The following is a 57,102-nucleotide window of genomic DNA, read 5'->3' as shown; positions in this document are numbered from 1 at the left end:
GCGAGCGCGAGCGGCAGCTCGCCCAGCGCCTCCAGCGCCCTCGCGAGGCCGTCGCAGAGCGCGCCGCGCGGGAACACCGTGGTGATGGAGCGCTCGATCGCGGCCGCCACCGCCCGGTCGACCTCGAACGGAGGCGCCTCGCCGGCCTCCGCGGCGGCGGCGAGATCTGCCGTGAGGATGGAGGCGAGCGTGGCCACGGCGCGCGCGGACGACGGATCGGCCTCGCAGGCGAGCAGCGCGACCTCGCGCGAGGGCGCCGCCTCGCGCGCCCGCTGCGTCCGGTGGTAGAGCGCCGCGGCGATCGAGAGCAGCACCGCGCGCAGCGCCGGCCAGACCGGCGCGGCGAGCTGCACGAGCGCGTCGGCGCGCTCCCGCAGGCGCCCGGTCCGCGTGGCCAGCACGAGCGCGGCGCTCGCCGCGCCGCGGTGCCCCGGGGCCTCGCCGAGCAGCGGCAACACCTCGTCCAGGGCGCGGGCGTCCTGGCCTTGCCGCCGGGCGATCGCCGACAGGAGGAGCCTTACGCGCACCAGCTCGACCCGCGTCAGCGAGGCCGCGCGGATCGCCTCGGACCTCGCGGAGCGCGCGCCCTCGGCCTCCGAGGACGCCCGCGTCGCCTCGGCCAGCCGCGCGCGGAGCAGGGCGTCGAGCGCGGCGCCTCCCCCGGTCCGCCGGCTCAGCCGATCGAGCGCCAGCAGGCAGCCGCGGTCGGCCGGCAGCGCCCGCGAGAGCCCCACGAGCGCCTCCTCGTAGGCCGCGCGCTCCTTCGGGCGGCCGCGGTAAATCACGACGAGCCGGCGGAGCGCGTCGATCCGCCCCTCGGCGGTGTCCGCGCCGCGGAGCGCGCGCTGCGCCGCGGCGAGCGCCTCGTCCTGCCCCTTGAGCCGATCGGCGATCCGCTGGAGCCCTGCCTCGGCGTGCGTCGGGTCGCCGCCGACGTCTCTCAGCGCCTCGAGCGCCCAGCGCGCGAGGCCGGGGTCGCCGATCTTCTCTTCCGCGAGGCGCGCGAGCTCCGAGAGCGCGTCGATCCGCCCCGCCGCGTCCTCCGTCGCCCTCGCGTCCGAGCCCTCGCCGATGCGGATGAGCGCCTCGACGAGGGGCGCCATGTCGTGCAGCGTCGCCGCGTGGTCGCGCAGCGCGGAGCGCGCGGCGGCGCTGCCGGAGTCGCTCGCCGCGGCCTCGATCCAGGCCTCCACGGCGCGATCGGGGCTCGCGAGCGGGCCAGCGTGGAGCCGCGCGAGCGCCACGTACGCCTCGGCTCTCGACGCCCCGACCCGCTGCTCCGCCCTGAGCTCGATCCGCGCGGCCACGAGCTCGTAGAGCCCCGCCTGCTCGAGCACCTCGTCGATCGCGCGGGCGGCGTCGCCGTCGATCGCCCCGTCGAGGCCCGCGTCGAGCACGCACCCGACGGCGCGCGCCCAGTCGCCCTCGCTCGTCGCGCCCTGGAGCCGGTGGCCGTGCACCTCCATCGCGCGTCGCAGGGCGGAGGGGCCAGGGGCCTCGCCCTCGCCGCGAGGCGCCCGCGCCGCGAGCGCGTCGGCGTGCGTCCGGAGCACCTCGTCGGCCGCGCCCTGCCGGCTGCGCAAGAACAGCGCGGCCGCCATGGCCTTGGCGGCCATGTCGTCGTAAGGCGCAATCTCGAAGGCGCGCAGGCGATCCTCGAACGCCGCCTCCCGCTCCCGCGCGGCTTCGCGCCGCTTGGCCGCCTCCAGGTACGCCTTCGCCGCGGCCGCGGGGAACACCTCGTCCGACGCCCAGGCCGCGATCGTGCCGAGCAGCTCGCTCGCCATCGCGTCGTCCGGGGCGAGCTCGCTCGCCTCTTCGAGCGCGTCGACCGCGCCCGCGACGTCGCTGGCGCGCGCGAGGAGCACGGCGATCTTCACCAGCATCCGCGCCGTCGCGCCGGGCGGCTGCGCGTCGTCGCGGAGGCCGCGCAGCGCCGCGGCGGCCAGGGCTGGCTCGCCCAGCCCGGCCAGCCAGCCGGCGAGCTCGCTCCTCATCGCCGGGTCGTCGCCCAGCGAGAGCGCCCGGCGCGCCAGCGCCGCCGCCTGGTCCAGCTCGACGCCGCGCGCGGCGAGGATCCTCGCGAGGGCGAGGGCTGCCTCGCGCTCCCCTTGCGCGTCGCCGGCGGCGCGGCGCTCGTCCACCCGCGCGCGCCAGTAGGCCTCTTCAGCCCGCGGGCCGCGGTGGCGCGACACCGGCGCGATCGCCCGGGCCCCTGCGAGGACCAGCTGCCCCGCGGAGGCGGGCCCGGCAGGATCCATCAGCTCCGGCGAATGCAGCGACCTCCTCGCGCCCGACGCTGATGCTGCCCGATCCGGAGGTGAAGAGCTCATTTCGGCGACCCGCTTCGGGTATGCTGAACCCGCTCAGCCTACCAGAACGACCGAGGTACAAGGCCAATCTTCCGGTGCAATCTCGCGCTTTACCGGAGCGTCACCGCGAACGGTAACACCGTGAGCGCCCTCTCTCCGGCCAGGAGAGGCGCCATGGAGGCGGCGAAGGTCCCGACCTCCGGCGCGACGCCGAGCCACTCCGGCAGGAGGACGGAAGCCATCGCCTCCCGCGCGCGCTCCTTGAGCGCTGCGCGGTCGGGAGCCCGAGCGCTGCCCTCGTTGGCTTCGTCGCCGGTCGCCAGGAGCTCCAGCAGCCCGCCGTCGTCCTGCTCGATCTCGACCGGCGCGTCCGTCGGCAGCTCCGCCAGCTCGCGCGCGAGCGCGATCGCTCGCTCCAGGCCGCCGAGCTCATCGACGAGCGAGCGCCCTGCAGCCTCGACCCCGCCGAAGATCCGTCCCTCCGCCGACGGCGCGATCGTCTCCAACGGGAGGTTCCGTCCCGCCGTGATGCGCTTCAGGAACAGATCGTAAACCGCCTCCATGGAGGCGAGCACACGGGCGCGTGTGGGCTCGTCCCAGGGTGTGAGCGCCGACATGTACGCGGCGCGCGCTGCCCGCTGAGGATCCGGGTTGGCCGCGACCGTCTCTGCGTTGATCCCGATGTCCGCAAGCGCCTTCCCGACGGCGAACTTGCCGCCCACGACGCCTATCGAGCCGATGATGCTCGTCCGCTCGGCGACGATCTTGGTGCCAGCGCAGGCGAGGTAGTAGCCGCCGCTCGCGGCCATCCCGCCGATCGAGACGACCAGCGGCTTCTGCTGCCGCAGCCGCATCAGCTTCTGCCAGAGCAGATCCGAGGCCAGCGCCGAGCCGCCGGGCGAGTCGATCCGGAGCACGACCGCCTTCGCGCTCTGATCCTCGGTGAGGCGCGTGATCGTTTGCCCGAGCTCGCGCTCGCCGATCCCGTCCGACGAGCCGATGGGCATCCCCTTGGCGCTCATGGTGATGCCGCCGATCGCCGGGACGACCGCCACATGCGGCGTCCCCAGCGAGCTCGCCCCGGAGACCGAGCGGAACACGTCCACGAGGCTCCGGGAGAAGCTCGCATCGCGCGGAGCGCCGCCGAACCGAGGCACGGAGCGCTCGGTGCCAGCGAGCTTCTTCGCGTCCTCGGTCGCGGACTCGAGATCGCCGATCTCGTCCACGAGCGCCCTCGCCTTCGCCTCTTCAGGCGCGAACGGGCCGTCCTCGAGGGCCTCCCGGAGCTCCTCCTTGCCGCGCCCCTCCACGATGGCCGACAGCCACGCCTCGCGGACCCCGCCGAGCGCGGACTCGAGCGATCGACGTGCCTCGGGGCTCGCCCCTTCCCGCGTGAACGGCTCGCTCGCGCCCTTGAACTTCCCCACCTGGAGGAAGTCGACATCCACGTTGAGCTTGTCGAGGAGCCCCTTCGCGAACACCAGCTGCGCCGCGATCCCCACCGTGTCGACCTGCCCGGCAGGGCTGAGCCAGAGCTTGCTGCAGGCGATGGACGCCAGCAGCATGGTCGCGTTGTTGTACTCGTCCGCGTGGCACACGACAGGTCGCCCCGCCGCGCGGACATCGCCGAGGATCCGGCCGATCTCGTGGGCCCGCGCGAACGCGAGGCGCGCGCTCCCGAGCCGCACGAGGAACCCCTTCGCGCTCGCGGACTCGGACAACGCTCGCAGCGACTGCACGAGCTGCGCGTGGGTCCTGCCGCTCGGCGGGCCGAAGAGCGACGCGGACGCGCTCTCGGGGAGCCCGCGCGAGAGATCGATCTCGATGACCGCCGGCTCGTCGAGGCCCGCCGCGGCGGGCGCCGGCAGCGCTGCCGCCCGCTCTCTCCCGGTGCACCCAGGCATCGATGCCGCCACGGCGAGGGCGCCGACGCCGGTCCACCGCACCCCTCGAGCTCGGCGCTTACTCATGCTTCATTCCAGGCAGATCCGAGGTGTCGATCGGCGGCGCCGTCGCTCCAGGCGCGGCGGTCGGCGGCGGATGCACGCCGGGCAGATCGCTCGTATCGATGGTGCCGCCCGGGGCGACATAGTCGTCGGGCACGCGGCCGTCGTCCGGCGCCGCCTCCGGCCCGCGCCGAGGGCGCCCCGGCGCGGCCGGCGGGCTCGCGGGAGGAGCGCTCGCCGCGGCCTGTGGGCTCGGCGGAGGAGCGCCCGCCTGCGGGCTCTCCGCGCGCGCGCTCGACGCCGGCTCGGTGACGCCTCCTGGCTCGCCCTGCGCCTTTTCGAGCCGGTCGATGAAGGCCCGGAGCGGGCGCGCGAGCGGGTGCGGCCGGCTCGTCGCCAGCAGGCGCTCGTTCTCGGCGCGCGCGGCCGCGGGATCGCCGGACCTCGCGAGCGCATAGACGAGGAGCGCCCGCGCTCGCCCGGGGCTCTGCTCGATGCTCGCCGCCGTCCGGAGCCGCTCGACGACGGCGGCCCAGCTCGGATGAGCCTCGGCGAGATCGAGCGCGGCCAGCGTCAGCGCGCTCTCCGGCTGCGCGCTCTCGGCCGAGATCGCGCCGACGAGCTTCCGCGCGGAGGCGAGGTCGCCCTGCATGCGGAGCAGATCGATCGCCGCGCGGGTCACCTCGGCGTTCGCCGGCGCGACGCGCCGCGCGTGCTCGACCGCCTTGCGGGCGCGCTCGATCGCGATGTCGAGCTCGTGCCGCACCGTGTCCAGATCCGCGTCCCCTGCGGCGAGCAGCTGCAGCCGCAGCCACCGCACGTCCGCGTTCACCGTCTCGACCCGGGCCAGCGCCGCCGCGACGCGCGGGTCGTCCTCGGCGAGCGCGCTCGCCTTGACGAGCTTGTCCCTCGCCGTCTCCGGATCCCCTTCGGCCAGGCTCCTCTCGCCCTCGGCGAGCAGCGCCGAGACGCGATCGTCGCTCGCCGCAGGCCGGGCCTGGACGGCCGGCTTGAGGTACTTCGGCCCGAGGGTCGCCGCGCTCACCACCATGAGGCCGACGACGATGAGGCCGACCACCCACCGCGCGATCCCCGTCCTCCTCGAGGGCAGCGACGTGATCCCCGCGTCGCCGTCCCCCTCGTCGACATAGGAGGGACGCCCCTCGGGCTCCGCGGGTGCGGTCGGCGACCCCGACGTCGCTGCCCGCCGCGACGCGTGGTCCTCGCTCGCCGCGCGCGGCGCCCCGCGCCTCGCCACGGGGGCTTCTTCTCCCGGGCTGTCGGCGCGCTCGATGCGCGGCGGTGGGACGCTGTTCGGCATCCGCAGCGGAACGACGCCTGCGGCGCGCCCCTGCCCCTCGCTGCCGGCGTCCGCGGGCCCGGGCCTGATGCTGCCCTGGCGCGCCTCGGCGACCCCCGCGCCGCGGAGGGTCCGCGGCTCCTGCCGGCGCGCGGGGTGCCCGTCCGGCAGCGGCGGCGCCTCTTCCGGCGGCACCACGACCCCGGGCAGCGCGCCCGGCTTCGTCATCGCCCGCGCGGGGGCGCTGGCCTCGGAGTCGTAGCCCGCGGTCTGCGCCCCGCGGCGCGGCGACGGGCGCTCCCTGCCCGACTGGACCTCCCGCACGTCCCGAACGACCGTCTCTGCGTCGTGGATGGACTCGGGGGCGACGTCCGCATCGCTCTCCGCCCGCGGGAGCGGGATCGCGACCGAGCCCTCGGTCTGCGCCGGCGCCGGACCGCCGAGCCCTGGAGGCGTCAGCGACCTCGAGCGGCCAGGGAACGGCGAGGGCCCGCCGATGCCCAGCGCGGTCCCGGCCATCACGATGCTGCCCGGCCCCTTGAAGAACGGCTCCAGCTCCGCGATCGACCCGAGCCGCCGCGGCCTCGCGTTGCCGCGCGAGATCACGTCGTCGCGGGTGATCTGGCCCTGGGTGATCGCCGCCTGGAGCTCCCGGAGCATCTTGAACTCGAGCTCCCGGCCGCCGAGCGTGCGCACCACCCACTTCTCGGGGAGCGCGCCGTCGGTGCGGCGGACCTTGAACTGGAAGCCGCAGTTCGTGCACTTGACCGTCGTGCCGCGCTCCGACACGAGCGCGTCGTCGAACTCGTACTCGGTGCTGCAACGCTCGCAGGTGACATCCATCTGCTCGACCGGTCCCCGTGTCCTCGCGAACGGCTGGCCCCCCAGGCGCGAGCCTGCCGGGGTTCCTCGTTCGGAGGTAGCCGCCCGGAACTCGGCGGAACGGTAGCACGGGTTCCCCTGTGCGCCCCAAAGCGTCGCGCCGCGCCGCGCCGTCCTCCGCTTTCCTGCGCGGTTCAGGGTTCGCGGTCCCCTGCGGTCCCCCTCCCCTGCGGTTCCCCCGCCCCCCGATGTCGCGGCCGCCGCCGCGTGACCTCCGCGCGGCACGGCACATCGGGGCCGGGCCGCGCCTCGCCTCGCCACACGCGGGCCACATGCCGACGTGAACGCGGCTTCACGGCGAGCGCGCGATCGACCGAAATGCGCCGCGACTTGCCAGGCTTGTGTGGGGCATGTCGCTTGCTACGCTCGTCCGGTCGCGACCGTCACGCGCGAGGGCGCGGCTCCTCGACGCCGGGCGGCCGAATGCTTTCGGGAGACGGTGAATGAAGCGACTTACTCTGCTGGGTCTCGCGAGCGTGCTGGCGCCCCTCCTCGCGGGTTGCCCCATCTACGACGATGACGCCGACAGCCCCTTCTGTGATGCAGTCGTCGAGGACTGCACGCCCGGCATCCCGAGCGGCTGTGACGGGCCAGCCGACTGTTGGATCAACGAGACCTGTGGCGAAGACAACAAATGCCACATCGGCGACTGCACGACCTGGGGGTGTAGCCGGGGCTTCGAGTGCGTCATCGCCGACGACCACACCGCCGCCTGCGTCGCGAGCGGCTCCTCCGGGGAGGGGGGCAGCGGCGGGGCCCCCGGCGACGTCGTGTACTGCGGCAACCCGGACGACTGCGCCGATGGCGAGACCTGCGCGCCGGATGGCACGTGTCAGCCCGGCAGCTGCGATCAGGTCCTTCCGAGCGGCGAGCCGCTCGGCTGCATCCACGGCTATGTCTGCGAGGGCGACGAGGCCGATGCGACCTGCGTGCCGGCGACCCCGGCCGCGTGCGGCGCCGACGCCGACTGCGCCCGCCTCGGCGCGGACTACCTCTGCGTCAGCGGCATCTGCACCGCGCCTCAGGACCAGTGCTTCGATCAGACGCAGTGTCCGGTCAACGACAAGTGCGTCGAGGGCAAATGCACGCCCGCCTGCAGCGAGGACGCGGACTGCCCCAGCAGCTACCGTTGCGACGCCACCCTCGGCATCTGCTCCCGCCCTGCGCAGCCCTGCGTCATCACCGACGACTGCGGCGGCCCCTCCGCCGTCTGCGTCGACGGCGCCTGTGTTCCGAGGAGCGACGGCGCCGCCTGCCCCGAGGGCGACGTCTGGGTCGAGAACGGCTGCATCCCGAATCAGTCGAGCAACTTCGTGTGCGGCGAGGATGGAGCGCAGGACGTCTGCGCGCCGGGGTCGATCTGTCTGCACCACAGCTGCTACATCTCGTGCGACCAGCCGAACCCGAACGCCTGCGACAACCAGCCGCCCTCGCTGAGCGAGTGCAGGACCGTGACGACGTTCTCCGGCGAGCACCAGGTCTGCGGGTCGAGCGAGAACCTCGGCGGCGACTGCGACCCCGAGACGCCCTGCAGCGAAGGCAAGATCTGCATCGACGGCTTCTGCCGGTAACGCCGCGGCGCTCCTCCGCCGCGATCGCTCCTCGGGGCAGGACAGCCCCCTGCCCTGCCCCCTCCGTGCGCAATATGCCCTTGGCATGCGCGCTGCCTCACGTCCCGCCGGTCACTGTTCCAGCCACGTGAATCCACGCTGAGGGATACGCGTTACGCGCCCCCACGCGATACGAACCGACGGAGCCACAATGAAGGCAAACGATCTCGTCAATTACATGGCCGACATGTTCCCCTACAGGAGAAGGAGCTCACTCGATTGGATCGTTCCCCTGTCGGTCGGGCTCGGCCTCGGCGTCGCCATGGGCGTCGGGGTTGGCGTCCTGGTCGCGCCGACGTCAGGTGACGAGGCTCGCCGCCGGCTGCGCGACAGCACGAGCCGGCTGCGCGAGCGCGCGGAGAGGGCCAAGGAGCGCGCCCTGGGCGCTGCGCAGCGGACCCAGGACCAGATCCAGGAGAAGCTCCAGGAGAGCACCGGCTCGTACTCCAACGAGCTCGGCGCCCGCTGAGCGAGCTCCAGGGGGGCGCGAAGGCGCCGCACCGCCCACGCGCGGAGCGGCGCCTTCCATCATTTCCCGGGATGTGCTCCAGCAGCCGAGCGACATCTGCGCAGCCGGAGCGGCACAAGCGATGCTTTTCCGAGAGCAGATGGATTGAACGAGACACCTCGCGAACCGCGGCACAGGGGCACTCGTCGAATGATGTATTACCGGACGCTCACTGCATTCTTCCCAGGTCGCACGGAAGCCGCGGGCGCACTTGGCCGCCTCCTCGCCCTGGGCGTCGCGGCCGAGGACATCAGCATGGTGCCCAGGCAGCACTCCCGTCTGGACGAGATCGAGCTCACGATCCACAGCAAGGCGTCCGAAGGGGCCGCCCTGGGCGCTGTGATCGGAGGGCTCGTCGGGGGCACGCTCGCGGCGATCACGGCAGGAGGCGCGCTGATCATTCCGCGGCTCGACGCGTTCCTGGCGGGGCCCATCGTCGCGTGCCTCGCGGGAGCGGGCGCCGCTGGCGCTGCCGGCACCCTGCTCGGCGCCGTCCTCGGCGCGCGCCTGCCCGAGTACGAGGCGCGCCGGCTCGACGACGGCAGCGCCGGCGGCGGCGCGTTGCTCTCCGTGCGGTGCTTGCCCGACGTTTCCCGCAGCGTTGAAGAGGTGCTGAGCGAGAGCGGCGGTCGCCGCATCCGCAAGACCTGCAGCCGCAGGACCTGAAGGAGGACCCTGCGCCCGGCGTGGCGTGGCCCAGCGATGATCCACGTGCGGACGCGGCCGGGACGCGCCCGTGATGAAACCGCCAATCCGCCAAGGGCGCCGAGAAAAACCTCAACAATCTTGGCGTCCTTGGCGGTTCAAACGACCCCACCTTCAACCAAGGTAACGCGCAGCAGGTGCCTGCTGGATCACGGCGACGAGCCGAGATGGCTCTGGGACCGCGTCTGCTCATCGAGGACGAGCTCGACCGCCTGGGCCAGCGCGCTCTTGACGTAGCTGCGCGTCGCGAGCGACCCGAGCCTGCTGAGCATGCGCGGCGTCAGGCCCCCGCCGAGCAGGAACCCCAGCCCAGCCGCCGCTGCGATCGCCACGTGCGGGTTGTCCCGCGCGAACGCCGAGACCGCCCGCGTGACCTCCGCCGCGTCGAGCCGGCTGAGCGCGTCGTTCACCACCTCTCGCGCGTCGCGCTCCCGTTCGACCTCGACCTCGCGTGCCGTCATGATGACCTCCTCAACTCAACCGTGTAACGACCCGCCCGATCAGGTAGCCCACGGCGGCCACCGCGAGGAGCGTGGCCACAGGGCGCTCTTGCACGAGCGAGACGAGCCGCTCGTCCGCGCGGCGGACCTCGCCGAAGAGGCGAGGGACGGCGGCGGGAATGTTCGCTCGCCGCTCCCGGCGTCCGGACTCTTGTTCGATGTCTGCATCGTTGGCGATCATCGTGAACCGGTCTCCAGCAATGCCCGAACCACCGCGCGACGTGCATCGGCTGCACGATCCGGAGACCGCCCCACCGGCGCGGGGCAGCAGGACGAGGAGAGCCAGCGGAGAAGCGCGCGCGACGAGCGCGGGGCGGAGCGCCTTCCGGGACGTTCGTGCTCACGGACGGAAGGGCGAGCGCGCGACGCCCGCGTCGACCTCGCGCGCGAGCGCCGCGCTTGCGGGCCGCGCTCGCCAGGTGACGGGCTCATGGAGATCGCTGGCCGCACGACGGCGCGCGGCGCAGCGCACGCGCTAGAAGCGGACGCCGAACGCCCGGAGCGCGCGGCGCAGCGTCTCCGCGCCGTCGCACACCGCCACCCGCTCGGCCTGGGACACCTCCGCAGCCCGCGTCGGGTCCCCCTTGAACCAGACGGCCCGCATCCCTGCCGCGAGGGCGCCGCCGACGTCGGCGGCGAAGGAATCGCCGACGTGGACCACCGCGGCGAGCGGCGCACCGAGGCGCTCGGCCGTCCATGCGAAGATCTCCCTGCCCGGCTTCTCGAACCCGAGCCGCCCCGAGTCCGCCACCGCCACGAAGTGCGCCGACCAGCCGAGCTCTTCGATCAGCTCCTCGAGCCGGCCCTCCGAGTTCGACAGCACCGCGACCGGCACGCCGGCCTGCCGGAGCTCGATCACGACGTCGATCATCCCCACGATCGGCCGGCGCCAGAGGTTCTTCCGGGGCTGCTCCGTCCAGAGCCAGTCGACCGCCGCGTCGAGCGCGCTGGCCTCGACGCCGCCCGCCTCGAGCAGGCGGCGCATCATGATCTTCCACGGGTGGCCGCCGAGCCCGCGCTGGATCGCCTCGTTGTACGCGCGCCAGCCCTCGTCCACCGCCCCGTCCAGCCGCTCCCGAGGCGCGGCGATGCCCCGCTCGGCGAGCCGGGCGGAGAGCAGCCCCGTGTCGAGCTCCACCAGGGTCTGGCCGAAGTCGAAGGAGACGGCTGTAGCAGGCTCGTTGCGCATGAATTACTCGGCGTACATCGCCTCGATCTCGCGCGCAAAATTCTGGCTCACATTGCGCCGCTTGATCTTGAGCGTCGGCGTCAGCTCGCCGTCCTCGATGGTGAAGCCGCGCGGCAGGATCGAGAACTTCTTGATCGTCTCGACCTGCGCGAGCTCGCCGTTCACCTCGTCGACGGCCCGCTGCACGGCCTCCCTGATCTCGGGCGACGCGTGCGAGAGCTCGCGGCCGAGCCCGCGCTCGGCCGAGAGGCGCTTCACCGCGTCGGGGGCCAGCACGAGCAGGGCCGTGAGGAACTTGCGCCCATCGCCGACGACCACCGCCTCGGCGATGAGGTCGTGGCGCTTGAGCGCCTCCTCGATGTTCTTGGGCGAGATGTTCTTTCCGCCGGCCGTGATGAGGATCTCCTTCTTCCGCCCGGTGATGTGGAGGAACCCTTCCTCGTCGAATCGGCCGAGATCCCCCGAGTGGAGCCAGCCGTCGACCAGGGCCTGCGCGGTCGCCTCTGGCTCCTTGTAGTAGCCGAGGAACACGGTCGGCCCCTTCACGAGGATCTCGCCGTCGTCCGCGATCTTCACGTCCATGCCTGGCACCGACGGCCCCACGGAGCCGAGCTTCGTCCTGCCCGGCAGGTTGTAGCTCGTCGCGCCGGTCACCTCGGACTGGCCGTAGACCTCGGTGATCAGGATGTCGAGCGACGCGAAGAACTCGAGGACCTCCTTCGCGATGGGGGCCGCGCCGCTGCTGAACGCGTGCGCCCGGCCGAGCCCCACGGCCGCCTTCACCTTCGCGTAGACCAGCGTGTCGAAGGCGCGGTGCTGCAGCGCGAGCAGCGGCCCCGGCTGCTCGCCTCGGGCGCGGAGCTCGCTGTGCTGGAGCCCGACGCGCCTCGCCTGATCGAGCATGATTTTCTGCAACCCCCTCGCGCCGGAGAGCTTCGCGTCGATCCCGTCCCTCAGCTTCTCCCAGACGCGCGGGACCCCGAAGAAGGCGGTAGGCCGCACCTCCTTGAGGTTGTCGGCGAGCGCCGCCATCGACTCGGCGAAGTACACGGCCGCGCCGACCGAGGCCGGGATGTGGATCGTGAACATCTGCTCGGCGACGTGCGAAAGAGGCAGGTAGGAGAGCGCGATGTCCCGGGACGAGCTCGGGATGAGGCGCGCCGCCATGTCCGCCGAGCGCGTGAGGTTCTCATGGCTCAGCATGACCCCCTTCGGCGGCCCCACGGTCCCGGAGGTGTAGAGCAGCGTCGCGAGGCCGTTCGGCTCGAGCGCGTCGAGCCGCTGCTCGAGCAGCTCGTCCGAGACGCGGTCGCCCCGCGCGAGGAACTCATCCCAGGCCAGGATCCGCGGATCGCCCGCGGGCTCCGCGCCCCGCATCAGCACCACCCACGAGAGCCGCGGCAGCCGATCCCACTGGCTCAGCACCTTCTCCAGCTGGGCCCTGTCCTCGACCAGCACCACCTGCGACCCCGCATGGCGCACGACGTGGCGCACCTCCTCGGGCGAGCACGTCGTGTAGATGCCCGCGGGAGCGCCTCCGATCGCCATGCATGCCACGTGGAGCACCACCCACTCGGGCCGGTTGAAGCCGAGGAGGCTGACCGTGGCGCCGGGCTCGAGGCCGAGCGCGAGGAGCGCCTTGCCGGCGCGCCGCGCCTCGCCCGCGTACTCCCGGAAGCTGGTCATCCTCCAGAAGCCCCCCTCCTTGACGTAGTGGGCAGGAGCCTCGGGACGCGCCTTCGCCTGGCCTAGCAGGCGCCGCGGTATCGAGTCACAGGGCATCGGGCTACCTCGTTCAGGGGCAAGCGTGCGCAATCACAGGAGAATTTTCCTGCACCCGCCCGGGGTCCGGGACCGCCTGGGGGAGTGGCGCCCCGCACAGTAGCAGCAGACGCCGCGGCGTTCTGAGGGTGAAACGTTCCCGCCGGGCGCTTCTGTCCGGCGGCGCTCCGAGCGCACGCTCGGCGGATCGCGCGCTGGAGCAGGCCGAGCGCGCGGCGGTCCTCGCTGCGGTTACGGGCGGGACGCCGGCTCGCCGTCACGGGCGAGCCGCTCGTCCTCCGCCCGCTGCCGCGCAAACGCTGGCCCGCGCTGTCGTCAGCTTGACTGCACGTCTTTGGATCAGGACCATTCGGCGGTGGGCGAGCGCAAAGGGACGATCGAGGAAGCTGACTGGGCGGCGGACTCCGCCCGCAGCAACGAGCTCGCCGCCTCGGGCCCGCCGGAGCGCGTGCGGGCAGCGATCGACGGCGGGACCCTGGTCTCCAGGCAGGGGCTCGTCCCCGCGCCCGAGCCCCCGCCCACCGTCCAGGTGCGGCGCGCGGATCGCGACGCGCCGACCACGGTCGGCCGGGATGCGCCGCCGGACGCGCCGCCGTCGCCCTCGGATCGGCACGCGCGGAGCTTCGGAAAATACCGGTTCATCGCGACGCTCGGGCACGGGGGCATGGCGGACGTGCACCTGGCGGTCGCGGTGGGGCCGGCGGGCTTCAGCAAGCTGCAGGTCATCAAGCGCCTCCGGCCCAACATCGCCGACGAGCCCGAGTTCCGGGACATGCTGCTCGACGAGGCCCGCCTCGCCGCCCGCCTGAACCACCGCAACGTGGTGCAGACCAACGAGGTCGGCCTCGCGGACGGCGAGTACTTCATCGCCATGGAGTACCTCGACGGGCAGCCGCTGAGCCGGGTGATCTCTCGCGCGCGAGAGCAAGCCCGGGCGATCCCGTTCGCCATCCAGTTCTGGATGCTCAGCGAGGTGCTGGCCGGCCTCCACTACGCCCACGAGCTCGTCGACTACGACGGGACGCCGCTCAACGTCGTTCACCGCGACATCAGCCCCCACAACATCTTCGTCACCTACGACGGGCAGGTGAAGATCGTCGACTTCGGGATCGCGCTCGCCGCGCACCGCCTCGTCGAGACGCAGACCGGCACGATGAAGGGCAAGGTCGCGTACATGGCGCCGGAGCAGGCGTTCTCGCACTCTTCCCAGATCGATCGGCGCGCGGACGTCTTCTCGGCCGGCGTCATCCTCTGGGAGATGCTCGCCGGCCGCCGCCTCTGGCGTGGGCTGTCGGATCCGCAGATCATCTCGCGCCTGATGCGGGACATCCCGGACCTGCGGTCCGCGCGCCCCGAGGTGCCCGTCGAGCTCGCGCGCATCTGCGCCAAGGCGCTCGCGCACTCGCCCGAGCAGCGCTATTCGACGGCCGCCGCCTTTCGCGCGGAGCTCGCTCGCTACACGGAACGCCTGGAAGAGCAGGTGACGGCCGAGCAGCTCGGCGCGCTCATGCGCGAGCTGTTCACCGGCGAGCGGTCCGAGATCCGGGCGATCATCGATCGCCAGCTCAAGCAGCTGCAGGAGCACGGCGCGGAGGCGGGGAGCGCGGGGCTCGCCGGCCGCGCGCCGAGGCTGCCGTCGCTGCCAGGGCGCGAGCCGCTCGACTCGGATCCTCCCGCGCAGGAGGAGGGCGCGACCACGGGCTCGTCGCCGTCGGCGCCCACGCGCGCCCTCCACCGCTCGAGCCCCCCGCAGGCGACGCTCCACGCCGTCGTGCGGACCGAGCCGGCCACGGCCGTTCAGCCCGCGCCGGCGCCGCGGCGCTCCCGGTTGCCGCTCGTCGCGTTCGCCGCGGTCATCGCGCTGGTCGGCGCCGCGACGCTGTACCTGAAGCTGCGCGATCCGGTCCAGCAGAGCCTCCGCGTGGCCCCGCCGCCGGCCCAGAGCGCGCTGCCCGCGCCGGAGCCCTCCCCGCCATCCGCCGCGAGCAGCGCTCCACGCGAGCAGACCGACGCGTCGCTCCTCCGCGCATCGATCAAGGCGAGCCCAGCCAGCGCGAAGATCTTCGTCGACGGGGTGGAGCTCCCCTCGAACCCGTTCGACGGCAAGCTCATCAAGGACGGCGCGGCGCACCGGATCGAGGTCTCCGCGCCAGGCCACGCCGCGCAACGACGGATGCTCGTGTTCGACCGGGACATCGAGCTCGAGGTGACGCTCTCCCACGCGCAGCGAGGGCCGGCCCCCGCGGCCACGGCGACCCCGAAGATCGTCAAGCCCTCCGCCGAGGCGGATCCCACCGTCCCGCCGCCGAAGCCCGATCCCTACTGACGCGCGGGGCCCGCGGGCGGCCGTTACAGATCCTGGTAACCGATCGGCGGCTCGACGAGCTTCGCCGCCTTGGCGACGCCGCGGAACACGTAGTCGGAGTAGCTGTAAGGCCCGTCCGACCACACGAGGAAATCGTCCGCGAGCACCCCGTTGGGCGCTCCCTCGCAGAGCTCCGGCGCCGCCACGACGGGCCCTTCGTTGTAGATCGGCGCCGACGCGTTGACCGCCTCCTCGGCCTCTTCCATGGCGGCCAGCGCGCCGGCGTGCCGGTCGGCGTCGAGCTCGTCGACGGGGTAGAGCTCCCAGTCGAGCATCACGAGCTCCGGGTGCGGGGGCTCGTTCGGGGCCGACGCGAAGGGGGCGTGCGTGGCCTCGGGGAGGCCCGTCCGCGCGAGCGCCTCGATCAGGCGGCTCCGGTAGCGCAGCGCCGCGTCATCCGGGGTCCAGAACGCCGTGAGGGCCGCGATCACGTCCTCGGTCTTCGCCTCGCGCCACAGCGAAGGGTCGCGCGAGCCGAGATCGAGCGCGCGCTCCTTCCGGAGGCGCGCCTGGAAGGCCGACGCGTGCGGCGCGAACTCCGGCAGCTCGGCCAGGGCGTGATCGACGGACCAGTGGAGCCGATGATCGACCTCGCGCACGTACCGGTGCTTGCCGAGGGCGCGGAGGAGTCGGGCGATTTCGTCGGGTGTGCGCGCTGCGAACGACCAGGCAAGCATCATGGGGCAAGGCTCATCGATCCGTGCAGGGGATGGCACGCCGAGCTGGCTCGCCGATGCCGATCGGGCGGCGGGCACCTCGGCACGGGGTGAATTCCCATCGCTCGGACGCGGTGTCGATCACTTCTTGCCGGGGAGGTGCCACACGCCGGCGAACCACACCAGGGATCCGTCTGCGCGGCGCACGGTGGTGGCAGGCGCGAAGTACGCGCCCGGCGGGACGGGCTCCCATCGTCCCTGCTGCCACGCCCAGCGGCGGCTCCGCCACTGCCACTCGCCGTCGATCCACACGTCGCCCGGCCGCTCGGACGGCGAGATGATCTCGACCCGCGCAGGCGGCGGAGGGTACGGCACGACCACCGTCGTCTCGCTCGGCAGGTGAGGGCCGGTCGGAGGCAGCGGGAGCGAGCTGTCGCAGCCCGCGAGCACGAGGAGCGACGCGAGCGAGATCCCGAGCGCGCGGCGCAGAGCGGCGTTCATCCTGCGTCGATCCAGGCGAGGTACGCGTCGAGGACGTCGCGGCCGACGAGCAGGCACTCCAGCGTCGCGAGCGCGAGGAACGGGCCGAACGCGATGCGGGCCTGGCCGAACCCTTCGCGAGGCTCCTCCGCGAGCGGATCTTGCGCCAGCTCTTCCTCGGCGGCGGCCCGTTCCTCGGGGGACATGGCCGCGAGCTCGGCGCGGAGCTGCTCCCGCTCGAGGCGCACCGCCTCGGGCTCCTCGATGCTCCCGCGCAGGAGCAGCATGGCGATGGCCATGATCGATCCCTGGATGGCGCCGGCGCCGAGCACGAACAGGGCGCCCCCCCAGCCGAACCACGCGCCCGCCAGCATGAGGAGCTTGGCGTCGCCGAGGCCCATGCCGACGCGGCCGCCACGGATCCGCGGGTAGATCACGACGAACGGGAGCCAGACGATGCCGAAGCCGACCGCCGCGCCGACGAGGGCGTCGACGAAGCCCATCGATCGCAGCGACGCGGTCGCGACGCCGAGCACCGCGCCGCCGATGGTGATCGAGTCGGGGATGAACATGTGCTCGAGGTCGATGAACGTCGCAGCGAGCAGCCCGAGCGCGAGCGCCAGGTCGGCGGTGTACGTGGCGAGCGCGTGGAGGGCCGGCGTCGTCCCGGGGAGCCGGAGGAGGATGACCTCGATGATCGCGAGCGAGAGCAAACCGCCCGCCGCCTCCACCAGGGGATACCGCGGCGACACGGGCGCACCGCAGCAGCGAGCGCGGCCGCGCAGCAGCAGGTAGCTGAGGACGGGGATGTTGTCGTAGGCGCGGATCGGCGCGCCGCACGCCGGGCAGCACGAGCCCGGACGGACGACGCTGAGCTCGCGCGGGACGCGATGGATGACGACGTTGAGGAAGCTGCCCCAGAGCAGGCCGAAGCAGAGCCCGAAGGCGCGCAGGAACCACGGAGAGAAATCGGCGAGCATCACCTGGGGCTCACGTCCTCGGGCTCGACGCGGCGAGCCGGAGCATCATCGTGAGCGCCTGCTCGAGCTCCGCGATCGTGGGTTGCACGGGGTTCTCGGCGAGCGCCGCCTTGAGGTCGACGAGGCGGCCGCCGAGCTCCTGGTAGTGACGGCGCACACCCTCGGTCGGCGCCTCGGCGACCCACCGCCTCACGATCTCGCGCAGCTCGTCGAGATCGCTGCCAGCGAGGAGCTGCGCCATCTGCGAGGCCATCGGATCCGGTGCGCCGCTCACGCCCTGCCCCATCCCGGCCAGCATAGCGCGGGCACTTTGACGGGCGAGGGGTCCTGCGACATAAGGCGAGGCGCTCACGAGGAACCGTGCCGACGAGGACGCCTGCCGTTGCCCTGATCCTGCTGGCCGCCGGCATCGCCGGAGGGGCCGGCTGCAGCCGCGCCGAGCAGCGAGAGCCCGGGGAGAAGCGCGCGGACGGAGGCGCCCCACAGGCGCCCGCGCCCCAGGGGAAGGTGCTCGAGGCGGCCGAGAACGAGTCGCCCGCCGCGAGCGCGACGCCGCGGGCCGGCGCCGCGGCGGCCGGGCCCGCGCGGATCGAGATCCCTGCTGGAAAGCTCGTCGCGGGCAGCACGCCCGGGGACAAGGGGCGCGATCCGACGCTCGAGCCGGCGTTGCTCGACGTCGAGCTGGGCGGCTTCACCGTCGATCGCGCCCTGTACCCGAACGATCCTGCGCAGGCTCCGCTCACCGGGGTGACGCGGGCGCGCGCCTCGGAGCTCTGCCAGCAGGCCGGCGGGAGGCTGTGCACCGAGCTCGAGTGGGAGCGCGCCTGCAAGGGCCCCGAGGGGACGCCCTACGCGGGCGGCGCGGCGTGGGACCCGGCGTGCGCCAAGGCGCCCGCGTCGTGCGCATCCGGGTTCGGCGTCGTCGGGATGGGCGCTGCGCTGCGCGAGTGGACCGCGAGCGACATCGCGCCGATCGAGAACCTCCAGCCCAAGGCCGCCGCCGTGCGCGGGGCCACGGCGAGCGCGAGCGCCGTGGATCACCGGTGCGCGCGCCGCGCGGCGGTCGATCCGGCGGTGACGGGCGACGACATCGGCTTCCGGTGCTGCCACGGGGCGCCGAACGCGGCGTCGATCCCGTCGCCGCAGTGGCAGCAGACGTTCCGGCGCGCGGAGATCGGGCCGCAGCAGGTCGCAGAGCTGCTCGCGTCGGTGCCGCAGCTGCGCGACCTCGGCGGGCAGATCTCCTTCTTCAAGGAGCCCGACGACGCGAACGCCGTGCTCAGCCGGGGCCGGACGCGGCTCTCGCCGAGCGGCGCTCCGGCGAGCCAGCCCGAGGCGGGCCCGCCCCCGAACACCACGCTCACGACGTCTCCGCTGCTCTGGAACCCGGTCCCGGGCGAGGAGGTGCTCGTCGTGACGGGAAAGGCCGACGACGACGCGTTCATCGTCGCGTTCCTGAAGCTCCCTGGAGATCGCTACCGCATCGCGTCGTCGCTGCTGCTCAAGGACGACCCGGGGCCGCTCGCGCTCGGGTTCAACGGCTACGTGCGGCGACGGCTCGCGTGGGCGACCTGCTGGGACTGCCGCGGCGAGTCCGGCAACATCACCTACCGGGACGACAACCGCGTGGTGATCACGCAGAAGTGACCCCGCCGCGGCGCGGACCGGACATCGACGCGCCCCGGCGCCTCAGGTGTCGGCGCCGAGCAGGGTGTGCTGGTAGGTCGTGCCGTATTCGATGATCCGCTCGACCGCGTCGACGAACTCCGAGCGGTCGAGCGACTCGGTGGGCAGCTCGGCGCACAGCAGGATCTCGTTCCGATCATCGAGGGCGAACTTGGCGACACGCATGTCGCGGTTGGCCTCGAGCAGATGACGGAGCAAGCCGAGCACCTGGCCGGTGTCCTCGGCCAGGGTCGGCATCGCAGCGCCGCCCTGGGCGTCGCATTGCGCGTCGAGCAGATCGAGCACGCCGAACATCGAGAGCACGACCCAGTTCTCGGTGCACTGGACGTAGAACGGAGGGAGCTCGACGACCCCTTCCTCGCGCGGACGGATGCGCAGGGTCGACGGCTTCGTCAGCTCGGCGCTGTAGCCGATCTCCTCCGTCCAGCGCTGCAGGGTCTCCACGTCGATCACGGGTGACGTGATCGCCCTGCCGCCGCCGGAGATCAAGATGCGGCGCGCTGGAAGCCCCCTCGCAGGGGCAAGCGACGGAGGCGAGGGGCGCTAGAGGCTGAGGACGGCGTCCTCTCCCCGGTCGGCGAGCTTCGCCGCGATCAGGCTGAGCAGCGCTTGCCTCCGCTCCTCGAGCTCGACGAGCGCGCGCGGCGGCACCAGCTCCTCCTCGATGCCGCCGGGGCGCAGCGCCGCGGCGGCCTCCTCGGGGCCGAAGCGCGCGAGCGCATCGCGGAGGGCCCGGGGGAACCGCACCGCTTCCACGAGGCGCTCGAGCTGCCGATCGAGCTCGTGCGCCTTTACGTGCAGCGGGAAGGCGCTCGCGTTGGCCTCCAGGCTGAGCGCTCCCGCGTGCACGTCGATGACGATCTCCTTCCGGAGCCCGTTGCCCGCCAGGTAATCGAGCACCAGCACCTCCAGGTAGTCGCGGAGGATGACCGTGCGCTCGCCGCGCACAGGCGACGGCGACCGAGCCCAGCGCGCCCACACGTCGAGCTCGGGCGCGTCGTCGAAGCGTACGGACCGCCGGCGAGGCGAGAGCCAGCGCGGGCCGGGCGGACCGGGAGCGGGCGCGAGGACCAGCGCGTCGACCGTCCCGTCGTTCATGACGGCGAGGCGACGCAGCAGCTTGCGTGCGTTCGGCTCTCGGCCGAGGAGCGCCGCGAGCTCGCCGATGCCGATGCGTCGCGCCGCTGCCGCGGGCACGACATGCGCGCCGAGCGCCCTCGCCATGCGGTAGAACGCGAGCGGGCGCCGGAACGCGAGCGGGGCCTTCTTCTGCGCCGGCGCGAGCTTCACCTTCACCTCGCGCGGGGCCGCTCCTTCCGCGGGTGCGCCCAGCGAGAGCGTCGCCTCGAATCGGCCGTCCGCCAGCTTGCCCGTAAGCCGCAGCGCGCGCAGGGGAGAGCGCTGGAGGGCGCGCGCGACCCGCGCTTCCCCCGCGGCCCAGGCGCTCGACGCGGGAGGCGAGCGCTGCTCGGCCGGCGAGCGCGCATCGGCTGGCGGGCGCGCATCGGCCGGCGAGCGCGCATCGGCCGGCGAGCGCGCCGTGGGCGCGCCGATCGCAGGCGCGCTCTCCTCGTCGACGAGCGCAGCGATCGCGCCGACGGACCCGTCGCTGCGCTCGGACGACGGTCGCGCGCACGAGACCGCGAGCAGCGCCGCCGCGACGAGCATGCGCGGCGCCCCCACGCCGCCGAGGCGCCGCAGCGGTCCGCGCGCCGATCCGGGGGCGCGCAGGTAGCGCGCGCACCGGCTCATCCGTCCTTCGCGAGCCCGCGCGGATGGTCCGGCGAGGACCCGCCCTCGGCCAGACGCTGCGACGACGCCTCCTCGGCCAGCGACCGCGAGCGCCCGTCATCCGTCGCAGCCTGCGAGCCTGACGCCCGCGCGCTCGCCCCGAGCGACGCGCCGCCGATGACGCGCTCCAGGAGGAACTGCTCCACGCGCTCGATGACCATCTTCTTGCGCTCCAGCGGGACGACGTGCGTGCCGCCGTTCACCATCATCAGCTCTCCGCGCGGCAGCGCCGCCGCCATCTCCTCTGCGAGCCGAGGCGGGGTGAACGTGTCGCGATCGCCCGCGATCACGAGCGCGGGCACGTCGATCTGCGGGAGAAGATCGAGCGTCGAGTGCTCGCCGGCGCTGCGCAGCATGTGGAGGAACATCGAGAAATCGATGTCGACCATGTGCCGCATGTACGGCAGCAGATCCGCCGGCGTGACCGCGCTCGCGTCGACCTCCCGCGTGAGCAGCGCGATCCGCAGCGCCATCGGCGCGGGCACGCGGCTCCAGATCGCGCGCGCGATGTGCGGGTACGCGTCGACCTGCTCGATCAGCCGCGGCAGGAGCTGGGCGAGCACGTCCGTGCCCTTGAAATGGTGCGTGATCCTGCCGGACGAGCCGCAGATCAGCACGAGCCCGCGCACCCCCTCGCGGTGGGTCCGCAGGTGCTCCAGGACGACCTGGCAGCCCATCGAGTGCCCGAAGAGCACGACGGGGCCGTCGCCGATCGACGCGCGCACCGCAGCCAGATCGCTGGCGTGATCGCGCAGCTCGACCGCCTGCGGATCACCAGGCAAGCTGCTGCGACCGTGGCCGCGATAGTTCCAGTGGGCGACGTTGACCGTACGGGCCAGGTCGTCCCAGAGGTACTTCCAGATGAAGCCGTCGCACGCGATGCCGTCACAGAGCACCGCGGTGAGGCGTCCCGAGCCCGCCCCGACCCCGCTGGCCAAGCTTCCGCTGCCGCCGGGACCTTCCCGGTAGCGGACGTAAATCCGCGTACCGTCCTTCCCGGCGGCGAAAAGCTCTCGACCCATCGATCCCCGAGCGACGCGGCTTTACGCGAGGCTCGCGGCGATGTTAGTCGCCGCTGTCCTCGTCGTCAGCCACGTCATTGACACTCGGAAGCTTTTTGATGTCTATCCGCGCCAGCTTCCACGCGCGCTGCACAACCCAAGAAAGCGAGCGATCGAGCCGCGCCGCTTCCTCCTTGATTTCCTGCAGCATCGACTCCGGAAAGTAGAGGCTCTGCTTCCGCTTGTCCGTCTTCGAGGCTTCGTTGTTTTTCGCCAGCGTGTCCTTGTCGGTCATACGCTCTTGGGGCTCCTCCCGATCCGCCACAGAAGAGCACCTTAGCGTACGGTGCACTTCCGTGGAAAGCATTCGTTTTTCCATGATGCCGATTGCGGCCACTATGTGTGTATTACCGCGATAGGCGCTCTGCGTCATGATTCCGGGAATGCGATCTTCCCCGCAATCGCGCTCGCCGCGACGATGAGGGGACTGGCCAGGTAGACCTGGCCGGGCCCGCTTCGCCCCGGGAAGTTCCGGTTGATGGCCGAGACCGTGACCTGTTCCTTGCGGTCGGATACACCGGGACCGGCCTTGATGCACGCGCCGCAGGAGGGGTCGACGAGCTCGGCGCCGGCTTTCTCGAAGATCTCGAGGTAGCCCTTGGCCTCGGCGTAGCGGCGGATGTCCTGCGATCCGAACTGGATGTAGAGGTGCACGCCGTCAGCGACGCGCTTGCCCCGCTCGACCGCCTGGCGCAGCACGGACGCGTACATGTCCATGTCGGCCTTCTTGCCGCCCGTGCACGAGCCTCCGTACGCGATGTCGATCTTCACCGGACCGCCGGCGGCCTCATCGAGCGACCGCAGCGGCACGCCGTTCCTCGGATCGCCCGGCGTCGCGACCATCGGCTCGACCGACGCGAGATCGACGTCGAACGTCGCCATGTACTCCGCGCCGGGATCCGCGCGCACGATGCGCGCGCGCACGTCCTCGGCGGCGAGCCCGCGCTGCTCGACGAGGTAGCGCACGATCTCCTCGTCGGCCTCGATGATCCCCGTGAAGCCGCCCGCCTCGACCGCCATGTTGGTGAGCGTCGCCCGCTCGTCGAGCCCCATCGCGCGGACGCCATCGCCCGCGAACTCGAGCACCTTGCCGATGCCCTGGCCCGTCTTCCAGAACGGCTGCGAGAGCAGGAACAGCATCACGTCCTTCGCCGTGACCCCCGGCCCGAGCCGCCCGGTCAGGTTGAAGCGCACCGACTGCGGCACCGCGACGCGGACGTCGCGCGTGAGCCACGCGTTCGCCATGTCCGTCGAGCCGACGCCGAACGCGAAGCACCCGAGCGCCCCCGCCATGCAGGTGTGCGAGTCGGTCCCCGCCACGATCTGCCCTGGCAGCGCGAGCTCCTCGATCACCTTGTTGTGGCAGATGGCCTCCGAGCCCACGGTCCTGCCGTCGCGCTCGACCTCGCCGTACAGCTTGATCCCGTGCCGCTCGGTGAAGGCCTGCTGCACCGTCGCGAGCGAGGCCGCCTGCTCCCGCAAGCCGAGCCTGAGGTGCGCCTCCGGCATCACGCGATCGAGGAACGTCAGGTGATCCCGGAAGGCGAAGACGCTCTCCGGCTCGGTCACGACCGCGTCCGGCCCGACGCCCGCCCGGAAGAGCGACTCGGCCATCGGCGTGACGTACTCGTGCGAGAAGCGCACGTCGATGCGGGCGAAGAGCGCGTCTCCAGGCTTCACCGCGGGGACGCCGATCTTCCCTGCCCGGGCGTCCACGATCGCGTGCGCCGCGATGATCTTCTCGCACAGCGTCATCGGCCGCGGCGGCGTGGCCAGGGTGGGCGGCGAGACCTCGCCGGCCATCCGCGCCTTGTTGTAGGCGAAGAGGCCACCGTACTCGACGACATCGGCGCTGATCGGGTCGAGCCCGCGGGTGAACTCGCCGATCGGGATCTCGTCGCCCCGCGCGATCCGGTCGAGGAGCGAGAAATCGGTCGTCGTGAGCAGCCCGATGTTCTGGCAGTTCTGGCCGTAGATCTTCTCGATGCTGCGCGCGACGACGATCTGGATCCCCGCCTCGCGCTCCGAGTACGGCGCCGTCTCGCGCGAGCTGCCGCACCCCTTCGAGCGCCCGCTGACGATGACGCCGAAGCCGCCGTTCTTGATGGCGTCGCGCTCAATGTGCCCGCCGCGCAGCCCGACCAGGCAGTAACGGGCGAGCGTCTCGTCGTAGTAGTAACAGACCCAGCCCGGCGTGAGCTCGTCGGTCGAGATGTTGTCGATCAGCGCGTGCTGCTCGGGATCGAAGCGAAGCTCGCCGCCCGCCAGCTGCTGCTTCAGGAGCGCCGGGTCCTCGGTCAGGTAGAGGGTCCTCCCGGTGACTTGAACGGACTTCCGGCGGGGGATCGGCATCTGCACCTCGGACGCCCCGGGACGCGCGGCGCGCGCTGGGACCTCTCCACACCTAGTCGCTCTGGGCGGAGGCGCCAACGGCGGTCTTTGCCGGCGCGCGCGGAGCTCCGCGCGCCTTACGTCGAAGGCAGGAAATCCAGCATGAGCCGAGGAGCGCCTGGACGGCAGCGTGCCTTGACGACGCACCAGGGAGATGGTGTCTTCGCGGCCGCGGCCGGGCCGCGAGCGATGACCCGACCCACGATCTCCAGCGTTCCCGTCGCGATCCTCGGCGCCGGCCTGACGGGCATGGCAGCGGCGTACCACCTGGGACGGGCCGGCGTGCCCCACCGGGTATTCGAGCGCCTGCCGCGCCCGGGCGGCCACGCGATCACGCTCGAGGACGCCGGCTTCCGCTTCGACCGGACAGGGCACCTCCTCCACCTGCGCGACCCCGCGACCCGGGAGCTCGCGCTGAGCTGGCTGGGCCCCGACCCGCTCGAGATCGAGCGACGTTCGATGATCTGGTCGAACGGCACGTACACCCGCTATCCGTTCCAGGCGAACACCTTCGGCCTGCCGCCCGCGGTGGCCTACGACTGCCTCCGCGGCTTCATCGAGGCGCACTTCGCCAAGGACAGACCTCAGCCAAGGAACTTCGAGGAGTTCTGTCTGGCGCACTTCGGCGAGGGGATCAGCCGCCACTTCATGATCCCCTACAACAGCCGCCTCTGGGGCGTGCACCCGAGCGAGATCACCGCCGACTGGTGCTCCCGCTTCGTCCCGATACCGAAGCTGGAGGACGTGCTCGCCGGGGCGGTCGGGCTGAACGACCGGGAGCTCGGCTACAACGCGAGGTTCCTCTACCCGCGGCTCGGCATCGGGCAGCTGACGCACGGGCTCGCGCGAGCGCTCGCCGAGCAGCGGCCGCGGGACGCGGGAACGCCGGCGCTCGAGCTCAGCCGCTCTCCCAGGTCGATCGACTGGCGCGCGCGCGAGCTCGTGTTCGACGACGAGATCGTCCGGTACGACGTGCTCGTCTCGTCCGCGCCGCTGCCCGCGCTCGTGAGGCTCCTCTCGGACGCGCCTCGCGCCGTCGGCGAGGCGGCTTCCCGGCTGCGCTGCACGCACCTCTACTACCTCGATGTGGCGCTCGACACCCCGTGCGGGCAGCCGCTGCACTGGGTGTACGTCCCGGAGGCGAAGTACCCGTTCTACCGCGTGGGCTGCTACTCCCACTTCTCCGCCGCCATGGCCCCGCCAGGCAAGGCCGGCCTCTACGTCGAGCTCGCCGATCGCGCCGAGCCCGATCTCGCGGCGCTGCTCCCCCGCGTCGCCGACGGCCTCGTCGAAATGGGCCTCATCCCCGCCCCGAGCGCCATCCGCTTCGCCCGCCTGCGCCGCATCGATCACGCGTACGTCGTGTTCGATCACAGCTACTTCGGCTCGCTGGAGGCGGTGCGGCCGTTCCTCGAGGGCCAGCGCATCCTCTCGTGCGGACGCTACGGCGGCTGGAACTACTCCTCGATGGAGGACGCGCTCCACTTCGGGCGCGACGCGGCGCACCGCGCGCAGGCGCTCCTCGGAGGCGCGCCGTGAGCACAGCCGAGCCTGATCGCGAGGATGCAGGCGGATCGCCGGAGATCTCCATCGTCATCCCCGTTTACAACGAGGAGGCGATCCTCCACGCCGCCGTCGTGGATCTGCGCGAGCGGCTCTCGCCGTTCGGCTGGCGCTGGGAGCTCGTGCTTGCCGAGAACGGCTCGTACGACGGGACCCTCGGCATCGCCGGCGAGCTCGAGCGCAAGTACCCGGAGGTGCGGCACTTCTCGATCGGCGAGCCGAACTACGGGGCCGCGCTCCGCGCGGGCATCGAGCGGGCGCGCGGGCGCTTCGTGCTCTGTGACGAAATCGACCTCTGCGACGTGGATTTCCACCGCCGCGCCATCGCGATGCTGCGGACAGGCGGCGTCGACATGGTGATCGGGTCCAAGCTCATCCAGGGGGCGCGCGACGATCGCCCGTGGGCGCGGCACGCGGCGAGCCAGGTGTACAACGGGCTCCTCCGCGCCACGCTCGGCTTCCGTGGGACGGACACGCACGGGCTCAAGGCGTTCCTGCGCGAGCCGCTCCTCGGGGTCACGCGCGACTGCGTCGTGGACAAGGACGTCTTCGCCAGCGAGCTCGTCATCCGCGCCTACCGCGCTGGCCTGCGGATCGAGGAGATCCCCGTCCGCGTGCTGGAGAAGCGGCGCCCCTCGATCAACCTTACCCGCCGCGTCCCGAACGTGCTGCGCAGCCTCGCGAAGCTGACCTGGGCCATCCGGGTCCGCGGCTGACGGCGGGCTCCGCCAACCTTCGCGCACCATTCGCAGCGCCGCGCGCGAGGCCGGGCCCGCTCGTGGAAAAATTCTGGCATGCTATACGCCGCAGGTGACGATCCTCCTCTCGAGCGCCGCAAGACCGGCTCGCCGCGCGGACACCGACGTGGACGTCGTGGTCATCGGCGGCGGCGTGAACGGCGTGGGGGTCGCGCGGGACGCTTCGCAGCGGGGCCTGAGGGTCGCCCTCTTCGAGCGCAACGATCTCGCGTTCGGCGCGAGCGGCAACTCGAGCGGCATGATCCACGGCGGGCTCAGGTACCTGACCAGCGATCCGCAGGTGACCGAGAAATCGTGCCGCGACTCGGGCCACATCCAGGCGATCGCGCCGCACTTGCTCTTCCGGATCCCCTTCCTCGTCCCGTTCGAGAACGCGCGGCACGGGCGCCTCCTCTACCCGCTCGCGGACGCCTTCTTCGAGGCGTACGACAACTACCAGCCGCTCAAGCGCGGCAAGCCGCACGCGCGCCTCTCGCCCGACGAGCTCCGCCGGCTCGAGCCGGGGCTGCACGGTGACCTGGTCGGCGGCTTCAGCTTCGACGAGTGGGGGATCGACGGCGCGCGGCTCTGCGTCGCCAACGCGGTCGACGCGATCGAGCGCGGGGCCAAGGTCTACGTGGGACACACGGTCGAGCGGATCGAGCGCCGCGAGGACACCGGCGAGGTCGTCGCCGTCCGTTACCGGGACCGCACGACGGGGGAAGGCGGGCGGCTCCGCACGAGCACGGTCGTGAACGCGACGGGCGCGTGGTCGCCGATCACATCGTCCCTCGCCGGCCTCCCCGCCGCGAGCTCGCGCGTGCGGCCCGGCAAGGGCGTGCACGTCGTGTTCGACCGGCGCCTCACCAATTACGCGATCATGGCGAGGACGATCGACGGCCGTCAGATCTTCCTCGAGCCGTGGGAGAACATGAGCGTCATCGGCACGACCGACGACGACTTCTACGGCGATCTCGATCAGGTCCGCGCGACGAGCGAGGAGGTCAGGTACCTGGTCCAGGGCATCGCCCGCGTGTTCCCGCAGATCCACGAGGCGCGCGCGATCGGCACGTTCGCGGGCGTGCGGCCCACGCTCTACGCGTTCGGGCCCACCGAGGACGCCCTCTCGCGCGAGCACCAGATCGTCGATCACGCGGCGCACGGCGCGCCGGGCCTCTACTCGATGATCGGCGGCAAGCTGGCCAGCTTCCGGCTCTTCGCCGAGGAGATGACCGACGTCCTCTCGCGGCGCTTCGACCTCGGCGCCCGCTGCGTGACGCACACGACCGCGCTGCCCGGCGGCGATCGCGCGGTGGACGCGCTCGCGCTCTCGCGGCGGATGGAGATCGACGCGGTGGCCGCCCGGCGGCTCGTGTACCGGCACGGCTCGCGCGCGCTCCGGATCGAGGAGCGCGTGCGGCAGCGGCCGCGCGAGGCCGCGACGGTGTGCCCCTGCGAGCCCGTGATCGAGGCCGAGGTGCGTTATGTCCTCCGGCACGAGCTCGCCCGGAGCGTCGCCGACGTCGCGCGCCGAACGCGCCTCGGCCTGGGCGCGTGCGGGGGCATGCGCTGCGCGGCGCGGTGCGGGCAGATCGTGGCGCAGGAGCTCTCGCTCCCGCCGCGCGACGGGATGCGGCAGGCGGCGGCGTTCCTCTCGCGGCAGGCGGTGACCCGCGCGGTCGCGCTCGGCCCGGAGCAGGCGCGGCAGGAGGCCCTCGCGATCGCCAGCGTCCGGTCGGAGCTCGGCGCGCCCGCGGACGACGAGGCGGCGGCGGCTTGCGAGGACGCCGATCGTCGCTCGCAGCGCGCCGCGCGGGAGCCGGAGGAGAGGGCGTGGCGCGATCGATCCTCGTGATCGGCGCCGGCGTCGCCGGGCTCGCCGCCGCGTGGAGCGCGCGGCGGCGCGGGGCCCGGGTCGCGGTGATCTCCGCGGGCGTCGGCGAGACGGCGCTCGCGGGCGGCGCGGTGGACGACGTGCCGTGGGAGCAGATCGAGCGTGCGTCGCGGCTGCTCGGCAGCGACCTGCCCGCGAGCGATCTCGCGCCGGCGGCGAGGCAGTTCGCGGCGGAGCTCGGCCTGTGGGAGCTGCCGCAGGCGGCGGGCGTGCGCCTCGCGACCATCGCGGGGCGGATCCGCCCCGCCCGCGGCAGGGATCGCGCGCTGCTCGACCTCGGCCCGCTCCGCCGCACGCGCGTCCTCGTCCCGCGCGCGGCGCGCGGCGCGTGGGACGCGGACGCGCTCGCGGAGGCGCTCACGGACGAGCCGTTCGCCCGGGCGCGGGGGCTCCGCTTCCTGCCGGTCGACGCGCCGGTCCTGCGCTTCGACGACGAGCGGCACATCGCCGACGGCGATCTCGCGGCCCGGCACGACGACCCGGCGCGGCTCTCCTGGCTCCTCGATCGGCTCCGCCAGGCGCTCGAGGGCGCGGGCGGCGCGGGGGCGATCCTGCTCGGCCCGTGGCTCGGCGCGAGCGCTCCGCGGGCCGAGGCGCTCGCGGCGCGCCTCGGCGTCCCGGTGGGCGAGGCGCTGATGGGCGCCGGCTCGCCGGCGGGGCTGCGCTTCGAGGCGGCGCGCGACGCGCTGCTCTCGACGATCGGGGCGGCTCAGCGCCACGGCCGCGTGCGCGCGGTGGGCGGCGGGCACCCGGGACCGGGGGCGCCCGACGAAGGCGTCACGATCCACGTCGAGGGGGAGGACGTGCCGCTCGCGGCGGACGGGGTGATCCTGGCGATCGGCGGCCTCGCCGGCGGCGGGATCGCGTACACGCCGCCCGAGAGCGGCGCCGGCGCCGATTTCCCCGCGCGCGGCGCCGCGCCCTTCGCGCTCTCGATCGCCGCGCCCGTCACGATGGGCGACGATCGCGGCGCGTTCGGCGTGGTGAGCTCCATGCAGGGCCCCGAGCTCGACGTCGTCGCGTGGCCCCGCGGCGAGCGCCCCGGCGCGCTGGAGGCGGTGGGGGTGCGGTGCGAGGGCGTCCGCGCCGCGCCCGGGATCCTGGCGGCCGGGGCGACCATCGCGGGGAGGGCGCGCACCGTGCTCGACGCGGTGACGACCGGGCTCCGCGCCGGCGCCGAGGCCTGACGCGCGTCGAGCGGCGCCCGGCGCAGGTCGCTCGACGCGCGATCCTCAGCGCTGGCGGATCGCCGGGATGGCGCGGAGGAGCTGCTGGTACCCGACGGCGAGCGCGAAGTCGCTCCCGCGGGTGGGATCGGAGGGCATGTCGCCCTCGGGGCCGGCCGCCGCGGCCGTCTCGGCGCGCTTCTCCACGAGCACGGCCCTCGGCGAACGGTCGCCGATCGCCCCTTCGGCGGGGAGGTGTCCCTCGAGATCCTGCTCGCGGAGGATGGCGGCCGGGACCTGCTGCGCGGCGCTCTCGATGACGACATCCGGCCGGATGCCCTGGGCCTGGATCGAGCGCCCGTTCGGCGTGTAGTAGCGCATCGTCGTGAGCCTCACCCCGGCGCCGCCGGGCAGCTCGTAGATGGTCTGCACCGATCCCTTGCCGAAGGTCCTCGCGCCGACGAGCACGGCGCGCCCGCTGTCCTGCAGGGCGCCCGCGACGAGCTCGGCGGCGCTCGCCGAGTACTCGTTCACGAGCGCGACGATGGGCAGCGAGGCGAACGCGCCGCCGTCGTGCGCCTTCGCCTCGTCGACGACCTGGTTGCGCTGGCGCGTCGAGTAGATCGTCCCCGAGGAGAGGAGCTCGTCGGCCACGGCCTCCGCCTCGTTGACGAGGCCTCCCGGGTTGTTGCGCAGGTCCAGGATGACGCCGGCCAGCGGCGCCTTCGATGCGGCGCGCAGCTTCGCCGCGGCGCGGAGCATCTCTTCGTGGGTGCCGTCCTGGAACTGCTTCACGCGGACGTACGCGATGTCCCGGTCGAGGCGCTTCGCCGCGATGCTCGTGACGTGGATCTGCTCCCGCGTGAGGTCGAACGAGAGGGGCTCAGGCACGCCCTGCCGGCGGATCGTGAGCTTCACCCGGGAGCCGGGCGCCCCGCGCATGATCTTCACGAGCTTGTCGAGGCGCTCGCCGCGGACGGGGCGGCCGTCGATCGCGAGGATCTGATCGCCGGAGCGGATGCCCGCCCGCGCCGCCGGCGAGCCCTCGATCGGCGCGATGACGGTGATGTTGTCGTCCTTGGCGTCGACCTCGATGCCGACGCCGCCGAACGTCCCCCCCGTCTCTTCCTGGAACTGGGCGAACTCCGAGGAGTTCATGTACGCCGAGTGCGGGTCGAGCTCCGCGACCATCCCCTTGATGGCGCCGTCGAGGATCTTGCTGCGCTGCGCCGGCTCGACGTAGTTGTTCTCCACGAGCACGAGCACGCGCGCGAGCTGCTCGAGCGGAGCGTAGGGGCTCTGCGCCTGTGTGCTCGCGCCCGCGAGGTGGGAAGTCGCCGCCCCTCCTGCGAAGGCCGCAGCGATGAGCCCCAGGGTGCGCATCCAGCTCGAGAAGCGTTGCATCGGCCGACCATAGCAGCGGTACGGGCGGCGGCGCGGTGCGCCGGCGACGGCCGCGCTCGTTCACACGCCTGCGCGGCGCGCGGTGGGCCGGGCGGCGGGGCGCCGCGCAGGTTTTTCGATGCGCCAGCGCGGGCATATCACCCGCCAGTCGACGAGGTCATCACGGCGCCCAAGCTCCGGGCGCATGGTTTGTCCTAAGAGGAGTGTTCGGCTATCTTCGCGCGCCTGAACGTGGAACTTGCCTCCTCATCGCCCGGCTTCGCGTTCGCGAAGCGGGGCTCGCCGCGAGGGGCTTCTCTCGCCGAGACGGTCGGGGGCCGTCGCGAGGAGGTGTCCGCGGCTGCGCTGTCGTCCGTGCGCGGGAGACAACTCGCACCCCGAGGCGGCTAGGATGGCCAAACCCACCGATCGTGAGCTCGTCGATCAAGCCCGGAGCGGAGATGCCCAGGCGTTCGGGGTGCTGGTTCGTCGATATCAGAAGCGCATCTTCCGGCTGGCGTTCCACCTTGTCCGCTCGGGCGCGGAGGCAGAGGACGTGACGCAGGAGACCTTCGTCCGGGCCTACCAGGCGCTCGACCGGTTCGACGGCCGGAGCGAACCATTCACCTGGCTCTACCGGATCGCCGTGAACCTCTCGCTCAACATGATCCGGGCCCGCAAGCCGAGCAAGAACTCGACCCCCGCGGACGATCCGCGGATCGAGGCGCTGCTGCTCGAGACGCGCCCGAGCCACGGCGGCGATCCGGCCGCGTCGACCCAGCGGCGCGAGCTCGCGGCCGCGCTCTGCGACGGCATCGACGCGCTCTCGGACACGCTGCGGACGACGCTCATCCTCGTCTGCATCGACGGCGTGCCCCACGAGGACGCCTCCAGGATCCTGGGTTGTCCGGAAGGAACAGTCGCCTGGCGCGTCCACGAGGCGCGCCGCAAGCTCCGCGCATACCTCGCGGAGCGCGGTTTCGGAGGGGACGCCGAATGAACGTCACCGACAAGCTCGACCTCGACGGGATGCTCAACGATTGGCCTGCCCCCGCCCTCGACGAGGAGGCGTGGGAGACGCGGGCCGCTCACATCGTCGAGGCCGCCATCTCCCGGCGCTCGGAGGACACCGCGGCGGCAGCCGACCTCCTCGCCCCCCCCGACCTCACCGCAGCGCCAGGCGAGGAGCAGACGGAGGACCCTTCGCGCGAAGAACGCGCATCAGGAGAACGCAGCACCATGGGGGACGGATCACAAGCAGCCAGGGCCTCGAAGCCTGAGAGCCTGTCGGGCGGCACCTTGTCGCGGCCGCCGGAGAAAAGACGCCAGTCGCTGAAGGAGATCGCCGAGCGGGTCAGCCAGGCGCCGGGTCGCGCGAGCGGTATGCCCGCGATGAGCGGCTCTGCGCTCTCGACGCCGCTGCCGGCTTCGGGACGCAGCTCGGCGCCGCCAGGGCGTGTGTCCCCGCTGCCGGGGCGCGGCTCGCTCTCCGGCGGCGCCCGCGCGTCGTCGCCGTCCCTGCGGCCGGCGGAGGGGGTGCCCGAGGACTCCGGGGTCATCGATCTGAACCGGCTCAACGCGTCGGCGCCCTCGGAGGTGGAGGCCTCCGAAGCGGCGCAGCACGGCGCGGCGGATCGGTTCGGGGACGCGAAGGCGGCAGCGGTGATGCCGATGGCGGCGCGCCGCGCCCCGTCCGCGCCCGTGGCCTCGGCTCCAGCGAAGAAGCGATCCGGCGGGATGATCGCCGGCGCGGCCGTGGCGGCCCTGGGGCTGGCCGCGGCGGTCACCGTCATGGTGAAGACGACGGCGCCGCCGCAGCAGGAGATCGCGGCGACTGCGGCGCCCGCGCCGACCACCGTCGCGGCGCCCGCCGCGCCGCCCGGCGACACGCGGGTGGAGCCGGCTGCTCCGGTCGCCGCGGCGCCGGAGCAGCGCGCCGTGGTCGAGCAGCCCGTGCAAGCGGAGGAGAAGCTCGCCGCGGCGCCCAAGGCGCCAGCCGCCCCGGCTGGCGGCGGCGCTCCTGCGCCGGCGGCCGTCGAGGCGCCGGCCACGCCTGCCGTGTCGCCGAAGCCCGAGCAGGGAAAGATGGCGGCTGCGCCGGCGGCGGCTGGCAAGCCGGGGGACCTCCCCTCGGCCATGCAGGCGGCCGTGGGCGACAACGCGGAGCGACAGCCCTCGGTCGTCTCGGAGGCGCCGGTGCCGGCGTCGGGTCCACTCCGGCAGCAGAACATCCCCGAACAGCCGTCGCAGGGCTCGGTCCAGGCCGCGCTCGGCTCGGTCATGGGCAGCGCCAAGGCGTGCGTCGCGGGCGCGGACGACGTGTCGCGCGCGCAGATCACGTTCTCGTCGACAGGCCAGGTGAGCAAGGTCAGCGTCAGCGGGTGGGCGGCGTCGAACGGCCAGTCGAGCTGCGTGCAGTCCGCGCTCAAGGGCGCCAACGTGGGTCCTTTCTCCAAGCCGTTTTTCTCGGTCAGCGCGACGATCCGACCCTAGCCAGGGGCGCCTCGCGGAGGACAGCAAACCTCCGGGTTGACACAGCCCCCCCCGTGGGTAGAATGCGCGCCCCCATGGTTTCCGCGACTCAGCAAACCCAGCGCATCCGCCGGCGCAAGGCGCGCACGGCGGGCACCCGCCGCAAGCGCTTCGAGCGCGCACACGGCACCCCCGCGTTCCCGATCCATCCGGCGGGTTACGACCAGAACGCGCCGGACGCCCTGCGCGCTGCCACGCCCGCCGAGGCGCAGGCGAAGAAGTAGGAGAGCTTTTCTCATGGCCAATCACGCATCCGCCGACAAGCGCAACCGCCAGCGCATCACGAGGACGGCGCGCAATCGCGCCATCAAGTCGGAGCTCCGCACGACCGTCAAGAAGGCGCGCACCGCGCTGAAGGGCGTGTCGCAAGAGTCCGCCGCGCCGGTGACCGCCGCGGTGAGCGCGCTCGATCGCGCCGCGTCGAAGGGGACGATCCCCGCCAAGCGCGCGTCGCGCGTGAAGAGCCGCCTCGCCCTCGCCCTTCACAAGGCGAGCGTCGCTGCCAAGACCGCCGCGAGCTGAGAACAACCCTTCCGCACGTACGCCCCGCTCACCGCAAGGTGAAGCGGGCGTCGTCGTTTTGTCTCCAGACCTTCGCCGCCGTTCCGCCGCCGCCGTCACAGCCCGTGGCGCTTCCGCCCCTCTCCACCCCGTGACGCCGGCGGCGGGCACCCGCACAGGAGACGGTCCGCCCCTCTCCCTCTCCACCCCGTGACGCCGGCGGCGGGCACCCGCACAGGAGACGGGTCCAGATCGGCGTTTTCGGCGCGGAAGCGTACTCCGGTACGCTGAGCACCGAAAACGCCGAGATGGGCCCGTATCCGAAGCGGGTGTCCGCCCCTTCAATGAGCGTCGGCCCAGGTGGGTCCGTGACCTACGTCGACGACGAGCGGGACGTCGAGCGGGAAGACCGACTCCATGGCCTCCCGCACCTTCGCCTTGGCCTCGTCCACGGCCGCGGCCGGCACCTCGAACGCGAGCTCGTCGTGCACCGTGAGCACCATGCGCGCGCCGGGGACGACGGGGCGCGGGACGCGCACCATCGCGAGCTTCAGGAGATCCGCCGCCGTCCCCTGGATCGGGGTGTTCTGGGCGATGCGCTCCGCCTGAGCGCGGCGCATGCGGTCGCTGCTGCGCAGATCCGGGAGCAAGCGGCGCCGGCCGAGCAGCGTCCGCACCGACTCGGAGCGCTTCGCCTCGGCCATCGTCCCCTCCATGAACTCGTGCACGCCGCGGTAGCGCGCGAAGTAGGCGTCGATGAAGCGCGCCGCCTCCGCCCGCGAGATGTCGAGCCGCTTGGCGAGCGCCGACTCGCCCATGCCGTAGATCACGCCGAAGTTGATCGTCTTGCTGCGGCGGCGCATCTCGGCGGTGACCCCTGCCTGATCCACGCCGAAGATCTCCATGGCCGTGCGCACGTGCACGTCCTGCCCGGTGCGGAAGGCGTCGACGAGCACCGGGTCCTTCGAGAGGTGCGCGAGGACGCGCAGCTCGATCTGGGAGTAGTCGGCGCTCACGATCACGCTCCCGGGCGGCGCGACGAACGCGCGCCGGATCATCCGGCCGAGCTCCGTGCGGATCGGGATGTTCTGCAGGTTCGGGTCCTGCGACGAGAGCCGCCCGGTCGCGGCCACGGCCTGGCCCCAGCGCGTGTGGATCCGGCCCGTGCCCGGGTGCACGAGGCGCGGCAGCGCGTCGACGTACGTGCCCTTGAGCTTGGCGATGGCGCGGTGCTCGAGGACCACCCCGGGGAACGGGTGCTCCTCCGAGAGCGCCTCGAGCACGTCGGCGTCGGTCGAGCGGCCGGTCTTCGTCTTGCGCTGGGAGCGCAGCTTGAGCTCGTCGAACAGGACCGCCTCGAGCTGCTTCGGCGACGCCAGGTTGATGTCGTGCCCCACGATCTCGCGCGCCTTCTGCTCCAGCGCGGCGAGCTCGGTCGTCATCTGCGCGCCGAGCTGCGCGAGCGCCTGCGGGTCGACGAGGACGCCCGTGAGCTCCATCTCCGCGAGCACGGCGGAGAGGGGCAGCTCGATCTGCACGAGCAGGTCCTCGAGCTTCTCGGCGCGGAGCCGAGGGCGCAGCCGGTCGGTGAGCGAGAGCGCGACGTCGGCGAACGCGGCCCCGTAGCTCGACGCCTCGCCGAGCTCGATCTCGTCGAGGGCGCGCTGCGCCTGACCGCGGCGCTTCGGGGCCACCTCGTCGAGGGTCTGCATCTTGGCGCCGAGCTCGCGCTCGGCGAGCTCGTGGAGCTGGTTCTTCCCCTCGGGATCGAGCAGGTAACTCGCCAGCATCGTGTCGAAGGAGACGCCCACGAGCCCGATGCGGTGCCGCAGGAGGATCACCTCGCAGAACTTGACGTCGTGGCCGACCTTCGGGAGCTCGGGGTCGGCGAGCAGCGGGCCCATCACCGCGTCGATGTCGCTCATCGAGAGCTGGGCCGGCGCGCCGAGGTAGCGGTGGCCCAGCGGGACGTACACGGCTTGCCCCGGCTCGCAGGCGAGCGCGACGCCACAGACGTGGGCGCTCATCGGCTCGCGGCTCGTCGCGAGCACGTCGAGGGCGAGGCGGCCGGCCGCGCGCGCCGATTTGGCGAAGGCCTCGAGCTCCTCGCGCGTCGTCAGGACCCGGTAGGTCGCCGCGCGCGCGGTCGGCTCGGGCGCGCGGACCGCCTTCAGGAAGCGCGAGAAGCCGAGCTCGGTGAAGAGCTCGCGGAGCCTGCCGGTGTCCGCGCCGCCGTAGCGCAGCGTCTCGAGGTCGAGCGACACGGGCGCGCCGCCGTCGAGCGTCACGAGCTTCTGCGAGAGGCGCGCGTCGGCCTCGTTCTGCTGGAGCGACTCCCGGATGCGAGGCTTCTTGACCTCGCCGATGCGCTCGTAGATCGCCGAGAGCGAGCCGAACTGCGCGAGCAGCTCGGCGGCCGTCTTCAAGCCCACGCCGGGGACGCCAGGGACGTTGTCCGAGGTGTCGCCGACGAGCGCGAGCAGGTCGCGCACCTGCTCCGGCGGCACCCCGAACTTCGCGACGACCTCGGGGTTCCCATAGACCTTGTCGCGCATCGCGTCCCAGAGCATCACCTGCTCGCCGTCGACGAGCTGCATCAGATCCTTGTCGCTCGACGCGATGACGACGCGCAGCCCCCGCTCCTTGGCCCGCGCGACGGCGACGGCGACGAGATCGTCCGCCTCGAGCCCCTCCTGGATGAAGATCGGGATGCGGTACGCCTCGACGATCTCCCGGCACCGGCTCATCTGCACCCCGAGGTCGGGCGGCGGCGGCGGCCGGTGCGCCTTGTAGCGGGGGTCGAGCTCGTCGCGGAACGTCTTGCCCGGGGAGTCCATCGCCACACCCAGGTACGCGGGCTTCCGCTCGTCCACGAGCTTCGTGAGCATCGCGACGGTGCCGTACGTCGCGTGGGTCGGCTCGCCGCTCGGGCTCGAGAGCGGGCTGATCGCGTGGTAGGCGCGGAAGACGTAGCCTGACAGGTCGACGAGGTAGAGGACGTCCGGAGCTCCGGCCGGGGGAAGCGCGGTAGGGCGCGTGGACATGGACCGACCCTTAGCACCTCGGCGCGCGGCCGTTCACCGAACCACGACGTCGCGCCGTATCGTCACGTCGAGGGTGCGCCCTTCCCGCTCCACGCCGACGGTGACGACCGTCCCCGCCGGGCCGCGGAGGCGCTGGATGCAGTCGGCGAGCGGGAGCTCCGTCGTGGGCCGGCCGTCGATGCGGGCGATGACGTCGCCCGCCAGGAGCCCCGCGGACGCCGCAGGCCCCCCCTCGACGACGCCCGCGATGATCACGCGCCCCGAGGAGAGCGAGAGCATCGCGCCGATGCCCGTGAGCTCCTCGCGCGCCCCGCCGTCGTCCAGCTGGCGGAGCTCGACGTCGACCCGCGTCGACTGCGCGCCGCGCGCGTCGAGGCCGGACACGATCTTGGCCATGTACTGCTGGTGGCGCACGCGCACCGAGAACGGGCCGCTGGCCGGCACCCCTTCGAGCTCGTAGTCGCCGTTCGCGTCGGTGAGCGCGAGCGAGATCGCGTTCGCGCCCGACGAGGTCGCGGAGTCGAGCTCGACCTGGGCCTCGACGACCGGCGCGCGCGACGCGGCGTCGACGACCCTGCCCCTCAGCGTCGCGCCCTGCGGCAGCACGATCCGCACGCGTTCGGCGGCGCGGCCCGCCTCGACGTCGACGGCCCGGCTCCGCGCAGGCGGGCGTCCGGCGGAGCTCGCCGTCAGCACGTAGCGGCCCGGGGCGAGCGCGTCCCACCGGAAGGCGCCGCCCGGATCCGACACCTTGCGCGCGCGGCCGTTCACGCCCGCGTGCGCGCCGGACCCGGCCGGCGTGAACGACTCGATCGCCAGGAGGTACGCCTCGACGGGCCTGCCCGATGGATCCACGACCTCTCCCACGATCGCGCCCGCGGCGAGCAGGCGAAGGACGTTATCGCGGCCCGCGGCGACGCGCGTGGGCTCGGCGTCGCCGTACGGAGGCTGCGCGGCGATGGCGGTACAACCGTCGGCCTCGGCCGGCAGCTCGAAGCGCCCCTCGGCGTCGGCGCTCGCAGAGTTGCCCGGCGGTTCGCGGCAGCTGACCACGGCGCCGGCGCTGGGATGACCCTCCGGATCCAGCACGACGCCGCGGACCGGCCCCACGCTCGCGGCCGTGATCTCGCGCGGCGGCGGCGCAGGTGGCGCCGGCGGCGCGGGTGGTGCCTCGACCTCGCGCGGCGCCGTGAGCTCCGGCTGCGGTGGAGGGAGCAGCGCGACGGCCGGCTCGCGCCGGGCCGGCATCACGGGGCTGGGGCGCGGCAGGAGCAGCCAGACGAGGAGCGGCATGACCAGCAGCGCGACGGAGAGCAGCGCAGCGGAGAGCCAGGCCCTCCGCTGCGCGCCTGCCGTCCGGATGTCCGCCATGCCATCCTCCGCCGCCGGTTCACCGGCCGGCGTCGGCCTCGTCCGCCGAGCCTTCGCCCGCACCTTGAGGGGCCGCGCTCGAGTTGGCCGGCCCGTCCGGCGACGCCTCGTCCGTGGGACCGAGCGCGGGGCCCCGTGGCTCGGCGGGCCACGGCGTCTCGCTGGAGGAGCCGCCGCACGCCCCGAGGAGCAGCATGAAAGGTAGGAGCAAGGTGCCGGACCGCATCGCCGGCATCCTAGCTCGTTTTTGCAGGGTGGTCATGACGGCCGGGCGCACCGCCGGCCATGGAGCGAGCGCGGCAGGCGCCGGCTCAGCGCGTGGACAGGTTCGTCCGGGCGATCCAGAGGCAGGCCGCGGCGTTGACCGCGCACCACACGACGAGGGCCATCCGGCCGAAGGGACCGGCGGCCTCGCCGAGCAGGACGACCGACGTGAGGTAGGCCGCCGTGCCGACGGCGAAGCCTGCGATCGCCGGCCGGAGCCTCTTCACGCCGAAGAAGAGCGCCGTGAGGCCGAGCGGGACGAGCGCGTTGGCGAGCGGCAGCCAGCGGTGGACCGATGCGCCGATCAGCAGGTCGAGGTCGGCGATCGGCCGGGCCAGCACGTCGACGGCGAGCTCCACGCGCGGCAGGAGCCACGGCGCGAAGAAGAACAGCCCCGGCCCCGCCGCGAGCGCCGGCAGGAGGAAGCTCGCCCGCCACGGGCTCGTGGCGGTCGCGTCCTTATTGCGGGCGCGGCGCGCGACCCACGTCGCGAGCACCAGCAGCGCGAGCAGCCGCACGACGATGTGGCTCTGCGTCACGCGCACGACCGAGCTCGCTGCGTCGAGGATGCCGGCCCCGTAGAGGAGCTTGCCGCCGTCGGAGTCGTCGACGACGCGCGCGCCTGCGCGGAGCGCGTCCTCGACCGCGCGCGGGTCCGTCACGCCGAGGCTCACGAGCAGCGCCGCCGCGCCGGCCACGTGGGGCGCGGCCATCGAGGTGCCGCTGTACGCGTAGAAATTCTGGCACTTGTCGCGCCCGCGGTTGCAGATGGTCTGCTGGGTGACGTTCACCCCGGGTGCGGCGACGTCGACGCCCTGGCCGCGCGAGGAGAACCGCGCGATCTTGTCGTTCACGTCGGTGGCGCTCACGCCGATGACGCCATCGGAGGCGCCGGGGAACTGCACGCGCCCGCCGGTGTTGCCGGCCGCCGCGACGACGACCGCGCCGCGCGCGACCGCGTCGTCGATCGCGCTCTGGAGCACCTTGGAGTTGCGGGGGCCGCCGAGGCTCAGGTTGATGACCTGGGCGCCGTGCTCGGCCGCCCACCGGATGCCGTCGGCCACGTCGGCGGTCGTGCCCCAGCCGCTCTCGTTCAGCACCTTGACCGGCATGAGCCGCGCGTGGAACGCGAGCCCCACGGCGCCGAGGCCGTTGTTGGTCGATTGCGCGATCGTCCCGGCGACGTGCGTGCCGTGCCCCTGGTCGTCGTTCGCGTGGGTCGTCTTGGTGACGAAGTTCCATCCCTCCACGCACTCGGTCGAGGCCAGGTCGGTCCCCTTGGTGAAGGGCCCGTGGTCCTCGCACGCGATGCCCGTATCGACAACGGCGACGGTGACGCCGCGGCCGGAGGCGAAGTCCCACGCGCGCTCGGCGCCCACGCGCGCCATGTGCCACTGGTCTTTCATCAGCGGGTCGTTCGCGACGAACGAGGCGCGCACCCAGGCGAGCGGCTCCGCCGCCTCCACGCGCGGATCGCGCGCGAGCCGCTCCAGCGTCGCGCTGACCGGCCCGTCCACCGTGGCGATCTGGATCCTGGTCTGTGACGTGAGCGCCGTCGGCAGCACGCGCAGCGAGAAGTCGCGCACGAGGTCCGCGAGCGAGGCGTCGTCGAGGTCGTCGCGCGCGTCGACGACGATCTGCCCGGGGATGTCGTAGCTGGTCTCGTCGAGCTCGGAGGCCATGCCGTGCAGCGGCTCGCCCGCGGTCGCGACCGGTTCGACCAGGAGGTCCGGGCCGCGCAGCGACGGGCCGACGTCGACGGGCAGCGCAGGGTTGACGTACCCAGGGAGGCGAGGCTCGAGCATCCCCGGCGAGCGCGCGGCGAGGACGGCCCCGGCGCCTTGGCCGTCCGTCCCATCCTCGGCCCTGGCCGCGCCCGCCGCTGCGACCACCGCTGCCGCGGCGAGCAGCGACGTCGCGAGCGCGCGTCCGGTTCGGAGATTTGCGGTCCCTGGCCAACGCAGAAGGCGAGACGTGTGCATGCGGGTCTCCTCATCGGCAGGGTAGCGCCGCCGCCCGCGAGCAGCCATCGCTCCAGCATCCTCGCGCCGCGCCCATTGCGTCCGTGCGCCAGCCCCCCTTCGCGCCCCTCGCCGTGTCCCGATGGCATCAACCGCCATCCTCAACCACGGACTTCCTGGAACACCCGACACCGCCCCACCGCATCCCCTCAAGATCCCCTCAAGGCCGAGCTCGACCGCCCAAGCTCCCGCCACCGCTCCCCACGGCAGAGCCGTCGGTGGCGGGTGGGGCCGCGCGGGAGGGCGGCGGGGGTGGGCCCCACAAATCCGAGCGCCGGCCCGCATCGAAGCGAGTCGCCCCCAGCCCCACCCCCCCGTGTGTGCGGCAACAGCCCCCCAAAAGGCGCGAGTTTGTGGGGGGACCCCCGCCGCCCTCCCGCGCGGCCCCACCCGCCACCGGCGGCCCCCGCGTCTGGGGACGCCCTCCAACTCGCTCGCCTGGGCCGTTCCCCCGCCCGCCGTTCAGTTCACTGCGGCGTGGCCCAGAGTCCCGCCATCCACGCTTCCACGTCGCTCACCGACCTCGGAATATCGCTCGACAGGTTCCGATACCCCGTCTCCGTGACGAGGATATCGTCCTCGATGCGCACCCCGATACCGCGGTACCTGGCCGGGACGGTCTCGTCATCGAGCTGGAAATAAAGCCCCGGCTCGACCGTGAGCACCATGCCCGCCTTGAGCTTGCCGAACTTGTAGACCTGCTGCCGCGCCTGCGCGCAGTCGTGCACGTCGAGCCCCAGCATGTGGCTGACGTTGTGGAGCGAATACCGGCGGTAGAGCTGCCTGTCTTCCTTGAGCGCCTCCTCGGCGGAGACGTGGAGGATGCCGAGCCGATCGAGCCCCCGGGCGAGCACCCGCATCGCCGCCCGGTTCGGCTCCATGAAGTCGTTGCCCGGCTTCACCTCGCGGATCGCCGCCTCCTGCGCCTCGAGCACGAGCTCGTAGATCTCGCGCTGCTCCCTGGAGAACTTCCCGTTGATCGGCAGGGTCCTGGTGATGTCGGCCGTGTAGAGCGCGTTGCCCTCGACGCCGGCGTCGACCAGGAGGAGCTTGCCCGGCTCCAGCGCGCCGTCGTTCCTCGTCCAGTGCAGGATGCACGCGTGGTGGCCCGACGCGGCGATGGTCCCGTAACCGACGTCGTTGCCCTCGACCCGGGCGCGCAGGTTGAAGGTGCCCTCCACCTCTCGCTCGCTCCGCGCGCGGGGGAGCGCGCGGATGACGTCCTCGAAGCCCCGCTTCGTCGACGCGACGACCGCCTCGAGCTCCTGCACCTCGAGGGCGTCCTTGAGGAGGCGCATCTCCGAGAGCGCCTCGCCGAGCTGCTTGTCGCGATCGTGCCGGGCGAGGAGCTTGTCGACGCGCTCGGACATGCCGCGGAGCACGCGGTGGGGGCGCGTCACCGTGCCGACGAGGCCGCTCAGGTACGCGTCCAGCTCGGGGAGCCCGCGGCACTCGTCGACGCCGAAGTGCGCGCGGCTCTGCTCGACGCCGAGGCGGGGGCCGACCCAGAGCTCGCCCTTGGCGCGATCGGTGAAGAACGTCTTGTCGCTGCGCCCGGGGTTCGGCTCGACGAAGAGGATGTCCCGGTGCCCGCCCCCCTCCTGCGGCTGCAGCACGAGCACGCAGTCAGGCTCGAGGTTGCCCGTCAGGTAGAAGAAGTCCGAGCCCGGGCGAAAGCGGTAGTGCGTGTCGTTGGCGCGCACCTTCTCGTGCCCGGTGGGGATGATGAGCGTCTCCGCCGGGAAGAGCTTCGACAGGGCGCGGCGGCGGGCAGCGAACACCTCCGCGTGCGCGATCGCCTGCGGGAGCTCGCCGGACGCCGGCGTCCAGCGCTCCAGCATGAACGCGATCAGCGCCTCCGGCAGCGTCGAGTCGTGGCTCGCCGGCTTGACCTCGGCGCCGGGAGCCGCAGCCGCGGGCGCCTCGGCCGGGCCGCCGGCGGGCGCGCTGTGGGCAGGATCTGCCTGGAGGGGGGCGGCGCTGGTCTCGGGCGTGTGGCTCATGAGGCTCGAACTATGGGTCGATCAGGTGAGGTCGTTCAAGCCAAAGCGCGCCCCCGTTCACGCTGGGGCGGATCGACCCGCGCGGCAAGGCGGCGCGTCACGCGACCGAGGCGCCGCCGTCGACCGCGAGGATCTGGCCGGTGATGAAGTCGTTTTCAGCAAGGAACACCACGGCGCGGGCGACGTCTTCCGCCTCGCCGATGCGCTGGAGCGGGATGCGCTCGCGGAGGCGAGCGAGCGTGGCCTCGTCGTAGGAGGACGGCGGCAGCACCGTCCCGGGTGCGACGCCGTTCACGCGCACCTCCGGCGCCAGCCCCACGGCGAGGCCGCGGACCAGGTGCGCGAGCGCGGCCTTCGACACGGAGTACGGAATGTAATTTTTCCAGGGGCGCTCGGCGCTCACACAGACCATCGCGACGACGCTGCCGCGGCAGGCGCGGAGCGCGGGGGCGAGCTCGAGCGTGAGCAGGTACGGCGCGGTCGCGTTGAGCGCCATGGCGCGATCCCACGCGTCGGCGGAGAGCTCGGCCGGCGGGACCCGATCGAAGTTCGCCGCGTTGTGGACCAGGAGGTCGAGCCGGCCAGACGACCAGTCGAGCACCGCGCGGGCGAGCGCGGCGAGCGCTCCCCGGTCGTGGAGGTCCGCCTGGAACGCGGCCGCGCGGCGGCCGAGGGAGCGCACCTCGTCGACGACGACCTCCGCGCCGGCGGCGCTCGTGGCGTAGTGGACGGCCAGGTCGACGCCTGCGGCCGCGAGCGCGCGGGCCGTCGCGGCGCCGAGGCGGGTGCCGGCGCCGGTCACGAGGGCGATACGGCCGGTCAGGGGAGCATGGGGCATGAGGAGGTGTGTAGTCGATGCGGGGCCCCCCGCGTCGAGTCGGTAGACGTCGCGACGTCGCGACGTCGCGCGCCGCCGTTTTTTTCGCCCGCGCCGCGCGCCATGGCACGCTGGACCGGCTTTGCCGACGCCTCCGACACGCCGAGCAGCCGCACAGGAACGCTCCCTGGAGCCGCCGCGCCGCCTGCGCGCCCTCGCCGCAGCGCTGCTTTGCGCGGCTGGATGCAGGGAGCGGCTCGAGTCGATCGATCTGCCCAGCATCGGCCTGCCGGGCCTCGATCCGCCCGGCGCGAGCGCCCCCGCGGCGCCGGCGAGCGCCGCGCCGCGGGCCCCGAGCGCGCCGCGCGCCGCCGGGACAGCCAGCGCCGCGCCGCGCGCCGCCGCGCCGGCGACCCGACCCGAGTGCGACGAGCTGCCGTCGGAGGAAGAGGAGCGGCGCGCGCAGCTGCCGCCCCTGACGGCGCTCGGGAAGGCCGTGCCCACGGAGCCGTGGGCCCCGCCGCCATACGAGGTGCTCCCGGGCGTGACGCTCCCGGCGAAGATCGCCGCGAAGGTCGAGCAGATCGACCAGGGCTACGCGCGACGCACGCGCGAGCACCTCGTGATCACGAGCGGGACACGCGACGCGAACCGCCAGGCCAGGGCGATGTTCACGAAGCTCAGGCTCGGCGAGGACCTCCTCCAGCTCTACCGCAACAAGGCGGCGGTCCAGGAGATCAAGAAGGCTTATCAGGCGAACTCCCGCAAGCCGCCGGAGCAGGTGGTGTCGGCCATGGAGGCCGTGATCCAGGACCAGATCGACCGGGGGATCTACGTCTCCGCGCACCTGCGCAAAGGCGCCGTCGACGTGCGCAACAGGACCATGTCGCCCAAGGAAAAGCGAGCGTTCCTCGAGAGCACCGCGGAGGTTGGGGGCGTCTTGGTGCTCGAGGAGACGACGCCCGCGCACTACCACCTGCAGATCGATTGACAGGCGCGCTCCGCTCCATGGCGCCCCGCCGGGCGTCAGGGCATGCGCAGCGGCGCGACCATGCTCGGCACGCGGCGCAGGCGCAGCGAGAGCCCGATGAGCATCGCTCCCTCGGCGATCGCGAACGCTCCGATGAACCAGACGAGCGCCAGCACGCCGGCCGCCGGGAGCGCCACCATCATGACGCCGAAGATCACGAAGATGGCGCCGCTCAGCCCGAGCCAGATCTCGTTGGCGATCACGTGCCGGAGCTTCACCGCGCTGACGATCTTGAAGATGCCCATCACGATGGCCCACGCAGCGACCACGCCGTAGAGCGTGAGCGCGGTGATCATGGGCCGCCAGAACGTCAGCACCGCGATCCCGACGCCGAAGATGCCCTCGACCACGGAATACACGCCGCCGCGGCCGCTGATCGCGGACGCGAACGCGGCGCAGCCGTCGAACAACGCCCACACGCCGAACAGCAGCACGAGCGTGGCGAGCGATGGGATCGGCCACACGAAGAACAAGATCCCGAACAGGATCCCGACCACGCCCCTCAGGGCCAACAGCCACCAATACCGTCCCAGCGATTCCATGCCTCACCCCCTTCTCTGGCATCCACGTCGCGCACATCCGGCGGACGCGCGCGGCCTGAGCGCACGGCGCGTCCGCCGCTCGCGCGCGGAGAGCTGTGCCGCTCATGCCCGCATGGCGTCACATTGCCCGGGCTGGATGCACGTCCCCTGCCCGACCGCGGCGAGCGAGCTGCTCAGCAGCCGCGAGCAGGCGGGCCCATCGAAGGTCGAGCGCTGGTAGGTGTCACGCGCAGGCCTCGCGGCGCGCGAGGCTCACAGGCCGGCGATCGGCCCGCCCGCCGGGTCGCCGTACTCCGACAGCTCGACGCCGAAGTAGTTGATGATGGAGCAATGGAGCGCGCCGGTCGGGGGCTTGCTGGCCTTGATGGCGCGGCCTGTCTGGAACCCCCCCACGTGGCCGGCGAGCATGATGGGCATGTTGGTCCGACCGTGGGAGTCCCCGTCGCCGTTCTCTGACGTGTAGAGCACGAGCGACTCGTCGAGCAGGTTGCCTGTCGCCGTCTGGGCGGCCTTCATCGCGTTGAGCAGGTAGGCGAAGCGGCGCACCTTGAACCGCGAGGTCTGGACGACGCGGGCGTTCGCGATGCGCATCGCCTCCGCCTGCGGCAGCCCGTCGAGATCGGTCGCGCGGTCGCGATCGCCGAGCTTGTGGGAGATGAAGTGATCGCTCCAGTCCCCCACGCCGTCGGGCAGATCGTACCCGGCGAAGTCGAGGCCCCAGCTGTTCGAGTACTGCAGGACGAGCACCCGCGTCAGGTCGCAGGTGAGGGCGAGGAGCCCGAGATCGATCATCTGCTTGAACTTGCCGTGCAAGTTCTGCCCCTTCGTGGGCGCGCCGGGGACGGTGCAGCCCGACTGCGTCGTGGACTGGATCTGCTTCTCCAGCTCGAACACCGACTCGAGGTGCTGCTCCACGCGCGCCCGGTCCGCCGCGCCGAGGCGCAGGTTCAGGCGCCTCGCGTCCTCTCGCACCCAGTCGAGGACGCTGGCGCGGCGCCGCCGGATGTCGTCCATCTCCTCGCTGGGGCTGCCCATGTTGCTGAAGAGCGTGTCGAACACCTTCACCGGATCGCGGAAGGCATCCTCGACCTGACCGCCGTCCCTGAACGAGATGAAGCCCTGCGTGACCGCCGTGTCGCCCGTGGGGGACAGGTTGAGGCTGCGGAACGGGGTCTCGGCCGCGATGTGGTTGGCGAGGTACTGGTCGAGCGTGGCCTTGCGCGGGACGGCCGTCCCGCCGCCGTCGGTGTGGGCGCACAGCGCCATGGCCGGGCTGTGGATGTCGGAGCAGATCACCTGGTGGTCGACGCCGGACACCATGGTGACGTCGCGCCAGATCGCGTCTCCCGCCGGCCACTCGCGCTCGGCGTCGAAGCCGTTCATGTCGACGAGGCACGGCGGCAGCCCCTCCGCCGAGAGCGGCCCCTCCGTCTTCGGGTGCCACGCCCCGGGATCCGTGCCGTTCGGGACGAAGAACGCCACGAAGCGCTTCGGATCCGCCGGTGCAGCGCTGGCGCGCTGGGGCCGCATCACGTCGAGGAACGGCAGGGCGACCGCGACGCCCGCCCCGCGGAGCAGAGCTCTTCTCGAGATCTTCACTGGCGACACTCCTCTTCCGTCGGTCGAACCTTGTGCGAGCACATCACTCTGGCGCCCTCCGCAGCCGGAACTCCGGCGAGCGCACGATGGCGGTCAGGAAGGAGCGGAACCGGTTGCCGTCCTGCGTGAAGCTCCCCGCGGAGGCGTCGATCGCGCAGCGGTCCTCGGCCGCCGGCTCGCGCCCCTGGGTGTAGATGAACAGCTTCTCCGCGACGCAGGCGGCCAGATCGGGGCTCCGCCGCAGCTCCGCCGCCAGGGCAGCGAGCGAGTCGAACGACTCGTTGGCGGCGCCTTCCAGGCGCGGCTCCAGCCCGAACTCGTCGATACCGATGCTCCCATCGTACTTCCCCAGCTTGTCGTACTGGGCGAACCCGACGCCGATGGGATCAATGAGCGCATGACAGCCAGCGCACCCTTCCTGGGTGTTGCGCTTCTGGAGGACCTCGAGATAGGTCAGGCCGGAGAGCTCGCTCTCCAGCTGCTCGAGGAGCCCCGCGGGGATCGAGATCTTCTCGCAGAGGAAGGCCGCCCGGAGCCACTGGCCGCGCACGGCGATGAGATCACCGTCGTTCTTGGCGCTGATGAGGCTCGCGTGCGTGAGCAGCCCGGTGTTCGCCCGGTGGTGGCCGGCCGGGAACTCGACGCGGCTCACGCCGTCCCCCGGCACCTCGAGGCCGTAGAACTTGCCGAGCGCCGGGGTGACATACGTGTGGTTCGCGGTGAGCGCGTCGAAGAAGTCGACGTCAGGGGTGAACGCGTGCTCGCCGAGGACGAGCTCGCTCTCGGCGATCATGTCCTCGAGCAGCGCGGGCGTGAACGATGCGTCCGGGTTGACCGGCGCGCGGAGCTGCTCGAAGGTCAGCCACTGCTTGAAGAAGGCGTTGAAGAAGACCTGCGTCCGCTCGTCTCCGACCATCTCCTCCGCGACCGCGCGGAGGCCCTCGTCGCTGTCGAGCTCGCCGGACTCCGCCCGCTCGAGCAGCGCTGCGCTCGGGGACCGGCCCCACAGCGTGAACGACAGCCGCGACGCGAGCTCGAGCGGCGTCAAGGTCGACGTCTCCGAGCCGGCCGAGCCGACCTCGATCCTGAACAGGAAGCTGGGCGAGGTCAGCAGCGCCTCGATGACGAAGCGGAACGCGTCCTCCCTGTCCCGCGCGACCTCGCTCGCCCGCGCGACCAGATCGCTCGCCTCCTCGGCCGAGAGCGGCCTTCGATACGCCAGCTTGCCGAAGCGCTGCACGAAGCGCTCGAGGCAATCGTCGGCCTCCGGCTCGCAGCCGAGCACCGTTGTCCGGCGCGCCTCGTCCGCCATGAGCTCCTGCCCGAGCGTCTCCGCGATCGCCAGGTAGGCGCGCAGGTGCTGATCCGACACGTTCTGGAGGGCGGCGATCGTCCGGAAGCCGCCCTGGCCGGTGTCCTCCGGGATGCTGTCCACGGCGGGCGGCTCGTCGAGCTGGAACAGGTCCTGAAGGGTCAGCTGGACCTCGACCTTGGACAGACGGCGCAGCACGCCGGGGCTCGTTCGGGCCTCTCTGCAGTCGTACGCGGCCGGCTTCCCGGTGGTCGGGTCGATGGGCCTGTCGTCGTCGATAGAGCTGCCCGGGCTGCCATCGCCGAGCTGTCCGGTGCAGGCAGCCGCCGTCAGGCCGACGAGCCCCATCGCGAACATGCCCGCCGCGATGGAACGGCGGAGAAACGGTACCGATCGATCGGTGTCGGGCGGCGCTGTCTTGCTCATGGAGTGACCAGCCGTTCGGGTGGAATTCACCTGGCCCATGCCGAGGCGTGTCCCGGCGATGAGCCGCGACATGGCTAAGGAGAATATTTGAAGCAGAGCGGTACGTGCGCCCCGGCGTCACCTCGGGGCTCGGTCTACATTCCCGATGATCGCTCTTCTGATCCAGGCTTACCCTACTTCCGCCCGCCGACCAACCCCTTCGTCGGTCGCCCGGAGGCGCTCATGCAGAGGCATTCAGGGCGGAAGAAGCATTCCCTCCAATTTTCCGGAGAAATTGAACAGGGAGACGGGGAGACGGGAGAAAAAAAAATCTTACCGATCTCCCTCCCCGTCTCCCTGTTCAATTTTCCGCTCCCCAATGCCAATCCATGAAGGGAATTGTCAGATGAAGCGGACCGATCTGCTCCAGCGCGCCGAATTCGCCCTCTGACCGTCGGGCTCGACACCCATGCTCGCGGCGCTCTCGGAGTCTCCATGAGATCGGGTGGGGTGGTCATCTCTGATAACTGCGTCGCCGGCCGCCTGTGCGAGCCGGGTGACGGCGCGGACTGCCGCGCTCGATCGCGCGATGATGCGAACCAGCTCTTGCGCGTCCCGGAAATCCCGTTCTTCGATCCTGTCCGCCCTTGATTTCCACCGGAGCGGCGCTGTACCTCGGCGTTCTCGTGTAGGCTCCGGCGCGGGCGCAGACGCGGGAGCAGAGGAGCAGGGCGGTGAGGATCACATGCGTGGGCGGCGGGCCGGCGGGCCTCTATTTCGCCCTCCTGGCGAAGCAGGCAGACCCCCGGCGCGAGGTCGTCGTGGTGGAGCGGAATCGGCCCGATGACACCTTCGGCTTCGGGGTCGTGTTCTCGGACGCGACGCTCGACGGCCTCGCCGACGCGGATCGCCCGAGCTACGACGCGATCCGGAGCAGCCTCGCCCACTGGGACGAGCTCCACGCGCACTTCGGTGGGCGCGTCCTCGTCTCGAGGGGGCACGGCTTCAGCGGCCTCTCGCGCCAGAAGCTGCTCGCGATCCTGGGGGACCGGGCGCGCGAGCTCGGCGTCGTCCTGCGCTTCGAGGAGGAGGTGACGGACCCGGAGGAGGCCCTCGCCGGGAGCGATCTCGTGGTCGCGGCCGACGGGGTGAACAGCCGGATCCGCGAGCGGTTCGCCGACCGGTTCGGGCCGCGCATCGACGTCCGCCCGAACCGGTTCGTGTGGCTCGGCACGACGTTCCCGTTCGACGCCTTCACCTTTTACTTCGAGGAGAACCGCCACGGCCTCTTCCGGGTCCACGCGTACCGCTACGAGCCGGAGCGCTCGACCTTCATCGTCGAATGCCGGGAGGAGACCTTCCGGCGCGCGGGCCTCGATCGCGCCGGCGAGGACGAGACGATCGCGTACTTCGAGGAGCTCTTCGCCGAAAAGCTCCAGGGACACCGGCTGCTGAAGAACCGGAGCGTCTGGCGGAGCTTCCCCACGGTGCACAACGAGCGCTGGAGCGCGGGCAACGTGGTGCTGCTCGGGGACGCGGCGCACACGGCGCATTTCTCGATCGGCTCGGGGACGAAGCTCGCGCTCGAGGACGCGATCGCGCTCGTCGACAGCCTGGAGCAGCACCGGGGCGTGCCCGAGGCGCTCGCCGCCTACGAGGCGGAGCGCAAGCCCAAGGTGCTCGCGCTCCAGCGGGCCGCGCAGGTGAGCCTGCTGTGGTTCGAGAACACCGAGCGCTACATGGCGCTCGACCCGGTGGAGTTCATGTTCAGCCTGCTGACGCGGAGCCTGCGGGTGACGCACGAGGGCCTGAAGGCGCGCGACCCGGCGTTCGTGCGCGAGATCGACGCGCACGTGGCGCGCAAGGCGGAGGCGCAGACGGGGGCGCGCCTCCTCGCCGGGGATGGGGAGCCGCCGCCGCCGATGTTCACGCCGTTCCGGCTGCGATCGCTCGTGCTGGAGAACCGGGTCGTTGTGTCGCCCATGTGCCAGTACTCGGCCGAGGACGGGCAGATCGACGACTGGCACCTCGTCCACCTCGGCAGCCGGGCGCTCGGAGGCGCAGGGCTCGTCATCACGGAGATGACCGACGTCAGCGCGGAAGCGCGCATCACGCCGGGCTGCGCGGGGCTCTATCGCACCGACCACGTCGAAGGGTGGCGGCGCGTCGTCGGTTTCGTCCACGCGCGCTCCCGGGCCAAGATCGGCGTCCAGCTGGCCCACGCCGGGCGCAAGGGCGCGACGAGGCTGCTCTGGGAGGGCATGGATGTGCCGCTCGAGCGCGGCGCCTGGCCGCTGCTCAGCGCCTCCGCCATCCCGTACCTGGCGGAGAGCCAGGTCCCGAAGGCGATGGATCGCGGGGACATGGACCAGGTGACCTCGGACTTCGTGCAGGCGGCGAGGCGGGCGGACGAGGCCGGGTTCGACCTGATCGAGCTGCACTGCGCGCACGGCTACCTGCTCGCGAGCTTCATCTCGCCGCTCACGAACAGGCGCGACGACGCGTACGGCGGTCCTATCGAGAACCGGATGCGCTACCCGCTGGAGGTGTTCGACGCGGTGCGGGCCGCGTGGCCGGCGGAGAAGCCCATGAGCGTGCGCATCTCCGCCACCGACTGGGCGCCGGGCGGGCTCACGACGGACGATCTGATCGCGCTCTCGACGATGCTGCGAGAGCACGGCGCCGACATCATCCACGTCTCGGCAGGACAGACGGACCCGTCCAGCAAGCCGGAGCATGGCCGGCTGTTCCAGACGCCGCTCTCGGAGCTCGTGCGGCTGGAAGCCAACGTGCCGACGATCACGGTGGGCAACATCCAGAGCTACGCGGACGTGAACAGCATCGTCGCGGCCGGGAGAGCCGACCTGTGCGCGCTCGCGCGGGCGCACCTCTACGACCCGTACTGGACCCGGCACGCCGCCGCGGAGCAGGGCTTCGACATCGACTGGCCACCTCAGTACAGGTCGGTCGAGAGATACACGCTCCGCATGCGGTGACCCTGCGCGGGGCGAGGGAGAGGTCTTTCCCGCCCGAGCCGCTCCGCGCAGCGCCCCGGTCGAGCGAAAAAAGTGAAGGCGGGCCCTTGATCCTCACGCTACGTGAGGACCTAGCCTCCGGGGCATGGACGTGCTCACCCGCCCTGGAAACAGGGGTAACGCCATGCGTTCAGCACCGTTGAAAGTCGGCGATCTCGCCCGGCAGACCGGCCTCTCCGTCCGCACGCTCCACTATTACGAGGAGATCGGCCTGCTCGCCCCGTCGCATCGCACCGCGTCGGGGCACCGGATGTACTCGGCGGGCGACGTCGCCCGGCTCCAGCAGATCAAGTCGTTGCGCGAGCTCGGCTTCAGCCTGGAGCAGATCGCCGCGTGCCTGGACCAGCCGGGGTTCTCTCCGCTCCAGACCGTCGAGCTCCACCTGTCGCGGCTGCGCGAGCAGATCGCGCTGGAGCAGCGGCTCTGCGCGCGGCTCGAGGGCCTGGCCCACGTCCTGCGGTCGGGAGAGGACGTCTCTGTGGAGCAGCTCCTTCAAACCATCGAGGTGATGACCATGATCGAGAAATACTACACCCCAGAGCAGCTCGAGGAGCTCAAGCAGCGCGCGGACGCGATGGGCCCCGAGAAGATGCGTGAAGCCGAGTCGGCGTGGAAGCAGATCTACGACGACATGCGGGCGGAGATGCAGAAGGGCTCCGACCCGAAGAGCGAGCCGGTGCAGCAGATCGTGAAGCGCATGCGGGAGCTCATCGACGCGTTCACGGGGAAGAACCCCGGGATCGAGCGATCGCTCAACACGATGTACCGGCAGGAGCCCTCGGTGAGGACCCAGCACGGGATGGATCCGGAGCTGCACGAGTTCATCGGCAAGGCGATGAGCTAGCTCGCAGCGCCGGCAGGCCGCCGGCGGAGCGCGCGGCCGCGCGGGGCGCCCGGCCGCGCGCTCCGCCGGCAGCCGGGGGCCACGGCGCGAGCGCCCGGCCAGGTGGCCTCGGGCGCTCGCGCCGTGGCCGTTCTGCCGTGTGGGGCAATTCGCGCCACGCGCGAGGATCGAGCCGCCTCTGCGCTCGGCCGGGGCCCCGCGCGCGAAAATCGCCGACCTGTCCGGGGAGCTGCAGCCGCAGGCCTGGCACCCCCGTTGCTTTTCATGACAGCGTACAGCGCCTCCGGCGCGAGCCGCCCCAGGAAGAACCCAGCAGCGCTCCATGCGCCCCACGGAAGGTCCATCATGCACCTGCCCGGAAGAGAGATCCCCTGGAAGGATTTCCTGAACGACATCAAGCAGGAATGTCTCAAGGACAAGATCGACACCGTCGCTGCTTCGCTGGCGTTCTTCGGTGTCCTCGCGATCTTCCCGTTCCTGCTCTTCGCGGTCGCCCTCGCCGGCCTGGTCATCGATCCTGCCGAGTCCGCGCGGCTGATGGGCGAATTGTACCAGGTGGCCCCGCCCGCCGTGGCCAACATCCTGGGCGAGCGCCTTCAGGCGCTCACCGGGGGGCAGAGCCCGGCGCTCCTGACGGTCGGCGCCCTCGGCGCGGTCTGGGCCGCCTCGGGCGGCGTCACCGCGCTGATGGAGGCGCTCAACTCTGCCTATGGCGTCGAGGACAGGCGGTCGTACCTCAAGCGCCGCGGGATCGCCCTGCTGGTCACGATCGGCGGCGCCGTCCTGCTGACGGTCGCCTCGGCGATCGCGGTCGCCACGCCGGCGCTCGCCGCGCACCTCGGCCCCTTCGCGACGCTTGTCCTCTGGCTGCGCATGCCGGTGTCGGCGCTCATCGTGATGGCGGTCCTGGCAACCCTCTATTACTTGCTCCCCGACGTCGAGCAGAAGTTCAAGTTCATCACCCCGGGGTCGGTCGTGGCGGTCGTGATCTGGGTCATCGCGTCCCTCGGCTTCTCCTTTTATGTCAGCCGGTTCGGCAGCTACGAGGTGAGCTACGGCGCGCTGGGCGGCGTGATCATCCTCCTCCTCTGGATGTGGATCTCCTCGCTGGCGGTGCTCCTCGGGGCCGAGATCAACGCCATCATCGAGCACCGATCGCCTGAGGGGAAGCGCACGGGCGCCAAGGACGCCAGCGATACGGGGGCGGATCTGCCCAAGGCCGCGAAGGAAGAGGCGCAGAACGCCGCGCTCCCGGCCGGCGCCGCGCGCGCCCCGCGCGACGAGAGCTCGGGCAGCGACGCCGCGCTCCCCCACCCCGTCGGCTCGCGCCGGTCGGAGCTCCATCGAGGGAGGGCGTAAGCGACGCCCCTTCACCGCCGAGCCGCGCGGAGCGGGCCTATCTCTGCCATTGGAGCCACCTTCATGCCAACTCGATACCTCCCCTCCTTGCCATCGCTGCTCGTGCTGCTCGGCTCGCTCGTCACGGGTTGCCGCGGCGCACCGAGCGGCGCGCCCGTGGCAGCTCCGCCGGCCGACAGCGCGAAGGGCCCGGAGACGGGGAGCGTGCGGAGCCTGGAGGGCGAGCCGACCGGCGCCGGCGGCGCGCCGGGCATGAGCAGCCCGCCTGGCTGCGGGACCGACAGCCCGATCCTCAAGTACGTGGGGCAGGACCGGGATGAGTGCGCCCGGATCCGCTTCGTGTGCGAGCCTGGCTGGAGCTACTTCAGCGACGACTGCGGCTGCGGCTGCACGAAGCAGTGACCGCCGCCGCGGGGCTCGCGACAAAAACACCTCGCCCTGGGCGGCCTGCGGCATCTAGCATCGGTGCCCGCATGCGCCCCCTCCTCATCGTGAACCCCCGGTCCAGCGGCGGAAAGACGGGCAGGCTCTTCGACGAGATGCTGACGCCCATCCGCCGCATCCTCGGCGACGTCGACATCGTGCGCACGGATCGCCCGCGCCACGCCGTCGATCTCGCGCGCGAAGCCGCGCTCGGCGGGCGCGAGACCATCGTGGCGGTCGGCGGGGACGGCAGCATCAGCGAGGTCGTGAACGGCCTCATGCAGGCGAGGGACCGGGGCGCCACCGGCACGCGGCTCGGGATCATCGGCGCGGGCACCGGCAGCGATCTCTGCAAGACGCTGAAGCTCACCCGCCGGCTCGACAGCTTTTGCACCGCGATCGCGAGCGGCCACACGCGCCGGCTCGACGTGGGCCGCCTCTCGTACGAGACGCGCGACGGCCAGCGGGCCGACGCGTTCTTCGTCAACGTCCTTTCCACGGGGATGAGCGGCATCGTGGTCTCGCTCGTCAACGAGTCGTCGCGGGTGCTCGGCAACACGCTCGCCTACACGATGGCCTCGCTCCGGGGCCTCGTCCGCAGCCGCGTCGGCCGGGTGCGCTGCGTGACGACGCTGCGCGGGGAGCGGCGCGAAGAGGAGATCTCGACGCGCATGCTGGGCATCTGCAACGGCCGCTTCTTCGGCGCGGGCATGCAGCTCGCGCCGATGGCGAAGCCCGACGACGGCGTATTCGACGTCATCGATCTGGGCGCCGCGCCCCACCTCCGCTTCGCGGCCGTGTCGACCGGCATGTACACGGGCTCGCACATCCGCCACCCGGACGTGCGCCACTTCCAGTGCGATAGCATCGAGCTCACGCTCCTGAACCGCGACGTCGAGCAGGCGTTCTTCCTCGACGTGGACGGCGAGCCGCTCGGGAAGCTGCCGATCACGGTCACGCTGGAGCCACAGGCGATCGAGGTGCTGGCGCCGGGCGATTGAGGTGGGCGGCGGAGGAGATCGTCCTCATCTCCTCCCAACGGAAGGCTGCGTCGGTCGACAGACGCGCAGCGCTCGGCATGGATCGCGGCAAGATCCGGATCGCCGATCAGAGCCTGGTGACCTCGGCGGTGATCTCGACAGGATCCTCGTCGTCCGGCACCTGAAAACGCACTTTGAAGGTCGTCCCCTCGTCGTCCTGCATGAACAGCGTGGTCTCGCCCGGAGGGAGCCGGTACTTCTCGTGCGTTTTGTCGGAGATGCCTTCGAGCTCCGTCTTTGACACCTTGCTCGCCTCGTCGAGGTCGGGGCTCGTGAAGAAGCCGGGCTTCTCGTAGGTGTAGGCGCGCGGGGCCTCCGAGCTTTGATCCGAAGGCCGGAGGTCGCCCTTAGCCACGAAGAACAGGGTAGGAGCGCCGCCCGGAGCGCTCCGGGCATAGTAGAAGTCGAGCGGATCGTCGTTGGCCCAGTACCTGCCCAGGATGAGCTCCGCGATCTGGTTGGCCTGGCTCTGCAGGGTCGGGCGGATCGTGGCGATGATCTCCTCTGCTGTGAGGCCGATGCTGACGTTGTGAAGCGCGTAGACGGGCTGGGCGGCACCTTCTACGATGTCGGGGATGCCGTTGCCGGTGGGGTCGTGGATGACGACCTGGCCAACCTCGGTGAGCAGCTCCCAGAAGAACTGCGGCGCCGGTATTGGGGGCGGTTGGTCGGAAATCAAGTCGGTGAAGGCCGTCCAGCCACTTGGATCGCCGCTCTGCCCGATATTCGTGCCCAGCACGCACGTTCCACTCACGCGCCAATAGCACCCCGCAAACGGTGCACGTTCACCGTAAGCAAGATAGGCTGCCCTGCCCAGGATGGGCTCGAGCATGAACGGGGGGACGGTCCACACCGTACCCGTGCCGATCGGCATGCCGGGGGAGTTCTTCTTGCAGGAAGGCGTCTCGGTGCAGGACGGCACGGAGGTGGCGAGTTCGTGCAGCGAGATCCGTAGGTCGATCGTCGGCGTCGAAGCGATGCCACGGATCTGGAGCTTCTCGGGGTCATTGAAGTCGAATCGGAGCGGGGCGTCGCCCTCGCGGTGGAACATCTCGCCGCGCCCACCGGAGAGGTCAACCCCGGAGACCCGACGCAGGCCGGGCTCGGCGACGACGCGCATCTGGAAGTCGGGCAGGAGGACATCGCCCTTCGTCGTGAACGTCTCATCGTCCCGTACGAGCATGCCCGGATGTTCCTCGCCAGGTCCGAGCTTCTCGTCGAGCGACTCGAGATCGTGCAGGGCCTCGTAGAGCGTGATCGGCATTTTCATGCCCTCCGGGTCGGAGATTGCCGGGTGCGTGCCTAGAAGTTGCTGCTGGAGCGCGACGATGAACTTGGGTATCGGCACGAGGGGGTCCGTCCGGTTGTTGCGCACGGCCGTCGGCGCCGGCTCGACCGCGAGATCGAGAGTGATGCTGTCGGCGAGGATGTCGGCGAAGTCGAAGTTGAAGGTGTTGGGATTCTGCGCGAAGATCCGCTGCAAACCTTCGAGCAACGTCCCGGTCACATTGGCGTTGGCTGGCGTCATGCTGAGCAGCCGCACCAGCGCGAACTCCGGGGAGGTCCGCCACTCTGCCCCGAAGCTCCGGCCGAGTTCGGTGAGCGAGCAGTCGTGGCCGGGGTTCGCGCTGTCGTTCCGCCATGAGGTCCCGCACGCGCCCTGGATCTGCTCAAGCGCGTTCCGGAGCAGCCCGGTGGTGTCGATGTCGAGGAGCGTGATCTGTTTTGCGCCGTCGTTTCCCAGCAGCTCGAGTGTATTCGTCTTGCCCAGCTCGAGTACCTTGCTCGGCTCCGGCTGATCATTGATCTGTAGCCGGAAAGTCCTGGGTTCTTCGGGCGTGGTGTCCGTGCCCTGGCCGCCTGCGCCGGAGCCACCGGGCTCCTCGCTGCCATCGCCGACCCTGTAGCTCTCCCAGTCAGCCCCGAGGATCTGGGCGCATCCGCTCATCACCGCAATAGCCAGGCCTGGACCGATCGCGCGCTTCCACAGGTGCTCCGCTAGCATGGCCCCCAAGGTCTCTACGCCGGGGCAACGTGTCAAGGAGGAGATCGTCCACGCCGGCACAGCCCGCA

General features: G+C 72.1%; 46 protein-coding genes (1 of these 46 only partly in view). 19 read left to right on the top strand and 27 right to left on the bottom strand.

Translation table 11 applies throughout. The features are described from left to right. From WMF12_RS45435 to WMF12_RS45425, 3 genes are all read right to left on the bottom strand, one after another. On the bottom strand, positions 1-2,261 hold the beginning of the coding sequence (locus tag WMF12_RS45435; protein ID WP_437855018.1) for a hypothetical protein. 5,692 nt of this gene lie to the left of the window's left edge; 2,261 of the gene's 7,953 nt are visible here — the first part of the coding sequence; the start codon lies at positions 2,259-2,261; its stop codon lies beyond the left edge, outside the window. 161 nt (positions 2,262-2,422) lie between these two features. Beyond that, a complete protein-coding gene (locus WMF12_RS45430) occupies positions 2,423-4,282 on the bottom strand; it encodes a S49 family peptidase (RefSeq protein WP_437855016.1) in 1,860 nt (619 codons plus the stop codon). Beyond that, positions 4,275-6,401 (bottom strand): zinc-ribbon domain-containing protein, encoded by a 2,127-nt coding sequence (locus tag WMF12_RS45425; protein ID WP_437855014.1) that lies wholly within the window; start codon positions 6,399-6,401, stop codon positions 4,275-4,277. Before WMF12_RS45425 ends, WMF12_RS45430 begins: the two co-directional genes overlap by 8 nt. 482 nt (positions 6,402-6,883) lie before the next feature. On the opposite strand from WMF12_RS45425, the gene WMF12_RS45420 reads away from it, so the two are divergent. The 3 genes from WMF12_RS45420 to WMF12_RS45410 all read left to right on the top strand — a co-directional run bounded on the left by WMF12_RS45420 (position 6,884) and on the right by WMF12_RS45410 (position 9,224). After that, positions 6,884-8,011 (top strand): hypothetical protein, encoded by a 1,128-nt coding sequence (locus WMF12_RS45420; RefSeq protein WP_437855013.1) that lies wholly within the window; start codon positions 6,884-6,886, stop codon positions 8,009-8,011. A gap of 190 nt (positions 8,012-8,201) precedes the next feature. Next, a complete protein-coding gene (locus WMF12_RS45415) occupies positions 8,202-8,519 on the top strand; it encodes a YtxH domain-containing protein (protein ID WP_437742978.1) in 318 nt (105 codons plus the stop codon). A gap of 189 nt (positions 8,520-8,708) precedes the next feature. Next, positions 8,709-9,224 carry a hypothetical protein gene (locus WMF12_RS45410; RefSeq protein ID WP_437855012.1) on the top strand — a complete coding sequence of 172 codons (516 nt, stop codon included), beginning with the start codon at positions 8,709-8,711 and terminating at the stop codon, positions 9,222-9,224. Positions 9,225-9,412: 188 nt separating this feature from the next. Here WMF12_RS45410 and WMF12_RS45405 read toward each other — a convergent pair whose 3' ends face one another. The 4 genes from WMF12_RS45405 to WMF12_RS45390 form a co-directional block, all read right to left on the bottom strand. After that, a complete protein-coding gene (locus WMF12_RS45405) occupies positions 9,413-9,724 on the bottom strand; it encodes a hypothetical protein (RefSeq protein WP_437855011.1) in 312 nt (103 codons plus the stop codon). Between the two features lie 10 nt (positions 9,725-9,734). After that, positions 9,735-9,944: a hypothetical protein gene (locus WMF12_RS45400; RefSeq protein WP_437742975.1), complete on the bottom strand. Its 210-nt coding sequence runs from the start codon at positions 9,942-9,944 to the stop codon at positions 9,735-9,737. Between the two features lie 294 nt (positions 9,945-10,238). Continuing rightward, a complete protein-coding gene (locus WMF12_RS45395; RefSeq protein ID WP_437855007.1) occupies positions 10,239-10,952 on the bottom strand; it encodes an HAD family hydrolase in 714 nt (237 codons plus the stop codon). A gap of 3 nt (positions 10,953-10,955) precedes the next feature. Beyond that, positions 10,956-12,734, bottom strand: a complete 1,779-nt coding sequence (locus tag WMF12_RS45390) for an AMP-dependent synthetase/ligase (RefSeq protein ID WP_437855004.1) — start codon at positions 12,732-12,734, stop codon at positions 10,956-10,958. A 355-nt stretch (positions 12,735-13,089) separates the two neighbouring features. Between WMF12_RS45390 and WMF12_RS45385 the strand changes: the two genes are divergently transcribed. After that, on the top strand, positions 13,090-15,060 hold the full coding sequence (locus WMF12_RS45385) for a serine/threonine protein kinase (RefSeq protein ID WP_437855003.1): 1,971 nt from the start codon (positions 13,090-13,092) through the stop codon (positions 15,058-15,060). Between the two features lie 23 nt (positions 15,061-15,083). Here the strand turns inward: WMF12_RS45385 and WMF12_RS45380 are convergent, their stop codons facing one another. The 4 genes from WMF12_RS45380 to WMF12_RS45365 form a co-directional block, all read right to left on the bottom strand. Continuing rightward, on the bottom strand, positions 15,084-15,779 hold the full coding sequence (locus WMF12_RS45380) for a hypothetical protein (protein WP_437742971.1): 696 nt from the start codon (positions 15,777-15,779) through the stop codon (positions 15,084-15,086). A gap of 117 nt (positions 15,780-15,896) precedes the next feature. After that, positions 15,897-16,256 (bottom strand): YXWGXW repeat-containing protein, encoded by a 360-nt coding sequence (locus tag WMF12_RS45375; RefSeq protein ID WP_437855001.1) that lies wholly within the window; start codon positions 16,254-16,256, stop codon positions 15,897-15,899. Then, positions 16,253-17,215, bottom strand: a complete 963-nt coding sequence (locus WMF12_RS45370; protein ID WP_437873958.1) for a prepilin peptidase — start codon at positions 17,213-17,215, stop codon at positions 16,253-16,255. The genes WMF12_RS45375 and WMF12_RS45370 overlap by 4 nt, the downstream gene beginning before the upstream one ends. Before the next feature lie 10 nt (positions 17,216-17,225). Beyond that, positions 17,226-17,513: a hypothetical protein gene (locus WMF12_RS45365; RefSeq protein WP_012241301.1), complete on the bottom strand. Its 288-nt coding sequence runs from the start codon at positions 17,511-17,513 to the stop codon at positions 17,226-17,228. Between the two features lie 62 nt (positions 17,514-17,575). Between WMF12_RS45365 and WMF12_RS45360 the strand changes: the two genes are divergently transcribed. Then, entirely contained in the window at positions 17,576-18,862 is a 1,287-nt protein-coding gene (locus WMF12_RS45360) for a formylglycine-generating enzyme family protein (protein ID WP_437742968.1), read from the top strand. 42 nt (positions 18,863-18,904) lie between these two features. Here WMF12_RS45360 and WMF12_RS45355 read toward each other — a convergent pair whose 3' ends face one another. The 5 genes from WMF12_RS45355 to WMF12_RS45335 all read right to left on the bottom strand — a co-directional run bounded on the left by WMF12_RS45355 (position 18,905) and on the right by WMF12_RS45335 (position 24,105). Beyond that, positions 18,905-19,390 carry a YbjN domain-containing protein gene (locus WMF12_RS45355; RefSeq protein WP_437854997.1) on the bottom strand — a complete coding sequence of 162 codons (486 nt, stop codon included), beginning with the start codon at positions 19,388-19,390 and terminating at the stop codon, positions 18,905-18,907. Positions 19,391-19,444: 54 nt separating this feature from the next. Continuing rightward, the gene (locus tag WMF12_RS45350) at positions 19,445-20,653 is read right to left on the bottom strand and encodes a hypothetical protein (protein ID WP_437854995.1); all 1,209 of its coding nucleotides are present in this window, start codon (positions 20,651-20,653) and stop codon (positions 19,445-19,447) included. Continuing rightward, positions 20,650-21,714, bottom strand: coding sequence for an alpha/beta fold hydrolase (locus tag WMF12_RS45345; protein WP_437742965.1), 1,065 nt, complete (start codon positions 21,712-21,714; stop codon positions 20,650-20,652). Before WMF12_RS45345 ends, WMF12_RS45350 begins: the two co-directional genes overlap by 4 nt. A 43-nt stretch (positions 21,715-21,757) precedes the next feature. Beyond that, a complete protein-coding gene (locus WMF12_RS45340; protein WP_012241296.1) occupies positions 21,758-21,988 on the bottom strand; it encodes a TIGR04563 family protein in 231 nt (76 codons plus the stop codon). A gap of 134 nt (positions 21,989-22,122) precedes the next feature. After that, a complete protein-coding gene (locus WMF12_RS45335) occupies positions 22,123-24,105 on the bottom strand; it encodes an aconitase family protein (RefSeq protein ID WP_437854993.1) in 1,983 nt (660 codons plus the stop codon). Positions 24,106-24,333: 228 nt separating this feature from the next. Between WMF12_RS45335 and WMF12_RS45330 the strand changes: the two genes are divergently transcribed. The 4 genes from WMF12_RS45330 to WMF12_RS45315 all read left to right on the top strand — a co-directional run bounded on the left by WMF12_RS45330 (position 24,334) and on the right by WMF12_RS45315 (position 29,525). Beyond that, positions 24,334-25,683 (top strand): protoporphyrinogen/coproporphyrinogen oxidase, encoded by a 1,350-nt coding sequence (locus WMF12_RS45330; protein WP_437854991.1) that lies wholly within the window; start codon positions 24,334-24,336, stop codon positions 25,681-25,683. After that, the gene (locus WMF12_RS45325; protein WP_437742962.1) at positions 25,680-26,423 is read left to right on the top strand and encodes a glycosyltransferase; all 744 of its coding nucleotides are present in this window, start codon (positions 25,680-25,682) and stop codon (positions 26,421-26,423) included. The genes WMF12_RS45330 and WMF12_RS45325 overlap by 4 nt, the downstream gene beginning before the upstream one ends. A 94-nt stretch (positions 26,424-26,517) precedes the next feature. Next, on the top strand, positions 26,518-28,299 hold the full coding sequence (locus WMF12_RS45320; RefSeq protein ID WP_437742961.1) for a glycerol-3-phosphate dehydrogenase/oxidase: 1,782 nt from the start codon (positions 26,518-26,520) through the stop codon (positions 28,297-28,299). After that, entirely contained in the window at positions 28,278-29,525 is a 1,248-nt protein-coding gene (locus tag WMF12_RS45315) for an FAD-binding protein (protein ID WP_437854989.1), read from the top strand. Before WMF12_RS45320 ends, WMF12_RS45315 begins: the two co-directional genes overlap by 22 nt. A gap of 45 nt (positions 29,526-29,570) precedes the next feature. Here the strand turns inward: WMF12_RS45315 and WMF12_RS45310 are convergent, their stop codons facing one another. Next, positions 29,571-30,908, bottom strand: coding sequence for a S41 family peptidase (locus tag WMF12_RS45310; RefSeq protein WP_437854986.1), 1,338 nt, complete (start codon positions 30,906-30,908; stop codon positions 29,571-29,573). 391 nt (positions 30,909-31,299) lie between these two features. On the opposite strand from WMF12_RS45310, the gene WMF12_RS45305 reads away from it, so the two are divergent. The 4 genes from WMF12_RS45305 to rpsT all read left to right on the top strand — a co-directional run bounded on the left by WMF12_RS45305 (position 31,300) and on the right by rpsT (position 33,941). Further along, positions 31,300-31,887, top strand: coding sequence for an RNA polymerase sigma factor (locus WMF12_RS45305; RefSeq protein ID WP_437742958.1), 588 nt, complete (start codon positions 31,300-31,302; stop codon positions 31,885-31,887). Continuing rightward, positions 31,884-33,380 (top strand): hypothetical protein, encoded by a 1,497-nt coding sequence (locus WMF12_RS45300; RefSeq protein ID WP_437854983.1) that lies wholly within the window; start codon positions 31,884-31,886, stop codon positions 33,378-33,380. The genes WMF12_RS45305 and WMF12_RS45300 overlap by 4 nt, the downstream gene beginning before the upstream one ends. Before the next feature lie 74 nt (positions 33,381-33,454). Beyond that, positions 33,455-33,643, top strand: a complete 189-nt coding sequence (locus tag WMF12_RS45295) for a hypothetical protein (protein ID WP_044967265.1) — start codon at positions 33,455-33,457, stop codon at positions 33,641-33,643. A 13-nt stretch (positions 33,644-33,656) separates the two neighbouring features. Further along, positions 33,657-33,941: a 30S ribosomal protein S20 gene (gene rpsT / locus WMF12_RS45290; RefSeq protein WP_437742956.1), complete on the top strand. Its 285-nt coding sequence runs from the start codon at positions 33,657-33,659 to the stop codon at positions 33,939-33,941. A 320-nt stretch (positions 33,942-34,261) separates the two neighbouring features. On the opposite strand, the gene polA is transcribed toward rpsT, so the two are convergent. The 6 genes from polA to WMF12_RS45260 all read right to left on the bottom strand — a co-directional run bounded on the left by polA (position 34,262) and on the right by WMF12_RS45260 (position 43,461). Then, a complete protein-coding gene (gene polA, locus WMF12_RS45285) occupies positions 34,262-36,964 on the bottom strand; it encodes a DNA polymerase I (RefSeq protein ID WP_437854981.1) in 2,703 nt (900 codons plus the stop codon). Between the two features lie 33 nt (positions 36,965-36,997). Continuing rightward, on the bottom strand, positions 36,998-38,335 hold the full coding sequence (locus WMF12_RS45280) for a carboxypeptidase regulatory-like domain-containing protein (RefSeq protein WP_437854979.1): 1,338 nt from the start codon (positions 38,333-38,335) through the stop codon (positions 36,998-37,000). Between the two features lie 19 nt (positions 38,336-38,354). After that, positions 38,355-38,561, bottom strand: coding sequence for a hypothetical protein (locus WMF12_RS45275; protein WP_437713825.1), 207 nt, complete (start codon positions 38,559-38,561; stop codon positions 38,355-38,357). A gap of 85 nt (positions 38,562-38,646) precedes the next feature. After that, positions 38,647-40,581, bottom strand: coding sequence for a S8 family serine peptidase (locus WMF12_RS45270; protein ID WP_437854977.1), 1,935 nt, complete (start codon positions 40,579-40,581; stop codon positions 38,647-38,649). A 506-nt stretch (positions 40,582-41,087) separates the two neighbouring features. Then, positions 41,088-42,623: an aminopeptidase P family protein gene (locus WMF12_RS45265; RefSeq protein WP_437854975.1), complete on the bottom strand. Its 1,536-nt coding sequence runs from the start codon at positions 42,621-42,623 to the stop codon at positions 41,088-41,090. Between the two features lie 97 nt (positions 42,624-42,720). Beyond that, positions 42,721-43,461, bottom strand: coding sequence for an SDR family oxidoreductase (locus WMF12_RS45260; protein WP_437742950.1), 741 nt, complete (start codon positions 43,459-43,461; stop codon positions 42,721-42,723). Between the two features lie 121 nt (positions 43,462-43,582). On the opposite strand from WMF12_RS45260, the gene WMF12_RS45255 reads away from it, so the two are divergent. After that, positions 43,583-44,431 (top strand): hypothetical protein, encoded by an 849-nt coding sequence (locus WMF12_RS45255; protein WP_437854973.1) that lies wholly within the window; start codon positions 43,583-43,585, stop codon positions 44,429-44,431. Positions 44,432-44,466: 35 nt separating this feature from the next. Here the strand turns inward: WMF12_RS45255 and WMF12_RS45250 are convergent, their stop codons facing one another. From WMF12_RS45250 to WMF12_RS45240, 3 genes are all read right to left on the bottom strand, one after another. Then, a complete protein-coding gene (locus WMF12_RS45250; RefSeq protein WP_437742948.1) occupies positions 44,467-45,012 on the bottom strand; it encodes an HdeD family acid-resistance protein in 546 nt (181 codons plus the stop codon). A gap of 252 nt (positions 45,013-45,264) precedes the next feature. Beyond that, positions 45,265-46,611, bottom strand: a complete 1,347-nt coding sequence (locus tag WMF12_RS45245; protein ID WP_437854971.1) for a DUF1552 domain-containing protein — start codon at positions 46,609-46,611, stop codon at positions 45,265-45,267. A gap of 43 nt (positions 46,612-46,654) precedes the next feature. Further along, the gene (locus WMF12_RS45240) at positions 46,655-48,349 is read right to left on the bottom strand and encodes a DUF1592 domain-containing protein (RefSeq protein ID WP_437854970.1); all 1,695 of its coding nucleotides are present in this window, start codon (positions 48,347-48,349) and stop codon (positions 46,655-46,657) included. 713 nt (positions 48,350-49,062) lie between these two features. Between WMF12_RS45240 and WMF12_RS45235 the strand changes: the two genes are divergently transcribed. The 5 genes from WMF12_RS45235 to WMF12_RS45215 all read left to right on the top strand — a co-directional run bounded on the left by WMF12_RS45235 (position 49,063) and on the right by WMF12_RS45215 (position 54,990). After that, entirely contained in the window at positions 49,063-51,324 is a 2,262-nt protein-coding gene (locus tag WMF12_RS45235; protein WP_437854968.1) for a bifunctional salicylyl-CoA 5-hydroxylase/oxidoreductase, read from the top strand. Positions 51,325-51,487: 163 nt separating this feature from the next. After that, a complete protein-coding gene (locus WMF12_RS45230) occupies positions 51,488-52,207 on the top strand; it encodes a MerR family transcriptional regulator (protein ID WP_437742944.1) in 720 nt (239 codons plus the stop codon). Positions 52,208-52,552: 345 nt separating this feature from the next. Then, complete coding sequence (locus WMF12_RS45225; protein ID WP_437854965.1) at positions 52,553-53,566, top strand: YihY/virulence factor BrkB family protein; 1,014 nt, start codon at positions 52,553-52,555, stop codon at positions 53,564-53,566. A gap of 63 nt (positions 53,567-53,629) precedes the next feature. After that, the gene (locus WMF12_RS45220) at positions 53,630-53,968 is read left to right on the top strand and encodes a hypothetical protein (RefSeq protein WP_437854963.1); all 339 of its coding nucleotides are present in this window, start codon (positions 53,630-53,632) and stop codon (positions 53,966-53,968) included. 71 nt (positions 53,969-54,039) lie between these two features. Further along, positions 54,040-54,990: a diacylglycerol/lipid kinase family protein gene (locus WMF12_RS45215; RefSeq protein ID WP_437854961.1), complete on the top strand. Its 951-nt coding sequence runs from the start codon at positions 54,040-54,042 to the stop codon at positions 54,988-54,990. Between the two features lie 106 nt (positions 54,991-55,096). On the opposite strand, the gene WMF12_RS45210 is transcribed toward WMF12_RS45215, so the two are convergent. Further along, positions 55,097-57,034, bottom strand: coding sequence for a hypothetical protein (locus tag WMF12_RS45210; protein WP_437854959.1), 1,938 nt, complete (start codon positions 57,032-57,034; stop codon positions 55,097-55,099). Positions 57,035-57,102: the final 68 nt, after the last annotated feature.

This window comes from Sorangium sp. So ce363, from assembly GCF_051520435.1.
GTDB classification, from domain to species: domain Bacteria; phylum Myxococcota_A; class Polyangia; order Polyangiales; family Polyangiaceae; genus Sorangium; species Sorangium cellulosum_B.
This window is presented reverse-complemented; position numbering and strand designations above follow the sequence as displayed.

Bases quoted from the DNA above. Each gene is read 5' to 3' on its own strand.
- WMF12_RS45430 (WP_437855016.1), bottom strand. From the start codon at position 4,282: ATGAGTAAGCGCCGAGCTCGAGGGGTGCGGTGGACCGGCGTCGGCGCC.
- WMF12_RS45425 (WP_437855014.1), bottom strand. From the start codon at position 6,401: ATGGATGTCACCTGCGAGCGTTGCAGCACCGAGTACGAGTTCGACGAC.
- WMF12_RS45420 (WP_437855013.1), top strand. From the start codon at position 6,884: ATGAAGCGACTTACTCTGCTGGGTCTCGCGAGCGTGCTGGCGCCCCTC.
- WMF12_RS45415 (WP_437742978.1), top strand. From the start codon at position 8,202: ATGAAGGCAAACGATCTCGTCAATTACATGGCCGACATGTTCCCCTAC.
- WMF12_RS45410 (WP_437855012.1), top strand. From the start codon at position 8,709: ATGATGTATTACCGGACGCTCACTGCATTCTTCCCAGGTCGCACGGAA.
- WMF12_RS45405 (WP_437855011.1), bottom strand. From the start codon at position 9,724: ATGACGGCACGCGAGGTCGAGGTCGAACGGGAGCGCGACGCGCGAGAG.
- WMF12_RS45400 (WP_437742975.1), bottom strand. From the start codon at position 9,944: ATGATCGCCAACGATGCAGACATCGAACAAGAGTCCGGACGCCGGGAG.
- WMF12_RS45395 (WP_437855007.1), bottom strand. From the start codon at position 10,952: ATGCGCAACGAGCCTGCTACAGCCGTCTCCTTCGACTTCGGCCAGACC.
- WMF12_RS45390 (WP_437855004.1), bottom strand. From the start codon at position 12,734: ATGCCCTGTGACTCGATACCGCGGCGCCTGCTAGGCCAGGCGAAGGCG.
- WMF12_RS45380 (WP_437742971.1), bottom strand. From the start codon at position 15,779: ATGATGCTTGCCTGGTCGTTCGCAGCGCGCACACCCGACGAAATCGCC.
- WMF12_RS45375 (WP_437855001.1), bottom strand. From the start codon at position 16,256: ATGAACGCCGCTCTGCGCCGCGCGCTCGGGATCTCGCTCGCGTCGCTC.
- WMF12_RS45370 (WP_437873958.1), bottom strand. From the start codon at position 17,215: ATGCTCGCCGATTTCTCTCCGTGGTTCCTGCGCGCCTTCGGGCTCTGC.
- WMF12_RS45365 (WP_012241301.1), bottom strand. From the start codon at position 17,513: ATGCTGGCCGGGATGGGGCAGGGCGTGAGCGGCGCACCGGATCCGATG.
- WMF12_RS45350 (WP_437854995.1), bottom strand. From the start codon at position 20,653: ATGAGCCGGTGCGCGCGCTACCTGCGCGCCCCCGGATCGGCGCGCGGA.
- WMF12_RS45345 (WP_437742965.1), bottom strand. From the start codon at position 21,714: ATGGGTCGAGAGCTTTTCGCCGCCGGGAAGGACGGTACGCGGATTTAC.
- WMF12_RS45340 (WP_012241296.1), bottom strand. From the start codon at position 21,988: ATGACCGACAAGGACACGCTGGCGAAAAACAACGAAGCCTCGAAGACG.
- WMF12_RS45335 (WP_437854993.1), bottom strand. From the start codon at position 24,105: ATGCCGATCCCCCGCCGGAAGTCCGTTCAAGTCACCGGGAGGACCCTC.
- WMF12_RS45330 (WP_437854991.1), top strand. From the start codon at position 24,334: ATGACCCGACCCACGATCTCCAGCGTTCCCGTCGCGATCCTCGGCGCC.
- WMF12_RS45310 (WP_437854986.1), bottom strand. From the start codon at position 30,908: ATGCAACGCTTCTCGAGCTGGATGCGCACCCTGGGGCTCATCGCTGCG.
- WMF12_RS45305 (WP_437742958.1), top strand. From the start codon at position 31,300: ATGGCCAAACCCACCGATCGTGAGCTCGTCGATCAAGCCCGGAGCGGA.
- WMF12_RS45300 (WP_437854983.1), top strand. From the start codon at position 31,884: ATGAACGTCACCGACAAGCTCGACCTCGACGGGATGCTCAACGATTGG.
- WMF12_RS45295 (WP_044967265.1), top strand. From the start codon at position 33,455: ATGGTTTCCGCGACTCAGCAAACCCAGCGCATCCGCCGGCGCAAGGCG.
- rpsT (WP_437742956.1), top strand. From the start codon at position 33,657: ATGGCCAATCACGCATCCGCCGACAAGCGCAACCGCCAGCGCATCACG.
- polA (WP_437854981.1), bottom strand. From the start codon at position 36,964: ATGTCCACGCGCCCTACCGCGCTTCCCCCGGCCGGAGCTCCGGACGTC.
- WMF12_RS45280 (WP_437854979.1), bottom strand. From the start codon at position 38,335: ATGGCGGACATCCGGACGGCAGGCGCGCAGCGGAGGGCCTGGCTCTCC.
- WMF12_RS45275 (WP_437713825.1), bottom strand. From the start codon at position 38,561: ATGCGGTCCGGCACCTTGCTCCTACCTTTCATGCTGCTCCTCGGGGCG.
- WMF12_RS45270 (WP_437854977.1), bottom strand. From the start codon at position 40,581: ATGCACACGTCTCGCCTTCTGCGTTGGCCAGGGACCGCAAATCTCCGA.
- WMF12_RS45265 (WP_437854975.1), bottom strand. From the start codon at position 42,623: ATGAGCCACACGCCCGAGACCAGCGCCGCCCCCCTCCAGGCAGATCCT.
- WMF12_RS45260 (WP_437742950.1), bottom strand. From the start codon at position 43,461: ATGCCCCATGCTCCCCTGACCGGCCGTATCGCCCTCGTGACCGGCGCC.
- WMF12_RS45250 (WP_437742948.1), bottom strand. From the start codon at position 45,012: ATGGAATCGCTGGGACGGTATTGGTGGCTGTTGGCCCTGAGGGGCGTG.
- WMF12_RS45240 (WP_437854970.1), bottom strand. From the start codon at position 48,349: ATGAGCAAGACAGCGCCGCCCGACACCGATCGATCGGTACCGTTTCTC.
- WMF12_RS45230 (WP_437742944.1), top strand. From the start codon at position 51,488: ATGCGTTCAGCACCGTTGAAAGTCGGCGATCTCGCCCGGCAGACCGGC.
- WMF12_RS45225 (WP_437854965.1), top strand. From the start codon at position 52,553: ATGCACCTGCCCGGAAGAGAGATCCCCTGGAAGGATTTCCTGAACGAC.
- WMF12_RS45220 (WP_437854963.1), top strand. From the start codon at position 53,630: ATGCCAACTCGATACCTCCCCTCCTTGCCATCGCTGCTCGTGCTGCTC.
- WMF12_RS45215 (WP_437854961.1), top strand. From the start codon at position 54,040: ATGCGCCCCCTCCTCATCGTGAACCCCCGGTCCAGCGGCGGAAAGACG.
- WMF12_RS45210 (WP_437854959.1), bottom strand. From the start codon at position 57,034: ATGCTAGCGGAGCACCTGTGGAAGCGCGCGATCGGTCCAGGCCTGGCT.